Origin of the sequence: Paraburkholderia sp. CNPSo 3281, assembly GCF_024206515.1 — a bacterium.
GTDB classification, from domain to species: Bacteria; Pseudomonadota; Gammaproteobacteria; order Burkholderiales; family Burkholderiaceae; genus Paraburkholderia; species Paraburkholderia nodosa.
In genome coordinates this window covers 57,672-102,565 of record NZ_JAMBPS010000027.1, presented here as the reverse complement: position 1 = coordinate 102,565, position 44,894 = coordinate 57,672, and the positions used below count along the sequence as shown (strand labels likewise).

Here is a 44,894-nt window from a genome sequence, read left to right as displayed (position 1 = left end):
GTCCTCGAGCACCGGACGGCCTGCGTTGTGCTCGATCGAGCCGTCCTTCGCGCGCCACGAAATGCCCTTGACCTCGGCCAGCGGCATGCCCTCGGCGATTTCCTTGCAGGTGAAGTCGAACTCCTCGCGGCAGACAAAGTCGACCGCCTCGGTGGCCGTGAGCGAATTGTGCGGATCGACCTGCACCTTCGCGCCCACCAGACCGATGACGATCGACGGCTTGCGCTTCTTGAGGTCTTCGCAGAACAGTGCGTCGGTCGGGAACGACGGGGTGCTCGTGTGGATGATGACGAGGTCGTATGCGGCTGCAATCTTCAGCGTCTCTTCGACGGAGAGGCCGTCGGCCGGCGCGTCGAGCACGCGGCTGTCGGGCACGAGGGCCGCGGGCTGCGCGAGCCAGGTGGGATACCAGAACGAGCGGATCTCGCGCTTTGCCTGGTAGCGCGAGCCCGCGCCACCGTCGAAGCCGTCATACGACGGGGCCTGCAGAAACAGCGTTTTCATGCGATCAGTGCTCCAGGTACCCGTACTGTGCCGGGTGATGATTGAGGTGACAATTCGGTTAAAAGCGCGGCATAAAAGCGACGCGCTCAGCGAGCGTCCGATCCTTCGACGGCAGGCCGCCGCGCGCTCGCGGGCCTGGCCATGGCGGAGGGCGCATCGGCCTCGGGATTGGCGACGCTCACGCGCACGCCGCGCCAGATCACGTGCGAGCCGAACGCGGCGGAAAGCCACTGCAGAGCCAGCAGCACGTCGCGCAGCGGCACGAGCGGCAAATCGCGCCAGAACGCGCCCCAGCTTGCGCTCGCTCGCGCGTGCAGTATCAAACGCGCAATCATACCCGCCATCGTGGCCGTGGCGAGCCCGGCCAGCGCCGCGCGCGTCGTCGCGCACGCGCCGATGCCCCCGCCCGCCGCGAGCAGGCCGTAAAACAGCGCGCCCAGCACGAGCCACGGCGTGGGAAACGTAATGAACAGCGAAGCGAAGCCCGCCGGATTCACCGAGCGGATGGTGCGCAGCCAGCGCGTCTCGCGCAGCCAGAGCGAGCCGAAGGTCGGCTCGATCACGTCGGTGGCGACCACCACGGGCGCCAGCACCGTGGCCAGGCCGTGATCGCGCGCGTAGCGGGCGAGCAGATAGTCGTCGGCGAGGCAGTCCTTGAGTGCGGCGAAACCGCCGCTGCGCTCGAGCGTCGCACGGGAAAGCGCGAGCGTCGCGCCAAAACCGAATGCGCGCGAGCCCGTGGAATGCGCCACACGCACCGAAGGCGCGAACCACTCGTTGATGAACAGCGCGCCCACGCGGGGCCAGAAACCGCCGATGCTGCGGGCGCCGTAGAGGCAGGTCACGACGCCCACGTCCGGGTCGGCGAGCGGCGCGGTGACGATCTCCAGATAGTCGGGCTCGACGGCGATGTCGCTGTCGGCCACGACGATCGCGTCGTAGCGCGCGCGAGCAGCCAGATTGATGAGGTTGCTCACCTTGAGATTGCTGCCGTGCACGCGCGGGTCGATCACGAGCTCGATGTCATGGCCGGGGTACGCCGCCTGCAACCGGCGCACCACGGCAATGGCCGGATCCGCCGGCGAGGACACGCCGAACAGCAACTGAAAACGCGGATGCCGCTGTTCGCAGAAGGTCGCGAGATTTTCGTAGAGGCGCGGCTCGGCGCCGCACAGGGGCTTGAGCACGCTCACGGGCTGCGGTTGCGCACGGCGCGCGCGGCGCGCGGCTTCGCGCACGAGCGCGGCCGAACCGAGGCGCGGCATCGTCAGCGCGGCGACGAGGCCGTAGAAAGCGGCCACGCCGCACAGCACGACCACGACCCAGACGAGCACGGGCCAGGGCGCCGGCACGGCGAAGACCTGCGCCACCGTCATGACGCGCCGCCTTGCTGGGTCACGTGGGCCACGCCGCGCTCGCCGCGGGCTGCGCGCAAGGGGAGAAGCTCCTGCGGTGCCCCGACCGGAATTCGCGTTTCACCACGTACCATTTCCCTGCCCTGAAAATCCAGAAATAAGCCGCGCATCGTAGCCGCATTGCACATTTGAGGCTAGAAACCCGACAATGAATGCCGGTTTGCATGATGCGAGGCAATTGAACCAACAACGAATGGAGATAACCCATCGTATGACACCGCTGGACATGGTCGATCCCCGATTCGACGCGGAAAATTGTATCAGCAAGCTCCGTCAGTTGCTTCCGACGGACGCGGGAAAATGCGTTGCTAAAACTGTAAAAGCGTAACTATTTCAGCGATTAAACAGCTGCCTTCCAGAGCTTTTCCGCCCCGAAAAAATTCGGTAAGCATATAGAAAAGATTCTTTAATAATTTTGAATTAAAAGTGCGCCTTTTGGCATATAAACAGGAGTAGTTCTCGTTAATATTCAAATCGACTGGGCGCAAAGGCAATCAGCCGTCTCTGAAACCACGCGGGCGGCATGGGTTCCCGGAGGCCGCCAGCACGAACGAAAGTGGTTTGGCACAATGGCCGCACCTTGCGACTGCCTTGCGGCCTCGCGTCGAGCAACCGGCGCGCGGCACGCGCATCGCGCTCTCCATACCAGGCCCCACGCTAGCCCATGACCCTCTTCTCCGTACTCGACCTCTCGCCCATCCCGGCGGGCTCCCATGCCGGCGCCGCGCTGCGCAACACGCTCGATCTCGCCCGGCACGCCGAGCGCCTCGGCTACCACCGCTTCTGGCTGGCCGAGCATCACAACATGACGGGTATCGCCAGCGCGGCGACTTCGGTGGTGATCGGCTACGTGGCGGGCGGCACGCAAACCATCCGCGTGGGCTCGGGCGGAATCATGTTGCCGAACCACGCTCCGCTCGTGATTGCCGAGCAGTTCGGCACGCTCGAAGCGCTCTACCCCGGCCGCATCGACCTCGGCCTCGGGCGCGCGCCCGGCACCGACCAGACCACGGCGCGCGCGCTGCGCCGCGACCTGCAGGGCAGCGCCGACAGCTTCCCCGACGACGTGGCCGAGCTACAGCGCTATTTCGCTGCGCCCGTGGAAGGCCAGCGCGTGCGCGCGGTGCCCGGCGCGGGCTTGAACGTGCCGCTCTATATCCTCGGCTCGAGCCTTTATGGCGCCCAGCTTGCGGCGGCCATGGGTCTGCCGTTCGCGTTCGCCTCGCACTTCGCGCCCGACCATCTGCTCACGGCGCTGCGTCTCTACCGCTCGCAGTTCCGTCCGTCGGCGGTGCTCGCGAGGCCCCATGCGATGGTCGGCGTGAACGTATTCGGCGCGCCCACCAACGAAGAAGCGCGCTTTCTCTTCACCTCGCTGCAGCAGCAGTTCGTGAATCTACGGCGCGGCACGCCGGGGCAGTTGCCGCCGCCGGTCGAGCAGATCGCAGCGAACGAGTTCGAACTCGCCGGTGTGTCGCACGCGCTCGCCTGCTCCGTGGTGGGCGACCAGGAAACCGTGCGTGCAGGCCTCGCCTCGGTGATCGAGCAGACCGGCGCGGACGAGCTCATCGTCACCGCGCAGATCTACGACCACGCGGCGCGCCTGCGCTCGTTCGAGATGGCGGCGCAAGCGCGCGAGGAATTGAAGGAAGCCGCCGCGGGACGGTAACACGGCGCGAAGTTTGCCTCGCGCGCGGAGTCGCAACCGCGCCTGCTCTCGACCGCGCCCTCAGTGCGAGGTGTTCAACGTGTCGAGGCCCTTGAGCAGCGCGGCATGAAACGCCCGCGGATCCTGCATCTGCGGCGCGTGCCCGAGATCGGCGAACTCCACGAGCGTCGCGTGGGGAATGGCGTGCTGCGCGGCTTTGGCTAGCACCGGATAGCGGCCGAGCTGCGCACGCACCTCGGGCGGCGCGAGATCCTTGCCGATGGCGGTCGTATCTTTGTCGCCGATGAGCAGCAGTGTCGGCATCTGCAACTGGCCGAACTCGTAGATCACCGGCTGCGTGTAGATCATGTCGTAGAGCAGCGCGGAGTCCCACGCCACCTGCGTCTTGCCCGGCCCGCGATACATGCCCGCCAGCATCTGCACCCACGGCTCGTAGGCCGGCCGCCACTGGCCCGCGTAATAGGTGGCCTGCTCGTAGCGGCGAATGCCGTCGGCGTTCGTCTTGAGTTCGCGCGTGTACCAGTCGTCCACCGCAATCGACGGCACGCCCTTCGCCTTCCAGTCTTCCAGCCCGATCGGGTTCACGAGCACGAGCTGCTCCGTTTCGCGCGGATACATGAGCGCGTAGCGCACCGCCAGCATGCCGCCCGTCGAATGGCCGACGATCGTCGCGTCGTGCACGCCGAGCGCCGCGAGCAGCGCATGCGTGTTGCGCGCGAGTTGCTGGAAGCTGAACTGGTACGCAGCGGGCTTGCTCGATTTGCAAAAGCCGATCTGGTCCGGCGCGATCACGCGGTAGCCCGCGGCGTGCAGCTCGCGGATGCTGGCGTCCCACGTCGCCGAGCAAAAGTTCTTGCCATGCAGCAGGACCACAGTGCGTCCGTTCGGTTTTGCGGGCTGCACGTCCATGTACGCCATATGCAGCGTTTGGCCCTGCGAAACGAACGCAAAGTCATGCACGGGATGCGGATACTCGAAGCCCTGCAGCTCGGGACCATACGCGGGGCCGTCGGGCGTCTGGGTCGCGGCTTGCGCTGACGACGCCGCCGACGGCGCGGCCCCGCTCGCCTCAGGGTCGGCAGCGAGGGCGGCGTGACAGAGCGCGGCCGCACTCAGCGCGACGACGAAGGGAGTGAAGGAGGCAAAGCGGCCAAGCGTGTGGTTCAGGATGGCTCTCATCGACGGGAGATCGGGCGAAAGGTCGGACAGAAAACAGGACGGCGAAATGGCGCCGGTACAGCGAGCGATTCTAGCGGCCCCGCCCCGCTCGTGCCGGCTTTCTCGCCCGGCGAACCTGTGCGGCATGCCGTTTGCTGCTCACCAACGCCTCGCATGGATGCGACGCGCATGGCCGGCCCTGGGCACGGCAATTCGCGCTACGCTGCATTCGGTGCTAGAACAGTCAATACAGGACGCACGAGACGTCCGCGACGCGAGAGACGCACGCGTGTTGCACCGCGAGACGCGCCGCATCAGGGACGCGCCAGGCACGAAAGAGAAGGACCGCACCGGCCCGGGCACGACGAGGCGGGCCGCGGCGGCCGTACCGGGGGCACAACAAGGAGACGACCATGGAAACTCCGGCAAGCCTCAACGATCTGCAACGCACCACCCTCGCCATCGTGCTCGCTGGCGGTCGCGGCACACGCCTCGGGCCGCTCACCAACAAGCGCGTGAAGCCGGCCGTGTACTTCGGCGGCAAGTACCGCATCATCGATTTCGCCCTCTCGAACTGCCTGAATTCGGGCATCCGCCGCATTGCGGTCGTCACGCAGTACAAGGCGCACTCGCTCTTGCGCCATCTGCAGCGTGGCTGGGGCTTCCTGCGCGGCGAATTCAACGAGTTCCTCGACCTGTGGCCCGCGCAGCAGCGCGTAGAAGGCGCGCACTGGTATCGGGGCACCGCCGACGCCGTGTACCAGAACATCGACATCATCCGTTCTATCAGCCCGAAGTACGTGGTGGTGCTGGCCGGCGACCACATCTACAAGATGGACTACACGCGCATGATCGCCGACCATGCCGCGAGCGGTGCCGACTGCACGGTCGGTTGCATCGAGGTGCCGCGCATGGAGGCGTGCGCGTTCGGCGTGATGGCCGTGGACGAGGCGCGCCGCGTGACCGGCTTCGTCGAAAAGCCCGACGACCCGCCCGCCATGCCCGGGCGCCCCGACATCGCGCTCGCGAGCATGGGCATCTATGTGTTCGACACCCACTACCTCGTCCATCTGCTCGAAGAGAACATCGCGCGCTCGGCCACCGACCACGACTTCGGCAAGGACATCATTCCGCGCGTGGTGAGCGACGGCCATGCGATCGCGCATCCGTTCAGCATGTCCTGCGTGTCGTCGGACCCGGCCGCCGAACCCTACTGGCGCGACGTGGGCACGGTCGACGCCTACTGGTCCGCCAACCTCGACCTCGCCTCGACCATCCCCGCGCTCGATCTCTACGACCGCAACTGGCCGATCTGGACCTACCAGGAACAGTTGGCGCCCGCCAAGTTCGTGCGCGACCTCAACGGCCTGCAGGGCTCGGGCACCAACCTGATCGTGTGCGGCGGCAGTGTGATCTCGGGTTCGCAGATCTCGCGCTCGGTGCTCTCGTCGAATGTCGTCGTGCAGTCGTTCTGCAACATTGCCGAGGCAGTCTTGTTGCCACAGGTGACGGTGGGCACGAGTTGCCGGCTGCGCAAGGTCGTCGTGGACCGCGGCTGCACGATTCCCAACGGCACCGTGATCGGCGAAGACGCCACGCGCGACGCCGAGCGCTTTTATCGCACCGAGAGCGGCGTCGTGCTGGTCACGGGCGAGGCGCTGGCGAAGCTGCCTGGCTAGCTGTGCGCCTCGCGAAGCGGATCCGGCGGATCCGCTTCGCTCCAGGACGCACCAACCCCGCAAGCAACCCGAGCACCGAGAGGACTGACTCCCGATGACCATTCGCGTCCTGCATGTAGCCAGCGAGCTGTATCCGCTCCTGAAGACCGGCGGCCTCGCCGACGTCACGGCCGCCCTGCCCGCCGCGCTGATCGAACAAGGCGCCGACGCCCGCCTGCTGCTGCCGGGCTTCGCGCCCGTCGCGGCGGGCCTCGAGGACCTGCGCCCCGTCGCGCGCCTCGCGCGCACCTTCGGCGCGCCCGAGGCGACGCTGGAACTCGGGCGTCTGCCCGGCAGCGAGCTTGCCGTCTACATGATCCGTGCCGACGCGTTCTACGCGCGCCCCGGCAACCCCTACCTCGACGCCGAACACGTGCCCTATGGCGACAACGCGCAACGTTTCGCGCTGCTCGGCTGGTCGGCCGCGCAGCTCGCGCTGCACCTCGATCCCGACTGGGCGCCCGCCATCGTGCAGGCGCACGACTGGCACGCGGGGCTCACGCCGGCCTATCTGCGCGCGGCGGCGCGCGAGCGCGGCACGAGCATGGCGCCCGGCGGCGCGCGCTCGATCTTCACGATTCACAACCTCGCTTACCAGGGTATCTTCCCCGCCCAGCAGTTCGACGCTCTCGGCCTGCCGCGCGACTTCTTCGACATGCACGGCGTGGAGTTCTACGGCCAGCTTTCGTTTCTGAAAGCCGGCCTCTTTTTCGCCGACAAGATCACGACGGTGAGCCCGACCTACGCGCGCGAGATTCAGACGGTCGCCCAGGGCGGGGGCCTCGAGGCGCTGCTGCGTGGACGCACGCACGATCTCGTCGGCATTCTCAATGGCGTGGACTACGCCGTCTGGAATCCGTCGAGCGACGCGGCCATCGCGACGCGCTATTCGGCCACGCGCCAGAGCGGCAAGATGCGCTGCAAGGCAGCGCTGCAGGCGCGCTTGAAGCTCGCGCAGAAGCACGACGCGCCGGTGTTCGGCGTGGTGAGCCGGCTCACCGAACAAAAGGGCCTCGACCTGCTGCTTGCGGCGCTGCCCGAGATCGTCGCGCGCGGCGGGCAGCTCGTCGTGCTCGGCACCGGCGACGCCAGCCTCGAACAGGGCTACACGCGCGCCGCGCACCAGCATCCCGAAGCGGTGGCCGTGGAGCTGGGTTTCGACGAGACGCTCGCGCACGAGATCGTCGCGGGCGCCGACGTGATGATGGTCCCCTCGCGCTTCGAGCCGTGCGGCCTCACGCAGCTCTATGCGCTCGCTTATGGCGCGCTGCCGCTCGTGCACCGCGTGGGCGGACTCGCCGATACGGTGGTCGACGCCTCGCTGGAAAATCTCGCCGATGGTCTCGCCACCGGCTTCGTGTTCGAGCGCTTCGAGCCCGACGCGCTCACGGCCGCGATCCGCCGCGCCTTCGCGCTCTATGGACGCAGCCGCGACTGGCGCGAGACGCGCTCGCGTGCAATGCAGCAGGACTTCGGCTGGGCGGCGTCGGCGCAACGCTACATGACGCTTTATCGCGAGCTGGCCGGTCAAAACGCAACGGCCTAGGGGCTCGCCCCACAAAATCCACGCAAATCACGGTCGCTTGCGCGGGCGCGCACGCAACACCGCGCCCACGCATCCATCGACTGGGCGCAGCGAATTCGGTTATCGTTGCTGCACCTGCGCAAAGGCGCGCTGCTCGAAGCGCCGCAAGCCATAACGAAATCTGGACCGGCCATGAAAAACGTTTTGAGCATCCAGTCGCACGTCGTGTTCGGTCACGCGGGCAACAGCGCCGCGGTGTTTCCCATGCGCCGCCTTGGCGTGAATGTCTGGCCGCTCAACACGGTGCAGTTCTCGAATCACACGCAATACGGCCACTGGACCGGCGCCGCCATCGGCTCGGACGAGGTCGTGGATCTCGTCGAAGGCATTGGCGCGATCGGCGTGCTGCCGCGCTGCGATGCGGTGCTATCGGGCTACCTCGGCACACCCGAGCAGGCCCAGGGCGTGATCGACGTGGTGCGCGCCGTGAAGGCCGCCAACCCGCAGGCGCGCTACTTTTGCGACCCGGTGATGGGCACGCACAACGCCGAGAACGGCTGCCACGTCGAGCCCGGCGTTCAGGAGTTCCTCGTGCGCAACATGCCCGAGGTCGCCGACGCGATGATGCCCAATCACACCGAGCTGCAACGGCTCGTAGGCCGCGAGATCGAGACTGCGGAAGAAGGCGTGCTCGCGTGCCGCGAACTGTTGCGCCGCGGCCCGAAGCTGATCCTCGTGAAGCATCTGCTCGACCGCAACAGCCCTGCCGACCGCTTCAACATGCTCGTCGTGACCGAGCATGAAGCCTGGCTCGGCCAGCGCCCGCTCTACCCGTTCGCGCGCCAGCCAGTAGGCGTGGGCGACGTGACGAGCGCGGTGTTCGTCGCGCGCCTGATGCTCGGCGACTCGCTGCGCCGCGCGTTCGAACACACGCTCGCGGCCGTGAACGCCGTGGTGAAGGCGACTTACGACGCAGGCCGTTACGAACTGGAAATCGTCGCGGCGCAAGACCAGATCGCGCGTCCGCGCGAATGGTTCGACGCCTGGGCGGTGGAAGCGGCTTAGGGCCTGTTCGCGTGGGCAACAGGTCCTAAACTGAACAGGTGCGCGCACGGCCTATAATGCCGTCCGCATGACTCGCGGCGGCAAAACACGGCCGCGGCGCCCACCGTCTTTCGAGAATGACCGATGTCCGATTCAATCCGTAGCGAACAGGAAGAGTATTTCGAACAGCTTTGCCTCGCCGTCGATGCCGGCGAGACTCACGAGCAGGAAGCGATCGAATACTTCGAGGAACAAAGCCACGCAAGCGACTTCGACGCCACCGTGTGGCTCGACATCGCGCTTTACCATGCGCCCGATGTCGCGCGCGGTATCATCGACTTCGTCGACGAGAGCGACCGCGTACGCAGCGACATCGCCCAGACCATTGCCGATACGCTCGACATCTCGTACAGCGACGACGAATGCGAACGCTTCGAAGCGACGATTCGCTTCGCGCTCGCCAACGGTGTTCCCGTCGATCTCGACGTGGTGCTCGACGGCTGCAACCGCGCGCTCGACGACCTCGAAGGATGGGCGAGCGCCGACACGATGGCGCCGCTCGTGCAACTGCGCGACGCGCTCTTCGAGCTGCAAAGGGGCGAGTAGCCCACCCGCGCGACACCGCTTGAGCGACTGACTGAGCGACTGCCCCGGCGGCCTGCTATATTGCTCGCCATCCGCCGCCTCACGAAGGCGCGCGCCCAGCCGGCCGAGCCAGCTGAGACACCCCACCCACGCGCGCAGCCGTCGCACAGCACGTCCCGGCAAGTCGCAGTCGCATACAGCAAGAAGCAAGACCCGAAGACGAGATGCCCCGCCTCCGCGCCACGCCGGCGCGCGGCGCGGCGCACCCGGACAAAACGCACACAAGAACACCGCGCCGCTGTCGCGCAAGGAGTCACGATGAGTCTCGCCGCCACGCTCAGAAGCGCTAGCGCCTGCGCATTCGCCACGGCGTGCCGTGCGCGCCGTCAGCGCCGCCCGTTCGGCAAGCTTGCGGCTGGGCTCCTGATCGGCGCGCTGGCCACCGTCTGCACGCTCTGCGCCAGCCGCAGCGCTCGCGCCGCCGGCCCGCTCGACGTGCGCATCGGTTTCGTCTCGCCGCTCTCGGGCGACTACGCCAATTACGGCCGCGATCTGCAAAACGGCGTGCAGCTCGCCCTCGACGAAGCGAACGCGCAAAACCTCAAGATCGGCGAGCAGACGGCGCACTTCGAACTGGTGCCCGTTGACGATCGCAGCGACCCGCGCCTCGGCGTGCAGGCCGCCGCGACACTGGCGAACCGGGGGGTAAACGCCGTGGTCGGCCACTTCAATTCTGGCTCGGCCATTCCGGCCTCGCGCATCTACGAGAGCGCCGGCATTCCGATGATCAGCCCCGCGGCCACCAATCCCGTCATCACGTCGCAAGGCTTCGCCAACACCTTCATGGTGATCGCAAACGACGCGCAGAACGCAGGCATCGCCGGCGCGTGGGCCGTGGACGTGATGAAGGCCAAACGCGTGGCCATCATCGACGACCGCACCGCGTTCGGTCAGGGCGAAGCCGATGTATTCGAGCGCGCGGTGCGCGAGCATGGCGGCAACGTGGTCGCGCGCGAGTTCGCGGAAAGCATCGCGAGCGACTTCGGCCCGCAGCTCGCGAAAATCAAGGCCGCCGATGCCGATCTGCTCTATTTCGGCGGCCTCGCGCACCAGGGCGCGGCACTCGCGAAGCAGATGAAGGCGCGCAGCATGAACGCGCAGTTCGTGGGCGGCGGCGGCGTGGCGAACGCCGACTTCACCCAGGGTGCGGGCGCAGCCGCCGAAGGCGCGATGGCCTGGGAGTACGGCCGCCCGCTCGCGCAGCTGCCGGAGGGCCCGCGTTTCGAGCAGGCCTATAAAGCCCGCTTCGGCACCAACGTGCTCGCTTACGCGCCGTTCGGCTACGACGCGGCATGGGCCGCGATCCACGCGATGGTCAATGCGAAATCGGCGCAACCCGACGTCTACCGCAGCGCGCTCAAGGCGCTCGCCTTCGACGGCGTGACGGGCCGCATCGCCTTCGAGCCGGACGGCTCGCTCAAGAACGGCGCCTCCACGCTCTGGCAGGTCAAGAAAGGCGTGTGGGTGCCGCTGACGACGCGCGGCGGCTGAGCGCCCTTCAAGGTTGCTGCGGCGCGCCCGCGGCCCGCACCACGATCTGCGCGTGCGTGTCGCGCTCGATGCGCACGAGCGCGTCGCGCATCTGCGCGAATTCGTCGGCCGTGCACATCTGGTGGCCAAAACGCGCCGCTAGCCGCCGCTCGATCTGCAGCGTGCGCGAGCGCGCGTCGAACACGTAGTGCGACGTGTAGTCGAGAAACGCATCGCTCACCTGCGTGTCTTGCGGCACGTCGGTCACGCGCGCGAACGCGGGCAGCGCGATCTGCGCGCTCTCTGTAAATTCCCCGCCGATGCACGCCCACGGCTGCGTGCGGCGCGGCTGCGCGAGCCAGCTGTCGATCTGCGTGGCAATGCCGCCCGTGAAGCTGCTCGTGGTGGGGATTGCCGTCGTGCCGTCGCGCCAGACGACGTGATCGAGCGTGCCTTCCATCAGTACCGAAAACGGTCCGTCGGTTGCCTGGGTCGCGCCCGTGCTCACGTGCGCGGTGCCGGCCAGTCCGGTAAGCCGCAGGCGCTGCGCCGCGAGTTGCTGCGCCTGCGCGTGCGTCGCACGGCGAAACGAGTTGCGCTCGGGCTCCGCGCCCGCGCCTTCGTCTTCCACGTAGTAGCTGTAGGCAGCATCACCGGTCGCGCCCACCTCGAGCGACAGCCGCGCCGTGCGCTCGCGCCGCTCGGTCGCGGGCGTGCGCGAGAGCGCGCCGTCGTCGACGAGCAGCACGGGCCGGTCCATCACGCCCGGCGGCAGGTAGCCGAACGCGTAGCCGCCCGAGGAGGTGTCCGCGTACACGCCAAGGTCGGGCAGCCACGCGATCGCATGGTTGATCGCATGCGCGCCATAGCCCGGCACGTCGGGCAGCGTATAGACGGGGCCGAGATTGAGCAGCACGGGCTCGGCGCGTATGCCGACTGCCGCGAGCAGCGCGCTGAAGAGCGCCACGTGGTCCTTGCAGTCGCCGTAGCGGTTGCGCAGGATGTCGGTCGCGCGATGCGGCACGGCCGCGGTCTCGCCAAGAAAGAGCGCGACGTAGCGGATATTGAAGCGCATCCAGTCGTAAATGCGGCGCGCCTTTTCGCGCGGGTCGCTCACGCCCGCCGTGAGCGCCTGTGCAAGCGACGCGATGGCCGGATCGGTCGAGGTGGGATCGGCGGCGGCTTCACGGTAGCGCGCGGCGAATGCGGCGAAGTCGGGCACCGTCGACACCATCAGCCGGTCGCCCCAGTTCACGTAGGCCACCGCCCCCGCTTCGAGCGGCGGATAGGGGCCGTGCCGGTAGTCGAACGCGTAGCGGGTACGGCCGTTCGCCGTCTCGGCGGCAAGCGCCGTGTAGCCGCGCGCGTCGGCGTGGAGCGGCACGTTGGCGGGCAAATCGAAGATGAGGCGCTGAAACTCGACGGGTTCGCCGGTCGGCTCGACGAAGTACGAGAACGTGCCCGCGTCGAGCGCCTTCGCGCGGCGTTTGGCGAAATGCAGATGCACGCGCGATCCGACCTGGACGCCCGGAAAGATCACCGTGCGCAGCACACCGTCCTCGAACGTGGGCGCGCCCGCCGAGCGCGGCTCCTGCACGTCGCGGATGCCGCTCGCGCCGACCGCGTGCGCGGTGCCGTCCGGGTCGATGCTTTCGGCCGAGAGCTGCGTAATCGTTTCGATATCCTTATTGAACCAGACATAGCGCTGGGCGATCTCGTCCACGCCGGCGGTGGTGTTGGCGCGCAGCACGGTGTCGTCGTCCTCGACCACCGAGCCGTCCTGCTGCACGACGAACAGGTGCACGTCGCGCTCGAGCGTGTACGGCGGGATGTCGGTTTGCGCGGCGCTATCGGCGATCTCGACGCGCGCCGCGCTGTCGGGGCCGCGGTCGCTCGCCTGGGCGCGGGCATGGCCGCTCGCGACTGTCAGGTTCAACGCAAGAGTCAACGCCAGGCTCAACGCAAGGCGCGGCGCGGCGCTCCGGGCGGCGCGCCTGAACCCCTCGCCTCGCGTCATGGGCGGTTCAGGCGCGCGGCGCCGCTTGCGCGGCGTTCGGCCATGAGGTCTGCGCGAGATGGCGCTCGCGCTGCGCGGCACGCCATGCGCGGGGACTCGCGCCGAACTCCGTGCGAAACGCCGCGTTGAAGTTCGACAGATCGTTGAAGCCGCTCGCCAGCGCAACGTCGACGATCTTCGCTTCGTCGTCGCCGGCAAGACGCAGCGCAGCGGCGCGCAATCGTGCGCGCAGCAGATATTGATGCGGCGTCACACCCGCCACCGCCGAGAAGGTGCGCAGAAAATAGAACTCACTCACGCCCGCCGCGCTCGCGAGGCTGGCGAGCGTATGCGCATCGTCGGGCGTTTCGTCGATCAGGCGCAGCGTCGCGACCACGCATGCCGCCGCGGCGGCGCCCGGCGCGGCAGGGGTCGCCGCGTCCTTGCCGCTCGCGACCACACGCAAGGTCGTGAGCGCGAGTTCCAGTGCCATTTCATCCCAGGCGGCGGCGCCCAAGCCGGGCGCGTGACGCCGCTCTTGCGCGAGCGCGTCGGCGCAAGCGTGCGCCACGAGCGGCGCGAGCGCGCGCAACGGCGGCACCCGCGCGGCCCGCCAGCGGCGCGCGCCAGGCGCGAGGCCCGCGGCCGCGGCCTGCTCGTCGAGCCAGGCGGGGTCGTAATGAAACGAGAGGCAGCGGTCGCCCGCCGCGTGACGGTGGCCGCATTCGAAGCAGGCGCCGGTTTCCCCGAGCATGAGCGCGCCGGGCGTCATCAGCGCGCGCGCGTTGCCGCTGCGGTAGCCGAACACGCCTGCCGCCACGACGGCGAGGCACGCGCTCGTGTGGCGCTCCTCGTAGGGCCGGTCGCCGGGCCCGAGCGTGCAGACGACATCGTCGACCGACCAGCCGGCGCCCGCCGCGAGCGGGCGCGCCGTGGGCGCACGGCCGCTATCGGCGCGGCCTTCGCGCTCGCGCTGGGCGAGCGCGCGTTGCAATGAAACTGCGAGACCTTGCACGGCAACCTCGCGGGAAGTTGGCTACGTTCGTGGGCTACGCCTGCCGTTGTAGCACATCGACGCGAGCGCCGCCGGAGCCGCCCTGGCCGCTATGCCCGCCGTTCCTCGATGGCGCGCAGCAGCGACAGCGCGATGCCCTCGGCGGCAAGGCGCACCTCGTCGAGCGCCGGAAACGATGGCGCAATCCGTAAATGACTGTCGTGCGGATCGACGCCATACGGGAACGCCGCGCCCGCGGGCGTGAGGACGAGTCCCGCCGCCGCCGCGAGTTCGACGGTGCGGCGCGCGCAACCCTCGGGCGCATAAAGGCTGATGAAATAGCCGCCGCGCGGCACGTTCCAGCTCACGCCGGGCACGTCGGTCAGGCGCGCGCGGAACACCTCGTCGACCGCATCGAACTTCGGCTTGAGCAGCGCACGATGGCGCGCCATCAACCCGGTGAGCGTCGCGCGGTCGCGCAGGAAGCGCACGTGGCGCAACTGGTTGAGCTTGTCCGGCCCGATGGTGCGCACGGCCGAGTGCTTCTGCCACCACGCCACGTTGCGCGGCGCGGCGGCGAGCCACGCGAACGCCCCGCCGCCGAACGTCACCTTCGAGAGCGAAGCGAACATCAGCGCGCGCCCGGCGTTGCCCGCCGCCGCGCAGGCCTCGAATACGTCGAGCGTCGTGTGCGCTTCGTCGCTCAGGTGGTGGAAGCGGTAGGCGTCGTCCCAGAAGAGCCGGAAGTCGGGCGCGGCGGGCATGGCGGCGAGACGCCGGATCACCTCGTCGGACCAGATCGCACCGGTCGGGTTGCTGTAGAGCGGCACGCACCACATCCCCTTGATCGACGCATCGTCGCGCACGAGCGCCTCCACGCGGTCCATGTCGGGGCCGTCCTCGCGCATCGGCACGGCGATCATGCGCACGCCCAGCGCCTCGCAGATCGCGAAGTGACGGTCGTAGCCCGGCACCGGGCACAGGAACGCGATCTCGCCCTGCGCTCGCCACGGCGCGCCAAGCTCCACGCCCTCGCCCACCGGCACGCCGTGCAGCAGCGCGAAGGTCAGCGCGTCGTGCATCAGTTCGAGGCTCGAATTGCCCGCCGCGATCACCTGCGCGCCCGGCACACCGAGCAGCCCGGCGCCCAGTTCGCGCGCCTCGGGCAAGCCGCCCGGCAGGCCGTAGTTGCGGCAATCGAAGCCATCGCGCGCACGATAGCCCGCCTGCCCGGCTTCGTCGATGAGCGCCTGCGAGAGGTCGAGTTGTTCGGGCGAAGGCTTGCCGCGCGACATGTCGAGCCGCATCTGCAGTTGCTGGAATCGTTCGTAGGTCAAATCGACGGGCGGCGACATCAACATGGGCTTCTCCGAAAAGCGAAGGACGATGCGAATAACTGCGCAAAGAACAACGCGAAGGGTCGGTACGGCCCCAGTATCGGCGCGTCCCCGCGTTCAGACAAACGCGTTATATTGAAGCCTCCGATCAATTTTTCTTATACCAATGAAGACCCTCGACCTCGACGTGCTCGCCATGGTGGTGGCCGTCGCCGACGCCGGCAGCTTCGTGCGCGGCGCCGCGCTCGTGCACCGCTCGCAGGCCGCGCTCAGCATGCAGATCCGCGCGCTCGAGGAATCCATCGGCAAGCCGCTCTTCATCCGCGCGCCGCGCAGCGTCACGCCCACGCCCGACGGCCAGACGCTCATCGCCTACGCGCGGCGCATGCTCGCGTTGCGCGACGAAGCGTGGGCCTCGCTCGCGCATCCGGAGGTGACGGGGCGCGTATCGATCGGCGTGCCCGACGACTACGCGTCCTCGCTCATGCCGCCGGTGCTGCGCAAGTTCTCGGCAAACTGGCCGAAGGTGGAAATTCAGGTGATCGGGCTGCCGAGCAGCGCGCTCATGCCGCTCCTGAAGGACAACAAGATCGATCTCGCCTGCATCACGCGCACGCGGGGCCTCGCGGGCGAGTTCATCCGCTTCGAGCCGATGGTGTGGGCCGCGCCCCCCGCGGCCGTGAGCGCGGCGAGCGGGCGCGAGATCTGGCGCGAGCGGCCGCTGCCGGTCGCCCTCTTCGGCGGCGGCAGCGTAGCGCACACGAACGCGATCCAGGCGCTGGAGCGCGCGAAGATCGCCTATCGCACATCCTATGAAAGCCCGAGCCTGATGGGCCTGTGCAGCATGGTGGCCGCGGGTCTCGCGATCGCGCCGCTCGCGCGCTGCGCGGTGCCCGAGACGTTCGTCACGCTCGGCCGCCAGCATGGGCTCCCGGCACTCCCCGAGCTGGAAGTGGTGCTCGCGCGCAGCGCGCGCTCGAACCGTCCGCCGTGCGACTTTCTCGCCGACCAGATCCTCGCGGAACTGCGCGTCCAGGAGCGATGATCTTCCGACGATGATTCGGGTAACGAATCAGTCAATCAGTCGTCACCCAGCCGCGAAAGCAGCGCGTAGAGGCGCGAGACATGGCGCAGCAGCATTTCGCGATGCTTCTCGATCTGCTCGAGGCGGCCTTCGAGATCGGCGCGCACGCGATCGTCGGGGTCGGCGTAGTTGATCACGTCTTCGATACGCGAGCGCAGCACCGCAGGCTCGACCGGCGGCACGCTCAGCCAGCGCTCGAGCTTGCGCACGTCCTGCGCCGCGAGATCGCGGATCTTGCGCGTGCCCGCGAGACGCCGGTGCGCCTCGGGCGTCGCCGTCACTTCCTCGCGCTTCGCGCCCTGGCCGAAGATCGGCTCGACGCGCAGCACGGGCGCCTTGCGCACGGGATGCGCGGTGCCGCGAAAGCGAGCGCGCGGCGTCTCGCTCGCGATCGCTTCACGCGTCTCGTCGGGCACGTCGGCGCTATCGTGCTTCACGTCCATCCAGCCTTCGGGCAGGCCCGTGACGGCTTCCACGCCGCGCACGAACTCCGCGCTGAAGTCGCGCTCGCCAGACACGATCAGCTTCATGTGGCTCGCGGAAAACGTCATCATGCGCGCGAGCCGCGTGGCCGACCCGACCTCGCGCGTGAGCAGCGCCAGATTGGCCCGCCACATCGGCATGAGCGTGGCGTTGGCATCGTCCATTGCGGAGCTCCTCCTTCGTTCGCGTCATCTGCCAATGATACGGGCTGCGGCGCACCATGCGCGCTTTCCCGGGCCGTCTGGCCCCATGCGCGCGCCGCAATTGGCAATAGGGTCAGCCATCTGCAAAGGGAGCAAGACGCATGCCGACAGTCGGCCATGCACAGAGAAAAGACTGAGGAAATGGCGGCGAGCGGCGCCGAGAAGTCTGCGCGGCCCGACCTGGGCGGGCCCACCTACGCGGCCCTTAGAAATGCCCCGTGAAGCGATAACGACTGCCCGGATGCCAGAGATTGGCGACCGAAGCGACGAGCCCGCGCGAGCGGGTGCGCCGGTGCAGCACGAGGCACGGTTCGGCTTCGCCCATGGCGAGGTGCGCGCGCGTTTGCGCCTCGGGGGCGAGCGCCTCGATGCGGTACTCCACGCCCTGCAGCGGCGCGACATGCACGAGGTACTGGTTCGGCGTGATGTGCGTGAAGTCCTGCGCCGCGTAATCGGGCGCGATGGCGGGATTGACCCAGCGCTCTTCGAGCTGCACGGGCTCGTCGTTCTCGAAGTGGAGCACGCGCGAGTTGAACACCTGGTCGTTGGCGGCCAGCCCCATTTCGACCGCGAGCGCCTCGTCGGCGCGATGCACGCCGATCTCGAGCACCTCGGCGCGGTAGCGGTGCCCGCGCGCGAGGATTTCGTCGGAGATGCTGCGAATGGCGACGAGCGTCGATTCGTACTTGGGCCGCGCGACGAAGGTGCCCGCGCCCTGCACGCGCGTGAGCACCTGTTCCGCGGTGAGTTCGCGCAGCGCCCGGTTCACGGTCATGCGCGCGACCTTGAACTCGCGCGCCAGTTCGTTCTCCGAAGGCACCTGGTCGCCCTCGCTCCATTCACCTGCGTGAATGCGCGCGAGGATGAAGTCCTTGATGCCCTGGTATGCGGGAGCGTTCATCGCGTTGGGCCCTTGCTTTGGCGTGGCGCCTGCTTGCGCGTAATGGCGTGTTATTGCGCCTCGGACTCGAACGCGAACGGGCTGTGCGAAGCGATGGCGCCGTTCTGCACGAGACGCGTAATCGCTTCGATGTCCGGCGCGAAGTAGCGGTCGAGGTCGTAATGCGGCACCTCGGCGCGCACCGACTGCATCACATGCGCGAGTGCCGGGCTCGTGTGATGCGGCGCGCGCAGGTCCACGCCCTGGGCCGCAGCGAGCAGTTCGATCGCGAGGATGTTGGCCGTGTTGTCGGCAATGTCCGCGAGCTTGCGCGCCGCGAACGTCGCCATCGAAACGTGGTCTTCCTGGTTTGCCGAGGTCGGCAGCGAATCGACCGAGGCCGGATGCGCGAGCGTCTTGTTTTCCGATGCCAGTGCAGCCGCCGTGACGTGCGCGATCATGAAGCCCGAGTTCACGCCGCCGTCCTTCACGAGGAAAGGCGGCAGGCCCGAGAGCGTGGCGTCGATGAGCAGCGCGATGCGGCGCTCGGCCAGTGCGCCGATTTCGGCGGCGGCCAGCGCGAGATTGTCGGCGGCGAAGGCCACCGGCTCAGCGTGGAAGTTGCCGCCCGAGAGCACTTCGTTCGTTTCCGGGAAGATCAGCGGATTGTCCGAGACCGCGTTCGCTTCGATGAGCAGCACCTGCGCCGCGTGGCGCATCTGGTCGAGGCACGCGCCCATCACCTGCGGCTGGCAGCGCAGCGAGTACGGGTCCTGAACCTTGCCGCAGTCGCGGTGCGAGAGGTTGATCGCCGAGCCTTCGAGCAGCGTGCGATAGGCCGCGGCCGCCTCGATCTGGCCGCGATGGCCGCGCAGTTCGTGAATGCGCGCGTCGAACGGCTTGACCGAACCTGCCGCCGCATCCACGCAGAGCGCGCCCGAGACGAGTGCCGTGCGGTACAGGTCTTCGATCGCGAACATGTTGTAGATGGCGAGCGCGGCGGAAGCCTGCGTGCCGTTGAGCAGCGCGAGACCTTCCTTCGCCTGCAGCGCGAGCGGCTTGAGGCCCGCAGCCGCGAGACCGGCTTCGGCGCTGGCACGCTCGCCGCGGATGAACACCTCGCCGATGCCGAGCAGCACCGCCGACATATGCGCCAGCGGCGCGAGGTCGCCCGAGGCGCCCACCGAGCCCTTCACGGGAATGAGCGGCAGCACGTCGGCATTGAACAGCGTGATGAGCGCGTCCATCACTTCGCGGCGGATGCCCGAATAGCCGCGGCCCAGGCTCGACAGCTTCAGCGCCATGAGCAGACGCACGACGGGACGCGACATCGGCGCACCCACGCCCACGGCGTGCGAGAGCACCAGATTGCGTTGCAGGAGTTCGAGCTGGTCGTTCGGGATATGCGTGCTCGCCAGACGCCCGAAGCCCGTATTGATGCCGTAGGCGGGCTCGCCCTTCGCCGTGATCTCGGCGACGGCGCGCGCGCCCGCGTCGATGGCCGCGAAGCTGGCCGGATCGAGCTCGAGCCGCACTGCCTCGCGCGCGATCTGGCGCAGTTGGGGCAGGGTCAGATGGCCGGGCGTAAGGCGAAGGGTCGGGAGCATGGTCGAATCCTGTCTATACAAGTCGCGAAAGTGGCCGAAGTCTAGCCTGGCGCGCCTGTCTATACAACTCCCCTTTGCGGCCCCTGTAGCCTGGGACTATCCACGAGAGCGCCGCTAGTGCCCGTCAAGCGTCGAGTTGCAGCCTGCCCCCAATAAACGCGAGAAAGCATTGCACGCGCGCCGCAAGGGCCGCGCTGCGGTAGTAGACGGCGTGGATCGGCTGGCGCGATTCGATCAGCGCGTCGTCGAGCACGGTGACGAGGCGGGCCGCCTCGCGGTCGGCCGTGGTGAGGAAGTCGGACAGGCACGCAATACCGCTGCCGGCAAGCGCGAGCTGGCGTATCGTCTCGCCGCTCGACGCCAAAAGCGCGGGCGCGATCGTGTAGCCGGATTCGGTCTCCGGGGTCTTCGCGGCCGCGCGCGTTGCGTCGCCGCCAGCCACCCGCAGCGGCCAGCCGTTCAGATGCGCGGGCGCCGTAAAGCCGATCAGCCGATGCTCGCGCAACGCGGCAACACTGCGCGGCGTGCCGTGCGCCGCGAGATAGCCGGGACTCGCGACAATGCGCAAACGGCTCGTGCCGAGCGAGCGTGCGTGAAGCGTGGAGTCCTGCAGCGTGCCGATGCGAATGGCGATATCCACGCGCTGCTCCAGCAAATCGACGATGCGCTCGTTGTTCGTGAGTTCGAGTTCGATCTCGGGATAAGCGTCGGCGAACGCCGCGACGTGCGGCACGATGCAGTGAAGCATGAACGGCGTGGCCGCATCCACACGCAACCGCCCGGAGGGGCGCTCGCGGTGGCGCGTCACGGCCTCCTCGGCATCGGCTAACGCCGCGAGAATGGCGCGGGCGCGATCGAGGAACAGTTCGCCCTCTTCGGTGAGTTGCAGGCGCCGCGTGGTGCGCAGGATCAGCGCGACGCCCAGCTGCTTTTCGAGCCGCGTCAGCGCGCGGCTCACGCCCGAGACGGTCTGCTCGAGCTTTTCGGCCGCGGCGGTGATCGACCCCGCGTCGATCACGGTGACGAATACGAGCAGTTCGTCGGTCGACGTCTTCATCGTGGCTATTCTTGATCCGCAGTCAATATTCATTTGAGACTAACACGGTTTTTGCAAAACCCGGATACCCCGATACTGGCTTCCATCGCAATCAAGACAGGACCAGGAGCCACCCATGAAAGTATTCGTGACAGGCGCAGGCGGGTTTATCGGCGGCTCGATCGCGGCGCATCTCGTGCGCGCGGGCCACACGGTGCGCGGCCTCGTGCGCCGGCCCGAACAGTTCGCCGACCTCGAGAAGCTCGGCATCACGCCCGTGCAGGGCGATCTCGACGACCGCGCGACGCTGATGGCAGAAGCGCGCGCCGCCGACGCCGTGATCAACGCCGCGAGCAGCGACCACCGCGGCGCGGTCGAGGCGCTGATCGACGCGCTCGAAGGCTCCGGCAAGCCGCTCCTGCACACGAGCGGCTCGAGCATCGTGGGCGACGCGTCGGGCGGCGAGGCGACCGAGCGCATCTATCGCGAGGACGCCCTGCCCGAACCGACCGCCGACAAGGCGCCGCGCGTGGCCATCGACAATCTCGTGCTCGCGGCCGCGGCGCGCAGCGTGAAGAGCGCCGTGCTCTGCAACACGCTGATCTATGGCGTGGGCGCGGTGCCGGGAGCCGCGAGCGTGCAGCTGCCGCGGCTCATCCGCCAGGCGCAGAAGAGCGGCGTGATGCGTCACGTGGGGCGCGGCCTGAACATCTGGTCGAATGTGCATGTCGACGACGTGGCCGAACTCTATCGCCTCGCGCTCGAAAACACGCCGGCGGGCACGTTCTACTTCGTGGAAAGCGGCGAAGCGAACTTCCGCGACATGACCACGGCGCTCGCCGATGTGATGGGTTTGGGCGCGCCGCAGGACTGGCCGCTCGAAGCCGCGATCGAGGAATGGGGCTACGAAATGGCGTCGTACGGCCTCGGCTCGAACAGCCGCGTGCGCGGCGAGCGCGCCCGCACGCTGCTCGGCTGGCAGTCGCAGCGCACCTCGGTCACGGACTGGATCCGCGCAGAAATGCCGAAAGTGCCGATCGCGCAAAAATAAGTGTTGTAGCGCACGTAATTGTTGCGTATCCGTAAGGTCGCCCCGCTAGAATTCGAGCGTCTTGCACTAGCCGCCGGCGCGTTGCGCGCCGGCACCGGATACGCCGATGCTACTCGCGCTGAACTTCTACTGGCTGACCAATCTGCTGGCCGTCCTGTTCATCGTCGCGTGCCTCTACGACACGCGCTACGATGAATACGGCACGCTGACGCTCGCCGCCGGCGCGATGGGACTCATCGTGATGGCCATCGAAGTGCTGCTGCGCCCTGCGTTCGAGATGTCGCTCTAGCGCGCTTGTTTCACGATTCTTTCGCGACCGGCGCCGCTTTCTTTCGTTGCGCTAACAACTGTCCGCCCAACGCAACTACGGGTTCTCGTGCGCACAGCACGACGACGGCGCGGGTGCGTCTTCATAGCGATCGTGGTGGCGCATCCACTCGCGCATGTCCTTGTCTTCGTTGCGTCCCTTTGCGGTCAGCTCGAGCATCGCGTACGTGCCGATCAGCATCTCCCCGCCTCGCGCGTACGTCGAATACGTGTGGTACACGTTGCCCGCTTCATCGCGATAAAACGCACTGACGCCGGGCAGTTCGTCGCTCATGTAGTCCTGCTCGGCGTAGTTGTAGATCGCCTTGCCGCGCGCCTTGTCGGCCTCGCTGAACGACACGTGATAGTCGAAATTGAAGTCGCTCGCATGTGACGATACCCACGGAAAACGCCAGCCCATGCGTTGCCTGAACGCCTCGATCTTCGCGAGCGGCGCGCGCGAAACGGCCACGTAAGTCACGTCGTGATGCTCCAGATGCGGCAGCATGCCGTCCACGTGGTCGGACAGGAACGAGCAGCCTGGGCACCCCTCTTCCCAATCCGGCCCGAGCATGAAGTGATAAACGATCAGCTGGCTGCGCGGCCCGAATAGCTGCGCAAGCGTGCGCGGGCCTTGCGGTGTCTCGAACGTATAAGTCTTGTCGACCTTCACCCACGGCAGCGCCTGGCGCTTCGCCACCAGCGCGTCCCGTGCGTGCGTGAAAGCGCGCTCTTCGGCGAGAAGCGCCTTGCGGGCTTCCAGCCATTCGGTCTGCGAAACGATATTGTGCGATTCCATCTTTCGATTCCTCCTTGCGCTTGAATGAGCGCCGTTCAGTCGAACAGCGCCACCAGTTGATCGATCGAACTCGTCCAGCCCTCGTTGTGCGAGTCGCGCGCCGCTTCGTCGAAGAAGCGTTCGTGCTTGAGCGTGAGGTCAGTGGCGGCCCCGTCGGCGCGCAGCGTCACCGTGACGAGCGACTCGCGCTCCGGTGTGCTGCGCCACGCCCACGTGAATACGAGCTTTTCGTCGGGCACGACTTCGAGATAGGTGCCGCTCACGTCGTGGTCCTCGCCGTTCGCGGCGCGCAGGATCACGCGAAAGCGCCCGCCCACGCGCACGTCGGCTTCGGCGTGAATGCAGGTCGTGTCGAGCGGCTGCATCCAGCGCATCAGTTGCGACGGCTGGGTCCACGCGGCGTAGACCTTCGCGGCCGTGGCGTTGAGGCGTCGCCGGATGGTGAGGCTGGGAGCTTGAGGGGCAGCGCCGGGGCCGGCTGCGGGTTGGGTAGACATGCATCTTCCTCCACGAAAGCGGCGAGTCGATCGAGCGTTTCACTCCAGAAGCGTTGATAGTGCGCGAGCCACTGCATCGCGTCCTCCATCGGCCCCGCGGCGAGCCGGCACGCCACGGTGCGCCCGGTTTTCGCGCGCGTGACGAGGCCCGCCTGAGCGAGAACGTCCAGATGCTTCATGACCGCGGGCAGCGACATCGCAAACGGCTGCGCGAGCGCGCTCACCGAGAGTTCGTCGTGCTGCGCGAGGCGTGCGAGCAGCGCGCGCCGAGTGGGATCGGCGAGCGCCGCGAAGGTGCGGTCGAGGGTAGCGTCTTCATACTTAACCATGTGGTTTAGCATAGGCGACGAACAAGCGATGTCAAGGAATGCGTAGGTCATTCGCCAGCAGCGGCGCGCAAGGAGGCATCGCCGCCACTAGAATGGCGATTTCTGCGCGCCCCGCCCTGCTCTCTTTGCCACGTCACGCCATGCCGTCCAAAATCCGCAACTCGCTGCTCTGGATCTTCGACGCCTTCGAGCGCGAGCCCGGCTACCTGCGCAAGCCCATGTTCGGCTGCGACGCCGCGTATCTGGACGGCCTGCTGTGCCTCGTGGCCGCCGACCGCGACCCGCCGTTCAACGGCGTGCTGGTCTGCACGTCGCGGGAGCGCCATGCGTCGCTCATCGAAGCGATGCCGGCGTTGCGAGCGCACCCCGTGCTCGGCAAATGGCTCTATGTGCCGCAAGCCGATGCGGCGTTCGAAGATACTGCCGCGCAGTTGCGCGCGCTCGTCCTCGCGCGCGACCCGCGCATCGGCGTGGAGCCTAAGCCACGTAAGCCGCGCAAATCGGGCAAGGGGCACAACAGCGTGCTGCCGGAGTAATGCGCTAAAAAGTAGCGCGCAAAAGCCACACGGCCCGGACGGGCCGCCGTGGCCGCTGGGCGATGACCGGGTCATCCGACTTTTCAGATGGCCCAGCCGCCCAGGTAGAACGTGGCCAGCACGCCGGCGATCACCACCGTGCCCACGTTCAGCTTGCGGATCTCGCCGCTCACCACGCGGCCGATCACGAGCGTGCAGAAGCCCAGCATGATGCCTGTGACGATGTTCGCCGTGAGCACGATGAACACGGCGCACACGAGGCCCGACATCGCGTCGACCATATCAGCCATGTCGAGGCGGCTCACGCTCGAGAGCATCATGAGGCCGACGTACATCAGCGCGGGCGCCGTTGCATACGAGGGCACGAGGCCCGCGAGCGGCGCGAAGAACATCACCGCGAGGAACAGCACGCCCACCGTGGCGGCGGCGAGGCCCGTCTTCGCACCCGCGGCCACCCCCACTGTCGACTCGATATAGGCCGCCGCCGGCGCGCCGCCAAGAAAGCCCGAGAAGATCGAGCTGACCGAGTCGGCCGTGAGCGCGCGCCCGCCGTTGACGATGCGCCCGTTCGCGTCGAGCTGGCCCGCCTGCCCCGCCACGGCGCGGATCGTGCCGGTGGCGTCGAACACGGCCGTCATCACGAGCGCGAGCACGCTCGGCAGCACGGCGAGCGAGAGCGCACCCTTGATGTCCATCGCGCCAATCAGCGAGGCATGGCCCGGCGCCGACAGCGAAGGCCACGCGAACACGCCATGAAAGCTCACGGCCGGATCGATGGCGAGACCGAGCACCGAGATCGCGACGATCACGATCAGGATCGAGCCCGGCACGCGGCGGCGCACGAGGCCGAAGATCGCGGCAAGGCCGACCACGGAGAGGATCACGGGCAGCGAGGTGATATGGCCGAGCGAGACCGGCAGGCCCGCGCCCGGATTCTTGACGACGAGGCCGACGTCATTGGCGGCGATCAGCAGCAGGAACAGGCCGATGCCGATGCCCGTCCCATGCGCGATGCCGTGCGGCAGGTTGCGCAGGATCCACGAGCGCACGCCCGTCACCGAAATGCCCGTGAACACGAGGCCCATGAGGAACACCGCGCCGAGCGCCACTTCGGGCTTCAGCCCCTTGCCGAGCACGAGGCCGAAGGCGGTGAACGCCGTCAGTGAAATGGCGCAGCCGATGGCGATCGGCAGCCGCGCCCACAGGCCCATGAGCAGCGAGCCGAACGCCGTGGTCAGGCACACGGCCACGAACACGGCGCTGGTGTCGAAGCCCGCCTTGCCGAGCATGCCCGGCACGACGAACACGGAATAGACCATCGCGAGGAAGGTCGTGACGCCCGCAATCGCCTCCTGACGCAGCGAGCTGCCGCGCGCGGCAATGTCGAAATAACGGTCGATGAATCCCGAGGCCGGGCCCAATGAATCTACGGACTCGACATCGGCGGCGGTCGCACTGGCGAGCTGCTGCGCGTGGGGTTCGATCATGGTGAGTGCCTCCTTTATCAGCACGCTGAAACGGTTCACGGCTCACCAGCCGATCCGTCATCAGGTTTTCGTCTCGATTGAATTAGTCGTGTCGACGCGTTGCCGGCGCCTTTTTAAACTTCCCGGCGCTCATCGTTTTGACATCTCTTTATGGATGGAGCGAAGGTTAGGCGAACACGATTTGCGCTCCCATCGCACGAGTCGCATTGAGTTCATGCCGCGATGCTTATATGCCCGTGTACAGGGCGCGGCGCGCGGGGCGGCCCCGCGTTTACACCTGGCTGCAAAGCGGGCCGTTGCCACGCGGACCGGGGCCGGTTTCGTATGACGAAGCGCGGTCGCCCACGCTGGTCGCCCACGCCGTCATTAAGCGGATCAGGCCGGTGCGCGGGTTACACTCACGCATCCCGACCTGGTTTCCCCCTGCCGCGCGCGCGTCGCGCCGGCCGCTCCAAGGAGTTTCAGTAGATGAGACGCGGCTTCTTGCGTTCCACACGTCCTGCTATTCACTTTCCGTCCGCCCTGACGCTGCTGATGCTGCTCACGCTTTCGGGTTGCAGCCTGTTCCGGCCGGCCCCGCCGCCCGAGCCGGAAGCGCCCGTGGCCACGGAGCCCGAGCCGGCCGCGAGCGAACCCGAGGCCGCGTCCGCGCCCGAGGCGGCGAGCGAGCCGGAGACGGAGAGTACAACGAAGCCGGCGCCGAAGAAGCCGCGCCCCGCGCCGGTGCACCGCCGCCGTCCGGCGCCGCTGCCGCCCGCGCCCGCAAGCGCCCCGCCGGCGCCGCCCCCGGCGCCGATCGTGCAGGTGCGCACGCTCGAGCGCGGCACTTTCCGCACGCTGCTCGACAGCGAAGTGCAAAAGACCGACGGCAAGGTCGTGGGCCGCGCCGTCGACATGGTCACGGGCCCCGGCGGCAAGCCCGTCGACGTCGTGGTGAACCTGCAGGGGTTCATGGGCATTGGCGACCGCAAGGCCAACTTCCCGTGGAGCGGCGTGCGCGTGAATACCCAGGCGAAGACGCCCGCCATCACGCTCGCCCTGCCGGCGAACCAGCTGCAGGTGCCCGACCGGCCCAAGGCCGGTGCGCCGCAGCCCGGCAACCCCGAGGCGAGCGCGACGCGGCTGCCCATGCTCGACGCGGACGTGGAACGCGCCAACGGCGGCAAGGTGGGCCGCGTGGTGGACGTGCTGCTCGACGGCAGTGCCGCCCCGCAGGCCGTCGTGCTCGACGTGAGCGGCACGCTCGAGAAACGTCATACGATCGCGGCCGACTGGTCGGCGCTGCACTTCGTCACGAAGAACAACACGCTCGAAGCGCAGCTCGAAATGAGCGATCAGCAGGTGGACGCCTCGCCGCCCTACGCGCCCGACCAGCCGGTGCACGCGGTGACGCCTGCTGCCCCGCCGCCGGCCCCGGCCCCGGCCGCCGCCCCGGCTGCGCAAGCCGCGCCCGCTGCCTCGCCCGTCGCCTCCGCAGCCAATGCCCACGGTGCCAAATGACGGACGGCACCATGCAACAACCCAATCCAGACCAGCGCAGCGTGCGCGCGCTCGACTGGCTGAACTTCTTCGTCGCGAACGTGCAAACGGGCTTCGGGCCGTTCATTGCCTCGTATCTGGCGTCGCACAAGTGGACCCAGGGCGAGATCGGCCTCGCGCTGTCAGTTGGCACGATCAGCGCGATGGTGAGCCAGGTGCCGGGCGGCGCGGCTGTGGACGCCCTGCGCAACAAGAAGGCCGCCGCCGCGTGGGCGATCATCGCGATCATCATCTCGGCCGTGCTGCTCGCCTCGAGCCCGACCGTCGTGGCGGTGATGGCCGCCGAGATTTTCCACGGCTTCGCCAGTTGCATGCTCGTGCCGGCCATGGCGGCGCTCGCGCTCGCGCTGGTGGGCCGCCAGAACCTGGGTGACCGGCTCGGCCGCAACGCGCGCTGGGCCTCGATCGGCAGCGCGGTGGCCGCCGGCCTGATGGGCTTGTGCGGCGAGTACTGGTCGCCGCGCTCCGTGTTCTGGCTGACGGCCGCGCTCGCGTTGCCCGCGCTCGTTGCGCTCGCGATGATCAAATACGACCAGAACGCCGCCTACGCCAAACCCGCGGCCAAGCCCGGCAAGGCCGGCGCGGCCGGCGCGGCCGCGGGCTCAGGCGAATCTCGCGAAACGATCTTCGACCTGCTGCGCGACCGGCGCATGCTGACCTTCGCGGCCTGTGTGGTGCTGTTCCACCTCTCGAACGCCGCGATGCTCAACCTGGCCGCCGGCGAAGTGACGGCCGGCATGGGCGACAACGTTCAGCTCGTGATCGCGGCGTGCATCATCGTGCCTCAAGCGATCGTCGCGTTGATGTCGCCCTGGGTAGGCCGCACCGCGCAGGCCTGGGGGCGCCGCCCCGTGCTGATTCTGGGCTTTTGCGCGCTGCCGCTGCGGGCGCTGCTATTCGCCGCCGTCGGCAACCCGTACTTCCTCGTGCCGGTGCAGATGCTCGACGGCCTTTCGGCCGCCGTGTTCGGCGTGATGCTGCCGCTCATCGCCGCCGACGTGGCGGGCGGCAAAGGCCGCTACAACCTCTGTATCGGGCTCTTCGGACTTTCCGCGGGGATCGGGGCGACGCTTTCGACTGCGCTTGCCGGCTTTATCGCCGATCACCTGGGCAATACGGTGAGCTTCCTCGCGCTCGCGAGCGCGGGCGCCGCGGCGGTGCTGATGGTTTGGCTGGCGATGCCCGAGACGCGCGACGCGCTCGAAGAGGAAAACGCCCGCGACGCCACCGTCTGAGGGGTGCGCCGCCGGGGCGGGCGCCGGTTGCGCCTGCGCCGGCGCACGGTGGCGACCCGCCTTTCTCCCTGCCAACGAACTCGGCGCCCCTCGGGGCGCCGTTTTGTTCTTGTGCAGCTTTATGACATGGGAATGACGAGGTGTGACCGGCCGCGACATGTGAGCGGCGGGTGGCCTACCCGCGCGGGCGGCCGGTGCGCCCGGGGACGCCACTCAGGCGGCCAGCGCCTCGTCCAGACGCGCCGCGACCACGGCGTTGGGCAGATTGTCGAGCTTGCTCGCGAGGATCATCGCGTCGGCATTGGCCGGGCGATGACGGCGATTCGGGCTCGGCCGGAACACCGCGTCGCCGCGGCGGATCTTCTCGCCGGTCAGCGCGCAAACGGCGCTGCGGCGCGCCGTGCAGACACGCCACAACTGGTCGGAGTAGCGGCCATAGGTGGCGTCGCTCCAGCAAACGGTGATGCTGTCCGGATCATGCCGCCGGATCAAGGTGATGCCCTGCGCATCCCACGAACGGACGGTGGCGCGCCGCCGGTTGGCCGCCTCCGATGCGCCGCGTGTGATGGGTACCGGTTTGCAGCTTCTGCCGCCTTCGAATTCGCTGTCCAGGCTTAGCGGCTCGGAAGCCGCGGACAGAAGGTCAATGGTTTGTTGCCAAACGCTGCCGGTATCTAATTTCGTCATAATGCACCTCGTGCACGTGGAAACGATTCAAATATGCCGGTCGAATATGCACTCTGCCACGTCCGGATTATAGCGTGTCCAACTCGCAATCCACAGGGAAAATGCAATTTTCACACGATAATGCTAAACGCAAAAAACGAGATGGCAGAGCTTTCAGTTCCGACTGTAAGCCTCCAATGTTGGTTTCTTTACATCCGTGAACTTTTTTTCCGATTTGATGATACTTAACAATCTCATCGCGGAAAAAATAACCGGTTTCCGTCGGGATGTCACTACTCGTGCGACTTTTCCACATAACTGAATTGTTACAGCGCCCGCTGCGCCCCGTGCATACATAAAGCCCTGAATGCCCGCCCATGGCCGGTCTCGCGGTCTTTACCGGCATCGCGACGTCTCCACTCTTACATACGGGATGTGACCGATCAATGAAACGCAACCACCTATTCGACCTAGGTGCATCAGACATATCACATACTAAACGTCAGTCTATTGAACGCGCAATTCTCGCACGAAGCTTGCATTGTCCACGCCCCCTGGAATATCGAGGCATTCCACTATTCGAAAAGCAATTAATGGATTCCAGATATTGCTTTAGCGCTTTGGCGCGCGCCAATGCGGCCATTGTGCAACTCGCACGAGAGGAATAGCAACAAAACGGTGATGTTACAAGCACTATGATCCGCACCGAAAGTATGCACACTAAACCACTATTGAATCCGCGGATAAAGACAAACGAATGAAGATATCGCGCGGCTCGCGTCTTACGTGCCGCGGCCCTGATCGAGAAATTCGCCGGCGCGTACCTTGAGCATGGCGCCGAATTCATCGAGCCAGCCAATGGAAAGCCGCCAGCTCTGCCAGTAGAGGTCGACGTCGAGCGCCCGCCCGGGCGTGAGTTCGACGAGTTCGCCGCGCGCGAGATGCGGCGCGATCATGCGCTCGGGGCACATGCCCCAGCCCAGGCCGTTCAGGCAACAGCGCAGAAACCCCGCCACATGGGGAATCCAGTGCAGCGGCGCGTCGATCTGCGCGCGCGTGATGCGGCGAATGAAGCGCTTTTGCAATTGATCCTTGGGATTGAACTCGACGCACGGCGCGTGGCGCAGCGTGTCGCGCGTCACGCCTTGCGCGAAATGCCGCTCGAAAAACGCCGGCGAGCACACGGCGAGGTAGCGCATGCGACCGAGCCGGGTCGAGCGGCAGCCCTGCACGGGCTCGGCCTGCGTCGTGACGGCGCCCTGCACGCTGCCGTCGCGCATGCGTTGCGCGGTGTGATCCTGGTCGTCGATCACGAGGTCGAGCAGAATGCCGCGCTCGACGCAGAAGCCCGCCACGGCGTCGATGAACCAGGTGCCCACGCTGTCGTCGTTGACGGCCACCCGCAGCGTCGGCCGCGCCGCGCCCAGCGCGCTCGTGAAGGTCGGCATCGCCCCGCCCAGCTCCGCCTCGAGCAACTGCACGCGCTCCGTGTGACGACACAGCAGCGCGCCGGAAGCCGTCGCGACGCAGGGCTGGCCGCGCTTCACGAGCACGGTGCCCACGCGCTCCTCCAGCAGCTTCACGCGCTGCGAAACCGCCGACGGCGTGACGTTGAGCGCCCCCGCGGCGCGATCGAACGAGCCATGCCGCACGACGGCGGCGAGCGCATCGAGCAAGGCATAGTCGAGCATTAGCGTTCCTTAATCCGGTTAATGAAAATGAGCTTTGCTTATGCGGCTCCTGGCGGCAGACTAGCGCCATTCCCTGTCGATGTCCAATGACCGCAGGCGCCGCGCACCGCGCCGCCCGCGTTCCTACCTTGTCCGCAACCGTCATGAACTGGCTCGCTTTCACTCACGGCGCGGCGCTCTGCGCCTCGCTCATCGTCACGATCGGCGCACAGAATGCGTTCGTGCTGCGTCAGGGCATCCTGCGCTCGCACGTCGGCAAGATCGTCCTGCTCTGCGCACTGTCCGACTTCGTGCTGATCGGCGCGGGGGTGGGCGGCGCCTCGGCGCTCGTCGAACGCTATCCGACCTTCGTGCACATCGTGCTGTACGTGGGGCTCGCCTGGCTCGTGTGGTTCGGCATCGGCGCGCTGCGCCGTGCGGTGCGTCCTTCGCACGCGGTGCTGGAGAGCCATGCCGCGGCGGATGCGCCTGAGCAGCGCGCGTGGCCGATCATCCTCATGACGCTCGCGTTCACCTGGCTCAATCCGCACGTGTATCTCGACACCTTCCTGCTGATCGGCACGGCCGGCGCGCGAGAACCGCAGGGCAGCCGCCTCGCCTTCGCGATCGGCGCGATGTCGGTGAGCGCAGTGTGGTTCGTCGCGCTAGGCTACGGCGCGCGTGCGCTCGCGCCGCTGTTCCGGCGTGCGGGTGCATGGCGCGTGCTCGACGGCGCCATCGGCGGTATGGTGCTGTTGATCGCCTTTGCGCAATTGCGCTGAGGTCCGCGAAAGCGCCGCGCGCGGGTGGCGCTTTCGCCGCGTTTTCCATATGACCCGCTACTGCGCCGCGCCCCTCGCCTTCTGCTGCTGCAGCAGGCCCTCGACGAGTTCCGGCGACATGTAGTGCGGCCCGTCGAAGAGATACACGCGATAACCGTGATACGCCTCGAGCTGCGGCGCCAGCTCGGCGGCCGTGGCGGCGCGAAAGCCCCCGCCCTGTTTGGGACGGAACGCCTCCGCGATGATGCGTACGCGCTTGTGGCCCAAACGCGCGGACAAGGCATCTGCATATGCGCGCGCCGCCGCCGGGCCGCGCGCATAAACGCCGCAGCCGTCCTGCAGCAACACGCCGACATCGCGCGGCAGCCAGCCGTCGAGCCATTTCGCGAACGCCTCGCCGCCGATGTTGCTGGTGTCGTACACGCTGATCCACAGCGGATGCGGCAGCTTCTCCAGCAGCGGCGCCATGCGGGGCGCGTCGGTCCAGGTGGGATCGACTTCGACCGGAAAATACCAGCCCGTGATGTGCACGGGCGGCCGCACGGCCGCGAGCTTGAGCGAACGGTCGACAAGCGTTTCGAGGTTCTCGCGCGCTTTCTTCTCGTCCGAATAGCCCGCGAGGCCGACGATCACGCCGCGCGCCCACGGTTCGTTGCCAATGCGCACCCAGTCGGGCACGCGCGGCGCGGGAATGCCCGCGCCCGCCATGAACGCGACGTCGTCCACGGCGATCCATTGCACCAGCAGCTCGTTGACGCCCAACCGGTCCCAGTCGCCGCGCAAGTCGAGATGGTCGTTGTCGGGCTGCCAGACGATGCCTTGCGCGAGCGCGTCCGCGTGCGCGGGCACCTGTAACGTGCAACCGGCGGCAGCGAGCGCGCACAGCCCCGCGCATGCCAGGCGCGCGTATCGCGGCCGGGCGCGCAAGCGCGTTCGCCCGGCCTCCTCTGCCTCGCCCGCGATGCCTTGAGCCTTTCTGCGCACGATCATCAGGTTTCCTCAATAAGAGAGCACGGCGCCGAAGAACACACCGCCTGCCCGGTCGTCGCCCGTGATGTGCCAGCGGTACTGAACCGTCACGTCGACATAGGAGCGCGGCGCGTCGTAGAAGCTGTCGCGGAACCAGTAGCGCATCGAGACACCCACGCCCATCCCGACCGGCACGCTGTGGTTGACGCTCGAATCGTAGTCCACGCCGGCCACCGCGTACGGAAAGACCGTAAGCTTCGGGCTGATGGTGTCGAGCCGCCACGTGCGGCCCGCCTCGATATAGCCCGTGCCGTAGTTCCAGCCGTTGCTCACGTAGTGGCCGACTTCGCCATAGTCCTGCACCGTCCACCACGACGGCACGTCGAGCCGCCGCCCGGTGCCGATGCCGCCCGAGTAGGCGAGGCGCAGCAGCCAGTCGGAAGGCGCGCGCGAGCCAATGGGGATGAGCCGCTCGAACGCCACTACCGCGTTGATCGATTCGAACGGCTTGGCACGCGCACCGATGGCCCCGAGCGCGGTGGAGATGCCGCTCGGCGCGTCGCCCTTCGCACCGACGTCCTGATAGACGCGCGCATAGACCTCGAAGTTGCGGTCGCCGAGCGTGCCGAACGGCCGCCAGTATCCTTCGACGCCCATCTGCCAGTTGTTGTACGAGCCGGGCACTTGACCGGTCGACACGCCGGGTTGCAGGCCTGAGCCGCGATAGTTGACCGAGGCGATCGCGCCCCAGTCGCGCGTGACGTCGGCGTGTGCATTGCGCAGGTCTTGCAGCTGTACCAGCGTGGCAGGTGCAACGCCTGGCGGCGGCGAGGTGCCGTAATCGATCGCACGCCTGAAATAGCTTGCGGCCAGCGCGTCGAACGTCGCGCGGTACGCGCTGTAGCCTGCATCGCCAGTGGCCTGTGGCGGCAGCTGGCCGGCTTCGTCCGCCTGCGCGAAGTACGTGGCAGCGCGGCGGTCGTCTCCCGCGCGCTGCGCGACGTACGCGGCGGAAAGCGGCGGCAGCGCATCGAGCAGGCCCGCGTCGGCCATGGCACGCGCTTCGCGCTGCGCGCCAACGGTATCGCCGGCGGCAGTGAGCGCGTCGATCAGTTCGAGCCGATGCTGCGGATTGCGCGGGTCCGCGGCGACAGCCCGGCGCTGCGCGTCGAGCGCGGCCGCCTGATCGCCGCGCTGCGAAGCGACGATCGCGGCGCGCCGCTGCGCGAAGCCGGGATCGGCCGCATAGACGTCGCAGGCGCTGCCGTACCGGTCCACCGTGCAGTCGAGCACCGGGCGCGCCGTCGTGGCCACCCGCTCGCCTGGCGTAGCAGGCGTGGTCGGCGCAGCGGACTGCGCGAGCGCCGCGCGCGCGTAGTAGCGGCGCATGGCGATCAGGGCGTCGGTGTCGTCGCCGACGGGCGGCAGCGTGGCAAGCAGGTCGAGCGCGCGCTGCGGCTGGCCGTCGGCCGTCCACACATCGGCGATGATCGCGTGCGCCACCCGCTCGTCGCGCACGGAAGCGCCCTCGCTCAGCAGCGCCTGCGCAAAATCCTCGTTGGCCTGTGCCGACCTGCCCTGAGCTGCGCGTGCATAGCCGCGCAACACGTACGGCATGAGCGTCGGCGTGGCGCCCGACGCAATCGCATCGCCCGCCGCGGCTTCGAGGCCCGCCATGTCGTTCTGTTCCAGCAGCATCTCGCACAGCAGCAGCCGGTTGCCGAGATGCGACGGCGCGTAGCCGATCGCCTCGTGCATGAGCGCGATACCCTGCGCGGTGTCGCCGCGCGCGCGCGCCGCCTGAGCCGCTTGCACCGCTGCGGGCGCGAGCCGCGCGCCGATCTGCGTGCGGCGCTCGCGCAGCGCCTGGCTGTCGCCGAAACGCCGCTGCGCGTCCTGCGCGGCCTGCCAGGCTTCGCGGTCGTCGCCGGCCGCCGCGGCGGCGTCGATGGCGAGCAGCCGCAGACGCAAGATGTCGGGCCGCAATGCGATCACGATGCCCGCCTCGCGCCAGGCGGCATCGTATTGCTTCGCGCCGTACGATTTGTAGGCCTCCTGAGCAAGCTGCCATGCGCGGCCGGTCAGATAGTCGGGCGGCCCAGAACCCGGCGGCGGTGCGGCGCGCGCCGTGCGGCTGCCCCCAGTTGGCGCGCCCGGTCGCGCCAGCGCGGCCACCTGCGCATCGACCTCGCGCCGCCGTGCCGCGAGCGCCGCGTCGGGACCGATCTGCGCGATAGCGTCGGAGAGCGTGCGGCTCGCCTCGCGCCACTGCCCGCGCGCCGCCTGGGAATTCGCGAGCAACAGGCGTAGCGTGGCGAGATCGGGCCGTTGCCGGATCGCCTCGCGCGCATAGCGCTCGGCCGCCGCGTAGTCGCGGCGCGCATACGCGTCGTAGCCTTGCTGGGCGACGCGATACGCCGCGCCGCTCAACGGCAACGGCTGCGTGCCCTGAGGCAGTGCCTGGGCCTGAGCGCGCCCCGCGCCCGCGAGCGCCGCCCACATCGCGGCGAGCAGGAGCGCACGCGGCATCGTCGCACGACACGGCGCAGCTGCGCCCCAACGGGATGAAGATCGCGTCGACGAAAAACGCTTCGGAGACCGTCTCATGACGCGGATGCAGCTTCGGCGCGCAGACGCTCCTGCTCCGCAATCGCCGTGGCCAGCGCATCGCGTGTGAGCACGCCCTGCTCCACCATGAAATCGCCGATGCGTCCGTGCTCGGCGGGCCGATAGCGTTGCAACGCCCCTTCGAACGCGGCGCGCTTGACCGCGCCGCGTTCGATCAGCAGATCGCCCAGCAGCGGCACGCCCTGCGTGGCGGCGCCCTGCGCTTCGCGCACCTGCACCGGCGGCACGCCGCGCAACAGGCGCAAGCCGTCCGCCACCTCGCCCTCGCGCACGATGCGCTGCACGATCGGCAACGCGCATTGGGCCTGCAACGCTGCGAGCGCGGGTTCCGCGAGCGGGCTTGCGCACAGCAGCACCTCGTGCCCCTTGCCGTCGTCGCCTTGCGGCAGCACGCGGTAGCGCACCGCGAGTTCGATCGGCAGATCGCTCGCGTAACGCGTGAGCCGTTCGCGATCGAGCCAGCCGCGCGGCAGGTCCGCCTGGAACGCGATGGCCTCCGCGAGCGTTTCCTCGTCGAGCCAGCCCTGCGCCATCAGCACGCGCCCGAGCGGTGCTTCCTGCGCATGCTCCTGGGCCAGCGCCTGCTCCAGTTCCTTCGGTCCGATCGCCTGCCACGAAAGCAGCAGTTCCCCGAGACGTTGCCGGCGGTCCGTGAAGCCGTCCGACGAGGGAAAGTCGTGCATGGTCTTGTCCCATACGAGCCGCTTGCCGGTGACCAGATACGCGAGATACATCTTCCATGCGCGCGAGACAGCCATGAAATTCACAAAGTTGCCGATCACCATGCGCGGCACCGAAAGCACGCCATGCTCCCAGCCGTAGAGCCGCGAGACGAAGTAGACGCGCTGGATCACGCGCAGCAGCAACGCAACACCGTTGGCCCACAGCACGATGGTGAGAAAGCGGGAGTTGGCGAACGGCGAGGCGACCAGCTCCGGCCGAATGCCGAGAAACTCGGCGTACGCAAAGAGCAGGAATTGCGCGAGCAGCACGTAGGCAATGATGCCGACGAACGCCGTGACGATGCCCTTGCGGTCGCGCGCGAGCAGATACCGGTTGGCGATCGTGCCGACCCAGCCCGTCTGCTCCCAGCCTTGCAGGCCGATGCCGAGCGTCCAGCGCGCGCGCTGACGGTAAGCGGTCCGAAACGTATCGGGAAAGAACTCGCGCACGCACAGCGGCATGGTCAGCGTGACGTCTCGCTCGGGCCCGAAGCCGAACCACGACTTGCGCCGCGTGGCGAACTCCACGGGAAAGCGCGCAAAAATCGAATGCATGCCCATGCGGCCGAGGCGCTCGCCCACATCGTAGTCTTCGGTCAGCGTCTCCGTGTTGAAGGGCTGATTCTGCGTTTCCTCCGCGAGGCCGGCCAACGCGCGGCGCGAAAAGCACGTGCCCACGCCGGCCGACGGCACCGTGCCGGCAAGGCTCTCGCGCACCACGAGATCCTTCGCATGCCATTCGGCGAACTCGTCCATGTACGTGCCCGCGACGAGTTCGTACCATTCGCGCTCGAGCGACGCCACCGGCAACTGGATCATGTCCTTGCGCGGCAACAGGTAGTTGAAGAAGCGCAACTCGAGCGGATGCAGCACGTCCTCGCTGTCGTGCAGGATCACGCCTGCGAATTCGATGCCGGTTTCTTTCTCCATGCGAAAGATCGCCTGCACGATCCAGTTCAGACAATCGGCCTTGCAGGTGGGGCCGTCGTGCGGCACCTCCACGCGATGGAGCTGCTTGTAGCGCCGCCGCATGCGCTCGACTTCGGCAATGGTCGCCGCATCGTTCTGGTAGGTGCCGGCGAACACGACATAGTTCTTGTAGTCGAGCACGCGCACGAGGTCGGTGACCATCGAGGCGATCACATCTTCCTCGCGCCACGCGGGCACCATGATGGCCAGCGGCTGCTGCTCACGCGTGTAGAGTTGCTCGGCGCGCAACGGCTCGTAGCGGCGCTCGATCGTGTAGTGGCGGATGATCCGGCGGACCCAGTACCACGCGTCGATAAAGAGATCGTCGATGCTCGATAGCAGGATCACCACCGCGACCACCGCCGCGAGATACTCCATGCCCTCGTAGTAGCGGCCGGCGTAATAGTTGAGCCACCAGTCGATGGCGTGCGCGCTCACGATCCGCTCTGCTGGTTGTCCGGGTTTTCGGCGCTCTCCTGCGCCGCGCGCGCCGCGGCGGCGGCCGCCGTCCTCGCCCGGGCCCGCTTGCGCGCGAAGCCCGCTGCGAGCAGCAGCAACACCATCACCGCGATGGCGATGCTCGGCACGCCCCAGGCCGCCCAGTGGCGCGTGAGCCACGCGCGCTGGTCGTCCGTCGGCGGCACGCCGCCGGGATACTGAGTATCGAAGGTCTTGAGCACGCCGCTCGCATCGACGATGGCCACGTCGCCCTGCTGCAACTGCATCCCGGGCGGCAGAACGGGGGCATCGCCCACGCTGCGGTAGACGATGCCAGGCGTCGTGCCCGAGCGCACTACCTGGATCAGGCCGAGATTCGCGAGACCCGACATGTCGGCGAGCATCGAGCCGCCGCGCCCCTTGAGCGTGAGGCGGCCGTCCGCGAAGCTCGCGTGGGCCCCCTCGCTGTCGAGCGCGACATCGGCGGCGAGGAACGCGTCTTTCGGCTGCGCGCTCTGGCCGTTCGGCACCACCTGGAGCGTCGCGCGCGTGGGCGCAACGCCCGCCGCATTGGCGAGCCGCGCCACGCGCGGCAGCGTCGTTACCGGATCGGCCAGATAGCCGTCGGGCACGAGCACGCTCGCCGTGCGCGAGAAACGCGCCACCATGCCCGTGAAGTTTTCGCCGAGCGGTCCTTGGCCGACGACCAGATGACTGCCCGGCAGCACGGCCGCCGGATAACCCTGCTCGTGCGGGCGGCAGCCGCCCGCCGGCTGGCGCTGGAACAGCACGCGCAGCGCGTTGGTGGTGCCGAGCGCATAGACGGGGATATCCGCGCTCACGCGTTGCGCGTGGCCGTCGGTATCGAGCAGGTGCGAGCCGATCAGCACGCCGTTGAAGAAGATCGATGCCGTCTGGCCGTTGCGGTCTGCCGCAGGCGCGGCAGCCAGATCGAGCACCACGCGGCGCGGAATGCGCCCATCGCCCGAGACGGCCGCGAGATCGAAGTTGGCCTCCCATGCCGCACTAGTCAGCACCTCTAACGTTCGAGGGGTGCCGCCGATCAGCGAAAGCGCGATGCGGTCGCTCGAACCCCCTGCGCTCAGGTTCGGCGACGCGGCCAGTTCGTGCACGACCAGCCGGCGCGACACGTCGATGCCACTCCACGTGCGCGAAAGCGCACTCACGCCGGTGTCGTCACCGACTACCACGGTGGGCAGGCCGCCCAGATGCGCGAGGCGCAATTCGCCCTTCTCGAACGGCGCGGCAAGCACGCCGCCGGAATGCGCGCGCCACGCATCGAAGGCGCTCGCGGCATCGGCGGAAGCGGCCAGCACCTCGCCGCGCAACGCGTCGAGCGCTGCGCCCGCTTGCGCGCGCAGCGCGTCGTCGGCGACCACGACGTTGGGCACGAAGGCGCCCGCCGGCGCGAGCGCGATCAGCGCGCCAAGTTCCGCTGGATTCGCGATCTTGTGCGAGCCACCCGCTGCCAGCGCCGCGAAAGCGGGCACCGACTGCAGCGCGGCCGGCACCTGCACGGTGCCGAGATTCACGGTGTCGCCCACCGCGGGCATGCGCGTCGTGACGGGCGTCGCGCCGCCGCGCATCAACAGGGCTTCGAGCCGCCACGCCACGTCGTAAGCCGCGCCATCGAGCTTGCCGCCGCTCACGAGGACCACGGGTTTCGCAGGCAGCGCGCTCCACGCGGTGCGCACGTCGTTCACGGCCGAGGTGTCGAACTGAAACGTGAGGCGCGTGGTGGGCGCGACCTTCCAGACGTTGCCGATCGCCGTCTGGTCCGTGCAGACGTTTTCATTGAGCACCGACGACCATTGCAGCCCCACGCGCACGAAGCCCGAGGGGCGTGGCGCACCATCCACGCCGATGCTGAGCGAGCCGTCGCCCTGCGCGTCCGTGACGTTGCGCGCCTGCACGGGCGAGCCGTCGAGCGAGAGCACGAAGGTCGTGCGCCCGCCATTGCCGCGCAGATAGCTCGCGTCGAGCTGCAGCGTCGCGTTGCTGATCGGCAAGCCCGCGGGCACCGGCAGATAGAGTTCCTGAGTCGCATCGGGCGCGCGCAGCACGACCGGATCGCGCACGCCGAGATCGGCCAGCGCCACGGTTCGCGATTCCACGCGCCCGGCGCCGAGCTGCGCGAAGGCACCGGCCAGGTCGCCAGGCGCCGCGTACGCGCAACGGCCCAGCGCCGCGAGAAACGCTGCGGCCACATAGGCGCAATACGGCGCGCCCATGCCCTTGCGCCCCGCTGCGCGCACCTGCCCGATCGGATCAAATCTCACGTGTCATGCCTCATGGTGTCGGCGCGGCGGCGCATCCGCCGCGTGGCGGTCCCGGCCATCCCGCCTTTGGAATGCACTGATTGCCTGGCACTGCGATGCAACTGATACGTAGGCATCGAGCCCGCCGTCAAGGCGCGGCGTCGGCCTCGTCGGCCTCGCCGGGCTCCGGCCGCATGGCGACCACGGGATGCCGGTAGCCCGGCAACTCGCGACTCGGGAACGGCTCGAACGGCTGGCCGGTGAGCGCCGCAACGATGCGCTCCGAAGCGTGCCCGTCGCCGTACGGATTGACGCGCCTCGCGTAGGCGCGCCGCTCGTCTTCGTTCTCGACGAGTTCGAGCACCGCGCGCACGATCGCCGTCCGGTCGGTGCCGATGAGCTTCACGGTGCCCGCGGCAAGCGCTTCGGGGCGCTCGGTTACGTCGCGCATCACGAGCACCGGCTTGCCGAGCGCGGGCGCCTCCTCCTGCACGCCGCCCGAATCGGTCAGCACGATCGCCGCGCGCTGCATGAGGCGCACGAACTCGGGGTAGTCGAGCGGATCGGTGAGATGAGCGTTGGGCGCGTTGCCGAGCGTGGCGAGCACGGGGCCGCGGACGTTGGGATTCAGATGCACGGGATAGACGATCTGCATCTTGCCCGAATGCGCGAGCGTGGCGAGCGCCGCGCAGATATGCTCGAAGCCCTCGCCGAAACTCTCGCGCCGATGACCGGTCACGAGCAGCAACGGGCGGCCGGTGTCGGCAGGTTCGAGAAGCGGGAATTGCGCGTCGAGGCGCGCGCGCAGCGCCGCGTCGTTGTCGAGCCGCTCGCACATGAGATGCAGCGCATCGATCACGGTATTGCCCGTCACGACCACGCACCCGCCCAACGCCTCCGCTTCGAGGTTCGCCTGCGAGCTTGCCGTGGGCGCGAAGAGCAGATCGCTCACGACATCCACCACGCGCCGGTTCATTTCCTCGGGCCACGGCTCGAACAGATTGCCGGTGCGCAGCCCGGCCTCCACGTGCCCAACCGGTATGCGCCGATGAAAGGCGGCAATCGCGCCCGCCATGCTCGTCAGCGTGTCGCCGTGCACGAGCACTCGCTCGGGCTGCTCGGCGGCGAGCACGTCGTCAAGGCCGGCGAACAGGCGCCCGGCAAGCCCGTTGAGCGTCTGGTTCGCGGTCATCGCGCCGAGGTTGTGCGCGGGCACGATGCCGAACAGGTCGAGGACCTGCTGCAGCATGGTCTGATGTTGCCCCGTCACGCAGACGACGGACTGCACGCCGGGTTGCGCTTCGAGACGTTTGACGAGCGGCGCCATCTTGATGGCTTCGGGCCGCGTACCGAATATCGACAGGATGCGCACAGGCAGGTTTCCGGTTAGCTGGAGTGTCCAGGCGCCGCGGCGTTGCCCGCATGGCCAGTCAGCAGTACTCTACCTGCTCAATTAGACTATTGCGCGCATGCGTGCCGCACCGCAATGCTCAGACCCGAGCGTTCGCGCCGCGATTGTTCAAGGATTCGACATGGGTCGGGCCATTATAGCGTCGAAGAAGACGGATGAACGATAGCTAACGATCCGATCGAACGCCGCGCTCGTCGCGCGTTGCGCCGGTTCGAAGTAAGCTCTTGCGACGACTGCAGTCTCTTATGCATCCTCGCAACCGTGAAAGCATCGCGTGCGTTGGCCACCGGCAAAAGAACAGCGAGATGGACGACCTGATACTCGACGCCTTCGATGCGTCGCAACTGATTCCCGGCTTCGACGCGCCGGCGCTGCCCGTCGAGCGCCCGGACCGCGAGACGCTCGACGCCGCCGAGCGCAACACTCGCCACTGGACGAGCCGTGTCACCGGTGCGCTCACGCCCGGCTCCGACGTTCATCGCGACGAGATGTGCCGCATGTTCCGCGAGACCTTCAATCCTTACCGGCCCTCGGTACTCGATTGGCCGCAGCTCGAACCCGCGGCGCTCAAGCGCATTACCGATCTGCCCATCTGGGACATTGCCGTGCAAACGGAAGGCCGCGCGCGCCTGCGCATGGCCGCCTATGCCGCCTCGCTCGACGACGCCGTGATGCGCGATGCGCTCGCCTTGAACGCGTGGGAGGAGAACCGCCACAAGGAAGTCCTCTCGCGCATGGTGGCGGCGTACGGCATCAAGCTCGCGAGCGAACCGCCCTACGTGTACCCCAAGGACGCCGAATGGGCCTACCTCGTGACGGGCTACAGCGAATGCGTGGACAGCTTCTTCGCGTTCGGCCTCTTCGAAGTGGCGCATCGCTCCGGCCTCTTTCCGCCCGAACTGATCGACACGTTCGAGCCCGTCATGCAGGAAGAATGCCGCCATATCCTGCTGTTCGCGAACTGGGTGGCCTGGCACCGCGCCCGGCTCAGCGGGTGGCAACGCATTCGCTTCGAGCTGAAGGTGGCCGGCGTCTGGGCTTTTCTGGCGTGGGAACGCGTCGGTCTCGCGCGCGCCATGGATGCCGATGGCAACGAACACCGGCACGACAACAACTTCACGATGAACGGTGCGCAGCAGGTGACGGACGTGGACATCAACGTGCCGGATCTCATGCGCCTGTGTCTCGCCGAAAACGAGCGGCGCTTTGCGGGCTACGACAAGCGTCTGCTGCGGCCCGAAACCATGCCGCGGCTCGTGCGCTTCGCACTGCGCTTCGTGCGCGACAAGAAGAACTGACGCTCCCCTCCCGCTGGCACGCGCGCCGCTTCGTTCGAACGGACGATTGCGGCGCGCGCCACATTCGTGCGACGCTTCGCGCCCATGCAGGCTGCGCGGCGCTGCTTTAGCACGCTCGAAGCACGCCTTCCACAAAGCTGAATTCCGCGCAGCCCACGCGTCTGTCACAGTGACGAAGGTCTTCGTCAGCGACGAAAGCATTGCCCCTATCGAGGAGAAAGAGCTTGAAAATTCTGGTGCCCGTCAAGCGCGTGGTCGATTACAACGTGAAGGTCCGAGTGAAGTCGGATGGCACGGGGGTGGATATCGCCAACGTGAAGTTTTCGATGAACCCGTTCGATGAAATTGCCGTTGAAGAAGCAGTGCGTCTGAAGGAAGCCGGCGTGGCGACCGAGGTCATTGCCGTTTCGTGCGGTGTCTCGCAGGCCCAGGAAACGCTGCGCACGGCGCTGGCCATCGGTGCGGATCGCGCCGTGCTGATCGAGTCGAACGACGATCTGCAGCCGCTCGCGGTGGCGAAGCTTTTGAAAGCGCTCGTCGACAAGGAACAGCCGTCGCTGATCATTCTCGGCAAGCAGGCCATTGACGACGATTCGAATCAGACTGGGCAGATGCTCGCTGCGCTGGCGAATCTGCCGCAAGCCACCTGTGCTTCGAAGGTCGTCGTCGCAGACGGCCAGGCCACGGTTTCGCGCGAAGTGGATGGCGGCGCGGAGACGCTGTCGTTGAAACTGCCCGCCGTCGTGACGACCGATTTGCGCCTGAACGAACCGCGCTACGTCACGCTGCCGAACATCATGAAGGCGAAGAAGAAGCCGCTGGAGACGATTCAGCCTTCCGATCTGGGTGTCGACGTCGCGCCCCGCCTGAAGACGTTGAAAGTTGCCGAGTCGCCGAAGCGTTCGGCAGGCGTGAAGGTGCCGGACGTTGCCGCGCTGATCGAGAAGCTGAAAACCGAAGCCAAGGTGCTGTAAGGGAGCGATTTGAAAATGACGAATCTGGTGAATCTGGTCATAGCCGAACACGACAACGCGACCGTGAAGGCCGCGACGTTGAACACGGTTGCAGCAGCGCAGAAGATTGGCGGCGACGTGCATGTGCTGATCGCAAGCTACAACGCGCAAGCTGCAGCGGATGCAGCAGCGAAGATCGCAGGCGTTGCGAAGGTACTGCTCGCCGACGCGCCACAACTCGAGCAAGGTCTCGCGGAAAACGTCGAAGCGACGATCCTCAATATCGCAAGGAACTACTCGCACATCCTTGCGCCCGCAACGGCATCGGGCAAGAATGTCACGCCGCGCATCGCCGCGAAGCTGGACGTTGCCCAGATCAGCGACATCACCGCTGTGCGCAGCGCGGACACGTTCGAGCGTCCGATCTACGCGGGCAATGCGATCGCGACGGTGCAATCTCAAGATGCGATCAAGGTCATCACTGTCCGCACGACGGGGTTCGATGCAGTCGCGGCCGTCGGCGGTAACGCACCGATCGAAAAGATCGAAGCCGCAGCAGACAGTGGACTTTCACAATTCGTAAGCCGCGAAGTCACGAAGCTCGACCGGCCGGAACTCACGAGCGCTAAGATCATCGTTTCGGGTGGCCGCGGTCTTGGTAGCGGCGAAAACTACACAAAGGTTCTGGAGCCGCTCGCGGACAAGCTCAACGCTGCGCTCGGCGCGTCGCGCGCAGCAGTGGACGCAGGCTACGTGCCGAACGACTATCAGGTCGGTCAGACTGGCAAGATCGTCGCGCCGCAACTATACGTTGCAGTGGGGATCTCCGGCGCAATCCAGCACCTCGCCGGCATGAAGGACTCGAAGGTCATCGTCGCGATCAACAAGGACGAGGAAGCACCGATCTTCAGCGTGGCCGACTACGGCCTCGTCGGCGACCTGTTCACGGCCGTACCCGAACTCGCTGGCGCAATCGGCTAAGTCCGTCCGCTGGCTAGCAGAAAAAACGAAAGGCGCCTTCGTGAAAACAAAGGCGCCTCCTCTATCGACTTCATCGCAGCAGTTACAACGACCTCGGCCAGCGTTTAAACACCCAAAATCCGCCGCGCCTTGAGGATCACCGGCATATCCACCATCTTGCCGTCGAGCGCCACCGCGGCCCCGCCACTCGCCTGCACCGCATCGAGCACACGCTGCGCCCATGCGCGCTCCGCCCCGGTCCATGCGTAGGCGCGATGCACGGGCTCGATCTGCTTCGGATGAATGCATAGCTTGCCGCCGTAGCCGAAGCGCCGCCCGCGGCGCGCTTCACGCTCGGGCCCATCGGCATCGTCGAAGACGGTCGAAACGCCGTCCACGGGCGCCGCAATGCCCGCAAGCCGAGAGGCCAGCACGATCTGCGAGCGAAACGCGTCGAGTTCCTCGCCGTCGCCGTCGATGCCCATATCCACCTGAAAATCGAGCGTGCCGAACGCCACGCGCAGCACGCCTTGCGCGCTGCACAGCGCATTCAGGCCCGCGATGCCGCGCGCGGTTTCCACGATCGGCAACACGTGTAGCGC

General features: G+C 67.6%; 37 protein-coding genes and 1 pseudogene (1 of these 38 only partly in view). 16 read left to right on the top strand and 22 right to left on the bottom strand.

Annotated elements, in window-relative coordinates; genetic code table 11:
- Nucleotides 1-504 (bottom strand): annotated as a pseudogene (locus M3I56_RS24165) (hopanoid biosynthesis associated radical SAM protein HpnJ); the annotation flags it as partial.
- Nucleotides 505-590: 86 nt separating this feature from the next.
- Complete coding sequence (gene hpnI / locus M3I56_RS24160; protein ID WP_254356155.1) at nt 591-1,880, bottom strand: bacteriohopanetetrol glucosamine biosynthesis glycosyltransferase HpnI; 1,290 nt, start codon at nt 1,878-1,880, stop codon at nt 591-593.
- Nucleotides 1,881-2,583: 703 nt separating this feature from the next.
- On the opposite strand from hpnI, the gene M3I56_RS24155 reads away from it, so the two are divergent.
- The gene (locus tag M3I56_RS24155; RefSeq protein ID WP_254356154.1) at nt 2,584-3,588 is read left to right on the top strand and encodes an LLM class flavin-dependent oxidoreductase; all 1,005 of its coding nucleotides are present in this window, start codon (nt 2,584-2,586) and stop codon (nt 3,586-3,588) included.
- Nucleotides 3,589-3,648: 60 nt separating this feature from the next.
- Here the strand turns inward: M3I56_RS24155 and M3I56_RS24150 are convergent, their stop codons facing one another.
- Complete coding sequence (locus M3I56_RS24150; RefSeq protein ID WP_254356153.1) at nt 3,649-4,767, bottom strand: alpha/beta fold hydrolase; 1,119 nt, start codon at nt 4,765-4,767, stop codon at nt 3,649-3,651.
- Nucleotides 4,768-5,159: 392 nt separating this feature from the next.
- Here M3I56_RS24150 and glgC point away from each other — a divergent pair, with 392 nt between their 5' ends.
- From glgC to M3I56_RS24125, 5 genes are all read left to right on the top strand, one after another.
- Nucleotides 5,160-6,425, top strand: a complete 1,266-nt coding sequence (gene glgC / locus M3I56_RS24145) for a glucose-1-phosphate adenylyltransferase (protein ID WP_254356152.1) — start codon at nt 5,160-5,162, stop codon at nt 6,423-6,425.
- A gap of 94 nt (nt 6,426-6,519) precedes the next feature.
- Nucleotides 6,520-8,010: a glycogen synthase GlgA gene (gene glgA, locus M3I56_RS24140; RefSeq protein WP_254356151.1), complete on the top strand. Its 1,491-nt coding sequence runs from the start codon at nt 6,520-6,522 to the stop codon at nt 8,008-8,010.
- A 171-nt stretch (nt 8,011-8,181) separates the two neighbouring features.
- Nucleotides 8,182-9,054: a pyridoxal kinase PdxY gene (pdxY, locus tag M3I56_RS24135; protein WP_254356150.1), complete on the top strand. Its 873-nt coding sequence runs from the start codon at nt 8,182-8,184 to the stop codon at nt 9,052-9,054.
- Between the two features lie 123 nt (nt 9,055-9,177).
- Complete coding sequence (locus M3I56_RS24130) at nt 9,178-9,639, top strand: hypothetical protein (RefSeq protein WP_254356149.1); 462 nt, start codon at nt 9,178-9,180, stop codon at nt 9,637-9,639.
- Between the two features lie 297 nt (nt 9,640-9,936).
- Entirely contained in the window at nt 9,937-11,169 is a 1,233-nt protein-coding gene (locus M3I56_RS24125) for a branched-chain amino acid ABC transporter substrate-binding protein (RefSeq protein ID WP_254356148.1), read from the top strand.
- Nucleotides 11,170-11,176: 7 nt separating this feature from the next.
- Here M3I56_RS24125 and M3I56_RS24120 read toward each other — a convergent pair whose 3' ends face one another.
- From M3I56_RS24120 to M3I56_RS24110, 3 genes are all read right to left on the bottom strand, one after another.
- Nucleotides 11,177-13,165 (bottom strand): DUF3857 domain-containing transglutaminase family protein, encoded by a 1,989-nt coding sequence (locus M3I56_RS24120; RefSeq protein ID WP_375541783.1) that lies wholly within the window; start codon nt 13,163-13,165, stop codon nt 11,177-11,179.
- 7 nt (nt 13,166-13,172) lie between these two features.
- Nucleotides 13,173-14,159 carry an AraC family transcriptional regulator gene (locus tag M3I56_RS24115; protein ID WP_254356147.1) on the bottom strand — a complete coding sequence of 329 codons (987 nt, stop codon included), beginning with the start codon at nt 14,157-14,159 and terminating at the stop codon, nt 13,173-13,175.
- A gap of 89 nt (nt 14,160-14,248) precedes the next feature.
- Nucleotides 14,249-15,499: an aminotransferase class I/II-fold pyridoxal phosphate-dependent enzyme gene (locus tag M3I56_RS24110; RefSeq protein WP_375541782.1), complete on the bottom strand. Its 1,251-nt coding sequence runs from the start codon at nt 15,497-15,499 to the stop codon at nt 14,249-14,251.
- Between the two features lie 142 nt (nt 15,500-15,641).
- Between M3I56_RS24110 and M3I56_RS24105 the strand changes: the two genes are divergently transcribed.
- A complete protein-coding gene (locus M3I56_RS24105; RefSeq protein WP_254356146.1) occupies nt 15,642-16,520 on the top strand; it encodes a LysR substrate-binding domain-containing protein in 879 nt (292 codons plus the stop codon).
- 35 nt (nt 16,521-16,555) lie between these two features.
- Here the strand turns inward: M3I56_RS24105 and M3I56_RS24100 are convergent, their stop codons facing one another.
- From M3I56_RS24100 to M3I56_RS24085, 4 genes are all read right to left on the bottom strand, one after another.
- Nucleotides 16,556-17,206 (bottom strand): hypothetical protein, encoded by a 651-nt coding sequence (locus M3I56_RS24100; protein WP_254356145.1) that lies wholly within the window; start codon nt 17,204-17,206, stop codon nt 16,556-16,558.
- A 244-nt stretch (nt 17,207-17,450) separates the two neighbouring features.
- On the bottom strand, nt 17,451-18,146 hold the full coding sequence (gene hutC, locus M3I56_RS24095; protein ID WP_028206866.1) for a histidine utilization repressor: 696 nt from the start codon (nt 18,144-18,146) through the stop codon (nt 17,451-17,453).
- 50 nt (nt 18,147-18,196) lie between these two features.
- Nucleotides 18,197-19,732, bottom strand: coding sequence for a histidine ammonia-lyase (hutH, locus tag M3I56_RS24090; protein ID WP_254356144.1), 1,536 nt, complete (start codon nt 19,730-19,732; stop codon nt 18,197-18,199).
- 124 nt (nt 19,733-19,856) lie between these two features.
- A complete protein-coding gene (locus M3I56_RS24085; RefSeq protein ID WP_254356143.1) occupies nt 19,857-20,789 on the bottom strand; it encodes a LysR family transcriptional regulator in 933 nt (310 codons plus the stop codon).
- Between the two features lie 115 nt (nt 20,790-20,904).
- Here M3I56_RS24085 and M3I56_RS24080 point away from each other — a divergent pair, with 115 nt between their 5' ends.
- Both M3I56_RS24080 and M3I56_RS24075 read left to right on the top strand, forming a co-directional pair.
- Nucleotides 20,905-21,819 carry an NAD-dependent epimerase/dehydratase family protein gene (locus M3I56_RS24080; protein ID WP_254356142.1) on the top strand — a complete coding sequence of 305 codons (915 nt, stop codon included), beginning with the start codon at nt 20,905-20,907 and terminating at the stop codon, nt 21,817-21,819.
- Between the two features lie 106 nt (nt 21,820-21,925).
- Entirely contained in the window at nt 21,926-22,108 is a 183-nt protein-coding gene (locus M3I56_RS24075) for a hypothetical protein (RefSeq protein ID WP_028208331.1), read from the top strand.
- Nucleotides 22,109-22,183: 75 nt separating this feature from the next.
- On the opposite strand, the gene M3I56_RS24070 is transcribed toward M3I56_RS24075, so the two are convergent.
- From M3I56_RS24070 to M3I56_RS41405, 3 genes are read right to left on the bottom strand one after another with little or no spacing between them, the layout of a single operon-like run.
- A complete protein-coding gene (locus tag M3I56_RS24070; protein WP_254356141.1) occupies nt 22,184-22,924 on the bottom strand; it encodes a thioredoxin family protein in 741 nt (246 codons plus the stop codon).
- A gap of 35 nt (nt 22,925-22,959) precedes the next feature.
- The gene (locus M3I56_RS24065) at nt 22,960-23,364 is read right to left on the bottom strand and encodes an SRPBCC domain-containing protein (RefSeq protein WP_254356160.1); all 405 of its coding nucleotides are present in this window, start codon (nt 23,362-23,364) and stop codon (nt 22,960-22,962) included.
- The gene (locus M3I56_RS41405) at nt 23,298-23,750 is read right to left on the bottom strand and encodes a metalloregulator ArsR/SmtB family transcription factor (protein WP_254356140.1); all 453 of its coding nucleotides are present in this window, start codon (nt 23,748-23,750) and stop codon (nt 23,298-23,300) included. Before M3I56_RS41405 ends, M3I56_RS24065 begins: the two co-directional genes overlap by 67 nt.
- Before the next feature lie 140 nt (nt 23,751-23,890).
- On the opposite strand from M3I56_RS41405, the gene M3I56_RS24055 reads away from it, so the two are divergent.
- Complete coding sequence (locus M3I56_RS24055; RefSeq protein WP_254356139.1) at nt 23,891-24,286, top strand: hypothetical protein; 396 nt, start codon at nt 23,891-23,893, stop codon at nt 24,284-24,286.
- Nucleotides 24,287-24,369: 83 nt separating this feature from the next.
- Here M3I56_RS24055 and M3I56_RS24050 read toward each other — a convergent pair whose 3' ends face one another.
- Nucleotides 24,370-25,773 carry an NCS2 family permease gene (locus M3I56_RS24050; RefSeq protein WP_254356138.1) on the bottom strand — a complete coding sequence of 468 codons (1,404 nt, stop codon included), beginning with the start codon at nt 25,771-25,773 and terminating at the stop codon, nt 24,370-24,372.
- A 468-nt stretch (nt 25,774-26,241) separates the two neighbouring features.
- On the opposite strand from M3I56_RS24050, the gene M3I56_RS24045 reads away from it, so the two are divergent.
- Nucleotides 26,242-27,273, top strand: a complete 1,032-nt coding sequence (locus tag M3I56_RS24045) for a PRC-barrel domain-containing protein (RefSeq protein ID WP_254356137.1) — start codon at nt 26,242-26,244, stop codon at nt 27,271-27,273.
- An 11-nt stretch (nt 27,274-27,284) separates the two neighbouring features.
- The gene (locus M3I56_RS24040; protein WP_254356136.1) at nt 27,285-28,547 is read left to right on the top strand and encodes an MFS transporter; all 1,263 of its coding nucleotides are present in this window, start codon (nt 27,285-27,287) and stop codon (nt 28,545-28,547) included.
- 213 nt (nt 28,548-28,760) lie between these two features.
- Here M3I56_RS24040 and M3I56_RS24035 read toward each other — a convergent pair whose 3' ends face one another.
- Together M3I56_RS24035 and M3I56_RS24030 are read right to left on the bottom strand one after the other, a co-directional pair.
- A complete protein-coding gene (locus tag M3I56_RS24035; RefSeq protein WP_051482004.1) occupies nt 28,761-29,234 on the bottom strand; it encodes a DUF3331 domain-containing protein in 474 nt (157 codons plus the stop codon).
- A 761-nt stretch (nt 29,235-29,995) separates the two neighbouring features.
- Nucleotides 29,996-30,904 carry a LysR family transcriptional regulator ArgP gene (locus M3I56_RS24030; RefSeq protein ID WP_254356135.1) on the bottom strand — a complete coding sequence of 303 codons (909 nt, stop codon included), beginning with the start codon at nt 30,902-30,904 and terminating at the stop codon, nt 29,996-29,998.
- Nucleotides 30,905-31,047: 143 nt separating this feature from the next.
- On the opposite strand from M3I56_RS24030, the gene M3I56_RS24025 reads away from it, so the two are divergent.
- Nucleotides 31,048-31,665 (top strand): LysE/ArgO family amino acid transporter, encoded by a 618-nt coding sequence (locus M3I56_RS24025; protein WP_254356134.1) that lies wholly within the window; start codon nt 31,048-31,050, stop codon nt 31,663-31,665.
- A 57-nt stretch (nt 31,666-31,722) separates the two neighbouring features.
- Here M3I56_RS24025 and M3I56_RS24020 read toward each other — a convergent pair whose 3' ends face one another.
- The 5 genes from M3I56_RS24020 to wecB all read right to left on the bottom strand — a co-directional run bounded on the left by M3I56_RS24020 (nt 31,723) and on the right by wecB (nt 41,048).
- Entirely contained in the window at nt 31,723-32,655 is a 933-nt protein-coding gene (locus M3I56_RS24020; RefSeq protein WP_254356133.1) for a hypothetical protein, read from the bottom strand.
- 9 nt (nt 32,656-32,664) lie between these two features.
- Nucleotides 32,665-35,163 (bottom strand): bacteriophage N4 adsorption protein A, encoded by a 2,499-nt coding sequence (locus tag M3I56_RS24015; RefSeq protein WP_254356132.1) that lies wholly within the window; start codon nt 35,161-35,163, stop codon nt 32,665-32,667.
- Between the two features lie 74 nt (nt 35,164-35,237).
- Nucleotides 35,238-37,331, bottom strand: coding sequence for a glycosyl transferase family protein (locus M3I56_RS24010; protein ID WP_254356159.1), 2,094 nt, complete (start codon nt 37,329-37,331; stop codon nt 35,238-35,240).
- Nucleotides 37,332-37,387: 56 nt separating this feature from the next.
- Complete coding sequence (locus M3I56_RS24005) at nt 37,388-39,691, bottom strand: cellulose biosynthesis cyclic di-GMP-binding regulatory protein BcsB (protein WP_254356131.1); 2,304 nt, start codon at nt 39,689-39,691, stop codon at nt 37,388-37,390.
- 127 nt (nt 39,692-39,818) lie between these two features.
- Complete coding sequence (gene wecB, locus M3I56_RS24000) at nt 39,819-41,048, bottom strand: non-hydrolyzing UDP-N-acetylglucosamine 2-epimerase (RefSeq protein ID WP_302056973.1); 1,230 nt, start codon at nt 41,046-41,048, stop codon at nt 39,819-39,821.
- Nucleotides 41,049-41,386: 338 nt separating this feature from the next.
- Between wecB and M3I56_RS23995 the strand changes: the two genes are divergently transcribed.
- The 3 genes from M3I56_RS23995 (at nt 41,387) to M3I56_RS23985 (ending at nt 44,313) form a co-directional block, all read left to right on the top strand.
- Complete coding sequence (locus tag M3I56_RS23995; protein ID WP_254356130.1) at nt 41,387-42,379, top strand: ferritin-like domain-containing protein; 993 nt, start codon at nt 41,387-41,389, stop codon at nt 42,377-42,379.
- A 224-nt stretch (nt 42,380-42,603) separates the two neighbouring features.
- The gene (locus M3I56_RS23990; protein WP_254356129.1) at nt 42,604-43,353 is read left to right on the top strand and encodes an electron transfer flavoprotein subunit beta/FixA family protein; all 750 of its coding nucleotides are present in this window, start codon (nt 42,604-42,606) and stop codon (nt 43,351-43,353) included.
- Between the two features lie 24 nt (nt 43,354-43,377).
- Complete coding sequence (locus M3I56_RS23985; RefSeq protein WP_254356157.1) at nt 43,378-44,313, top strand: electron transfer flavoprotein subunit alpha/FixB family protein; 936 nt, start codon at nt 43,378-43,380, stop codon at nt 44,311-44,313.
- A gap of 104 nt (nt 44,314-44,417) precedes the next feature.
- Here M3I56_RS23985 and M3I56_RS23980 read toward each other — a convergent pair whose 3' ends face one another.
- On the bottom strand, nt 44,418-44,894 hold the 3' portion of the coding sequence (locus M3I56_RS23980; protein WP_254356128.1) for a CoA ester lyase. The gene runs 327 nt beyond the window's last position; the window shows 477 of its 804 coding nt (coding positions 328-804); its start codon lies off the right edge, out of view; its stop codon occupies nt 44,418-44,420.

What these genes read in the sequence shown, in the direction of transcription:
- M3I56_RS24015 (WP_254356132.1), bottom strand. Translation starts at nt 35,163, where the DNA reads ATGCCGCGTGCGCTCCTGCTCGCCGCGATGTGGGCGGCGCTCGCGGGC.
- M3I56_RS41405 (WP_254356140.1), bottom strand. Translation starts at nt 23,750, where the DNA reads ATGGTTAAGTATGAAGACGCTACCCTCGACCGCACCTTCGCGGCGCTC.
- M3I56_RS24085 (WP_254356143.1), bottom strand. Translation starts at nt 20,789, where the DNA reads ATGAAGACGTCGACCGACGAACTGCTCGTATTCGTCACCGTGATCGAC.
- M3I56_RS24050 (WP_254356138.1), bottom strand. Translation starts at nt 25,773, where the DNA reads ATGATCGAACCCCACGCGCAGCAGCTCGCCAGTGCGACCGCCGCCGAT.
- M3I56_RS24120 (WP_375541783.1), bottom strand. Translation starts at nt 13,165, where the DNA reads ATGACGCGAGGCGAGGGGTTCAGGCGCGCCGCCCGGAGCGCCGCGCCG.
- M3I56_RS24025 (WP_254356134.1), top strand. Translation starts at nt 31,048, where the DNA reads ATGAACTGGCTCGCTTTCACTCACGGCGCGGCGCTCTGCGCCTCGCTC.
- M3I56_RS24105 (WP_254356146.1), top strand. Translation starts at nt 15,642, where the DNA reads ATGAAGACCCTCGACCTCGACGTGCTCGCCATGGTGGTGGCCGTCGCC.
- M3I56_RS24010 (WP_254356159.1), bottom strand. Translation starts at nt 37,331, where the DNA reads ATGGAGTATCTCGCGGCGGTGGTCGCGGTGGTGATCCTGCTATCGAGC.
- M3I56_RS24150 (WP_254356153.1), bottom strand. Translation starts at nt 4,767, where the DNA reads ATGAGAGCCATCCTGAACCACACGCTTGGCCGCTTTGCCTCCTTCACT.
- M3I56_RS24125 (WP_254356148.1), top strand. Translation starts at nt 9,937, where the DNA reads ATGAGTCTCGCCGCCACGCTCAGAAGCGCTAGCGCCTGCGCATTCGCC.
- glgA (WP_254356151.1), top strand. Translation starts at nt 6,520, where the DNA reads ATGACCATTCGCGTCCTGCATGTAGCCAGCGAGCTGTATCCGCTCCTG.
- M3I56_RS24020 (WP_254356133.1), bottom strand. Translation starts at nt 32,655, where the DNA reads ATGATCGTGCGCAGAAAGGCTCAAGGCATCGCGGGCGAGGCAGAGGAG.
- M3I56_RS24040 (WP_254356136.1), top strand. Translation starts at nt 27,285, where the DNA reads ATGCAACAACCCAATCCAGACCAGCGCAGCGTGCGCGCGCTCGACTGG.
- hutH (WP_254356144.1), bottom strand. Translation starts at nt 19,732, where the DNA reads ATGCTCCCGACCCTTCGCCTTACGCCCGGCCATCTGACCCTGCCCCAA.
- M3I56_RS24130 (WP_254356149.1), top strand. Translation starts at nt 9,178, where the DNA reads ATGTCCGATTCAATCCGTAGCGAACAGGAAGAGTATTTCGAACAGCTT.
- M3I56_RS23995 (WP_254356130.1), top strand. Translation starts at nt 41,387, where the DNA reads ATGGACGACCTGATACTCGACGCCTTCGATGCGTCGCAACTGATTCCC.
- M3I56_RS24075 (WP_028208331.1), top strand. Translation starts at nt 21,926, where the DNA reads ATGCTACTCGCGCTGAACTTCTACTGGCTGACCAATCTGCTGGCCGTC.
- M3I56_RS24030 (WP_254356135.1), bottom strand. Translation starts at nt 30,904, where the DNA reads ATGCTCGACTATGCCTTGCTCGATGCGCTCGCCGCCGTCGTGCGGCAT.
- glgC (WP_254356152.1), top strand. Translation starts at nt 5,160, where the DNA reads ATGGAAACTCCGGCAAGCCTCAACGATCTGCAACGCACCACCCTCGCC.
- hpnI (WP_254356155.1), bottom strand. Translation starts at nt 1,880, where the DNA reads ATGACGGTGGCGCAGGTCTTCGCCGTGCCGGCGCCCTGGCCCGTGCTC.
- M3I56_RS24110 (WP_375541782.1), bottom strand. Translation starts at nt 15,499, where the DNA reads ATGTTGATGTCGCCGCCCGTCGATTTGACCTACGAACGATTCCAGCAA.
- M3I56_RS24070 (WP_254356141.1), bottom strand. Translation starts at nt 22,924, where the DNA reads ATGGAATCGCACAATATCGTTTCGCAGACCGAATGGCTGGAAGCCCGC.
- M3I56_RS24100 (WP_254356145.1), bottom strand. Translation starts at nt 17,206, where the DNA reads ATGGACGATGCCAACGCCACGCTCATGCCGATGTGGCGGGCCAATCTG.
- pdxY (WP_254356150.1), top strand. Translation starts at nt 8,182, where the DNA reads ATGAAAAACGTTTTGAGCATCCAGTCGCACGTCGTGTTCGGTCACGCG.
- hutC (WP_028206866.1), bottom strand. Translation starts at nt 18,146, where the DNA reads ATGAACGCTCCCGCATACCAGGGCATCAAGGACTTCATCCTCGCGCGC.
- M3I56_RS24035 (WP_051482004.1), bottom strand. Translation starts at nt 29,234, where the DNA reads ATGACGAAATTAGATACCGGCAGCGTTTGGCAACAAACCATTGACCTT.
- M3I56_RS24080 (WP_254356142.1), top strand. Translation starts at nt 20,905, where the DNA reads ATGAAAGTATTCGTGACAGGCGCAGGCGGGTTTATCGGCGGCTCGATC.
- M3I56_RS24155 (WP_254356154.1), top strand. Translation starts at nt 2,584, where the DNA reads ATGACCCTCTTCTCCGTACTCGACCTCTCGCCCATCCCGGCGGGCTCC.
- M3I56_RS24055 (WP_254356139.1), top strand. Translation starts at nt 23,891, where the DNA reads ATGCCGTCCAAAATCCGCAACTCGCTGCTCTGGATCTTCGACGCCTTC.
- M3I56_RS24045 (WP_254356137.1), top strand. Translation starts at nt 26,242, where the DNA reads ATGAGACGCGGCTTCTTGCGTTCCACACGTCCTGCTATTCACTTTCCG.